Below are 55,361 nucleotides of genomic sequence, written 5' to 3' on the forward strand. Positions count from 1 at the left end.
CGGCCGGCACCGCCGACCCTCACCGTGTCGGGGGCAGTGGGCCGGACCGAGGACGGATACCCCCCACCCCGGCCCCGACCCACCCACCGGACCGAAGGCGCTACGCACGCCACGACGCGACAGCGACGGGCCGCCGCAGGCATTCAAGGGGCGCGGGGAACTGCGCGACCAGCCACGGCGCAACCCGCACGGGCCGCCGCAGGCAAAGGCGAGCAACCACGACGCAACCCGCACAGGCCGCCGCAGGCACCCGCGAGCAACCACCCTCCCACCCGCACAGGCCGCCGCAGGCACCCGCAGACGCAACTCTCCGCAACCACCCGCCTGCACCCCGTCCCCACCCCGAAGACACCGCGTGAGCGACCATGCACGGAGGTGGAAAGTGTTCAACCTCTTGACGCGCGGCCCCACGAACGGCTCAGCTTAGAGTTCACTAGTTGGACATAGAGCGGGGCCTCATAGAAGCGGCCCCGTGCGCAGGAGGTCGTCGTGGAGACTCCGGGGTCGCAGTCGTCGCTGCACCGAGCCAACCTGGAGCGGGTGGTACGCGCCGTCCGGCTGGCGGGATCGCTCACCCAGGCGGAGATCGCGAGGACCACGGGCCTGTCCGCGGCAACGGTCTCCAACATCGTCCGGGAGCTCAAGGACGGCGGAACCGTCGAGGTCACGCCCACATCGGCCGGCGGCCGACGGGCCCGCAGCGTCAGCCTCAGCGGAGCCGCCGGAATCGTCGTGGGCGTCGACTTCGGCCACACCCACCTCCGCGTAGCCGTCGGCAACCTGGCCCACCAGGTGCTCGCCGAGGAGGCCGAGCCGCTGGACGTCGACGCCTCCTCCACCCAGGGCTTCGACCGGGCGGAAGAACTGGTCAATCGCCTGATCGCAGCAACGGGGGTCGACCGATCCAAAGTCGCCGGCGTGGGGCTCGGCGTGCCCGGCCCCATCGACGTCGAGTCGGGCACCCTGGGCTCCACCGCGATCCTGCCCGGCTGGACCGGCACCAAGCCCGCCGAGGAGCTCAAGGACCGCCTGGGCGTGCCCGTTCACGTGGACAACGACGCCAACCTGGGCGCCCTCGGCGAGCTGGTCTGGGGCAGCGGCAGGGGCGTGCGGGACCTGGCCTACATCAAGGTCGCCAGCGGCGTCGGCGCCGGCCTGGTGATCGACGGGAAGATCTACCGGGGCCCCGGCGGCACTGCAGGAGAAATCGGACATATTACTCTTGATGAATCCGGACCGGTCTGCCGCTGCGGAAACCGCGGCTGCCTGGAGACCTTCACGGCGGCGCGCTACGTGCTGCCGCTGCTCCAGTCCAGTCACGGCACCGACCTGACCATGGAGGGTGTCGTGCGGCTGGCCAAGGACGGAGACCCGGGCTGCCGTCGGGTGATCGCCGACGTCGGCCGCCATATCGGCAGTGGAGTGGCCAATCTCTGCAATCTGCTGAACCCGAGCCGGGTCGTCCTCGGCGGTGATCTCGCCGAGGCCGGTGAACTGGTGCTCGGTCCCATCAGGGAGTCCGTCGGCCGCTACGCCATCCCCAGCGCCGCGCGCCAACTGTCCGTTCTCCCGGGGGCACTTGGGGGCCGTGCGGAGGTGCTCGGAGCGCTCGCTCTCGCACTCAGCGAGATGGGCGATTCGACGCTTTTGGACGGTGCGCTGCGCGCCGCAGCCCCTGCCTTCACTTAGAGAACGGATGGCACCGTTGCCATCTCGTTAAGGATTTACTTCTTGACGTCGAACCTGTGGCCGAGTTGACTTCCAGCCACCTCGGCCGCAACGACGCGGCCTCGTCAGGGAGGTTTTTCGAAGTGAACACGCGTATGCGTCGTGCCGCCGTAGCCGTTGCCGCTGGTGCGATGGCCGTTTCGCTCGCCGCCTGTGGCAGCGCCAAGGAGTCCGGCGGGGGCAGCAGCGAGTCCTCCGGCTCCGCCAGCGCCGCCAAGGGCGACAACATCAAGGTCGGTCTGCTCCTTCCGGAGAACAAGACCGCGCGCTACGAGAAGTTCGACCGGCCGCTGATCGAGAAGAAGATCAAGGAGCTGACGAACGGCAAGGCGACGATCCAGTACAACAACGCCCGCCAGGACGCCAACCTCCAGGCCCAGCAGGTCGACACCATGATCACCAACAAGGTGGACGTGCTGATCCTGGACGCGGTCGACGCCAAGGCCATCCAGAACTCGGTCAAGAAGGCCGTCGACGCCGGCATCAAGGTCGTCGCCTACGACCGCCTCGCCGAGGGCCCGATCAGCGGCTACACCTCGTTCGACAACGTCGAGGTCGGCAAGACCCAGGGCAGCGCCCTGATCAAGGCCCTGGGTGACAAGGCCACCAAGTCCTCCAAGATCGTCATGATCAACGGCTCGGTGACCGACCCGAACGCCGCCCAGTTCAAGCAGGGCGCCCACTCGGTCCTCGACCCCAAGGTGACCATCGCCAAGGAGTACGACACCAAGGAGTGGTCGCCGGACAACGCCAACTCCGAGATGGAGGCGGCGATCTCCGCGGTCGGCAAGAACAACATCGCGGGCGTCTACTCCGCCAACGACGGCATGGCCGGCGGTATCATCACCGCCCTCAAGGCCGCCGGCATCAAGGTCCCGGTCACCGGTCAGGACGCCGAGCTGGCGGGCGTGCAGCGGATCGTCACCGGCGACCAGTACATGAGCGTCTACAAGCCGTACGCGCCGGAGGCCGACGCCGCCGCCGCGATGGCCGTCGCGCTCGCCAAGGGCCAGTCCCTGGACTCCGTCGCCAAGGACAAGGTCTCCAGCGGCAGCGCCAAGGACGTCCCGGCCGTGCTCGTGCCGGTCACCTCGCTGACCCAGGCCAACATCAAGGACACCGTCGTCAAGGACGGCGTCTACACGATCGACGAGATCTGCACCGCCAAGTACAAGGCGGCCTGCGACAAGATCGGTCTGAAGTAAGCCGCGGCCGTCCGCGTCCGCCGGGCCACCCGGCGCACCCGGACCGGCTCCCCCACAAGCAGCACCCGCTGCTTCCCCGCTCCTCCGGCGCCCCGCGCATCGGACAGCCCCGCAAGCTCAGTGGCGGGGCGCCGGACGGAACACCCCCCATAACTCTTCTGCACAACCCTTCCGCCGGGTCAGGCGGCGAAGGAGATGGTTCACGTGTCCGCTACGCCCGTGCTGGCGTTGCGCGGGGTCTCCAAGCGGTTCGGTGCCGTTCAGGCGCTCACCGACGTAGAGCTTGAGGTCCACGCCGGTGAAGTCGTCGCCCTGGTGGGCGACAACGGCGCCGGAAAGTCCACGCTGGTCAAGACGATCGCCGGCGTGCACCCGATCGATGAGGGCGCCATCGAATGGGAGGGCAGGAAGGTCTCGATCAGCAGGCCGCACGACGCCCAGGCCCTGGGCATCGCGACGGTCTACCAGGACCTCGCGCTGTGCGACAACATCGATGTCGTCGGCAACCTCTTCCTCGGCCGCGAGCTGAGGAAGTGGGGCGTCCTCGACGAGGTCGAGATGGAGCGGCGCTCGCAGGAACTGCTGCGCACCCTCTCGATCCGCATCCCCAGCGTCCGGATCCCGATCGCCTCACTGTCGGGCGGTCAGCGCCAGACCGTGGCCATCGCCCGATCCATGCTCGGTGAGCCGAAGCTGGTCATCCTCGACGAGCCCACCGCCGCCCTCGGCGTCGAGCAGACCGCACAGGTGCTCGACCTGGTCGAGCGGCTGCGCGAGCGCGGGCACGCCGTCATCCTCATCAGCCACAACATGGCCGACGTGAAGGCGGTGGCCGACAAGGTCGCCGTGCTGCGCCTGGGCCGCAACAACGGTGTCTTCGAGGTCAAGACGACCTCCCAGGAAGAGATCATCTCCGCCATCACCGGCGCCACCGACAACGCCGTGACCCGCCGTGCCGCCCGCACGTCCAGCACGGGGGAGGTTTCCAAGTGAGCATCGACAAGACCTCCACGACCCCGCAGGACGAGCAGGTCGTGAACCCCGAGGCGGCCGCCGGCGCCGACGTCGCCGTCGACCCCCGGCTCCTCGTCCGCGAGCAGGGCCTCGCGGGCTACGTGGGTGAGTTCAAGCGCAAGCTGAAGGCGGGCGAGCTGGGCTCCATCCCGGTCGTCCTCGGCCTGATCATCATCTGCGTCGTCTTCCAGAGCCTGAACTCGCAGTTCCTGTCCGCGCAGAACATCAGCGACATCACCGTCACGATGGTCGGCACGGGCATGATCTCCGTCGGCATCGTGTTCGTGCTGCTGCTCGGCGAGATCGACCTGGCGGTCGGCTCGGTCAGCGGCGCGGCCAGCGCCATAGCGGCGGTCCTCGCCGTGAACCAGGGCTGGCCCGAGTGGGCGGCCGTACTGTTCGCGGTCGCCGCCGGCTGCGCCATCGGCGCCCTCCACGGCTTCTTCTTCGCCGTCCTGGGCGCCCCCGCCTTCGCCGTCACCCTGGCCGGCCTGCTGTTCTGGCTCGGCTTCATGCTGAAGATCCTCGGCGAGAACGGCACCATCAACCTCGACAGCGACGGCTTCATCGGCAAGCTGACCACGTACTTCTTCACGGACGTGGCCGCCGCGTACGGGCTGGCCGCCGTGGTCGTGGTGGTGTTCTTCGTCACCTCCTTCCTCGGCAACCGGCGCCGCGAGTCCGTCGGCATCCCGTCGCGGCCGATGAGCGACACCATCCTGCGCACGGTGCTGCTCGCGGTGATCTCCTTCGCCGCGGCCTACATGTACAACCAGTACAAGGGCCTGCCGCTGGCCACGGTGATCTTCCTGGTGTTCCTGATCGCCACGGACTTCCTGCTGCGCCGTACCACCTACGGCCGCAAGGTGTTCGCGCTCGGCGGCAGCGTCGAGGCCTCCCGGCGTGCGGGCATCAACGTCACCGCCGTACGGATCTCCGTGTTCGCGATCTCCGGTGGGTTCGCGGCGATCGGCGGCCTGTTCCTGGCGTCGAAGATCGCCTCCGCCAACCAGAGCGCGGGTACCGGTGACCTGCTGATGAACGCCATCGCCGCGGCGGTCATCGGTGGTACGTCGCTGTTCGGCGGGCGTGGCCGTACGTGGAACGCGCTGCTCGGTGTGCTGGTGATCGTCTCCATCCAGTACGGGCTTCAGCTGGAGTCCATCGCGGAGCCGGTGAAGTACATGATCACGGCGGCTGTGCTGCTGACCACGGTGGTCATCGACTCCATCACCCGGAAGACGCAGAAGACCGCGGGTCGCGCGTAGCGGTTTCGCGGGAGCGCCGTAGGGGCGCGGGTACGACTGCGGGTGCCGGTCCGGCGTGGCTGGTCGCGCCCGCGCGGCGGAGCCGCATATCGATACGGACCCGCGCCCCTTTCGGGGCGTTTCGGTGCCCGGTGCCCACAAGGCACCGGGCACCGCCGTGTCACGGGGCCGGACATCGTTTCCGTGGGCGGAACATTAGACTCGACAAGCCCGGCAATTGCTCGATCAGCTCTACTGCAAGGAGGCACGGGTGCCGCTGCTGACCCGCATCAGGGGACCGCGCGATCTGGACCGGCTCAGCCTGGAGGAGCTGGATCAGCTGGCCGGGGAGATCCGGACCTTCCTCGTCGACGCGGTCTCCAAGACCGGCGGCCACCTCGGCCCGAACCTCGGCGTGGTGGAGCTGACCATCGCCCTGCACCGTGTCTTCGAGTCCCCGAAGGACAAGGTGCTGTGGGACACCGGCCACCAGTCCTATGTGCACAAGCTGCTCACCGGCCGGCAGGACTTCTCCAAGCTGAAGATGAAGGGCGGTCTGTCGGGCTACCCCTCGCAGGCCGAGTCCGAGCACGACGTCATCGAGAACAGCCACGCCTCCACGGTGCTCGGCTGGGCCGACGGCATCGCCAAGGCCAACGAGCTGCTCAAACGGGACAGCCGGGTCGTCGCCGTCATCGGTGACGGCGCGTTGACCGGCGGTATGGCCTGGGAGGCGCTGAACAACATCGCCGACGCCAAGGACCGCCCGCTCGTCATCGTCGTCAACGACAACGAGCGCTCCTACGCACCGACCATCGGCGGCCTCGCGAACCACCTCGCGACCCTTCGTACCACCGACGGCTACGAGCGCTTCCTGGCCCGCACCAAGGACCTCCTGGAGCGCACTCCGGTCGTCGGCCGCCCCCTCTACGACACCCTGCACGGAGCGAAGAAGGGGCTGAAGGACTTCATCACCCCGCAGGGCATGTTCGAGGACCTCGGCCTGAAGTACGTCGGCCCGATCGACGGCCACGACATCGAGGCCCTGGAGTCCGCGCTGGCCCGCGCCAAGCGGTTCGGCGGCCCGGTGATCGTGCACTGCCTCACCGAGAAGGGCCGCGGCTACCAGCCCGCCCTGCAGGACGAGGCCGACCGCTTCCACGCCGTCGGCAAGATCCACCCCGACACGGGCCTGCCGATCGCCACCTCCGGCGCCGACTGGACGAGTGTCTTCGGCGACGAGATGGTCAAGCTCGGCAAGGAGCGCAAGGACATCGTCGCCATCACGGCCGCCATGCTCCAGCCGGTCGGCCTTGACCGCTTCGCCAAGGCGTTCCCGGAGCGGGTCTACGACGTCGGCATCGCCGAGCAGCACGGCGCCGTCTCCGCGGCCGGCCTGGCGCACGGCGGGCTGCACCCGGTGTTCGCGGTGTACGCGACCTTCCTCAACCGCGCCTTCGACCAGGTGCTCATGGACGTCGCCCTGCACAAGTGCGGGGTGACCTTCGTGCTGGACCGGGCCGGGATCACCGGCACCGACGGCGCCTCCCACAACGGCATGTGGGACATGTCGATCCTCCAGGTGGTGCCCGGCCTGCGGCTGGCCGCCCCGCGCGACGCCGACCAGGTCCGCGCCCAGCTGCGGGAGGCCGTGCAGGTCAAGGACGCGCCGACCGTGGTGCGCTTCTCCAAGGGCGCCGTCGGCCCCGCGGTACCGGCCGTGGGTCGGGTCGGCGGCATGGACGTGCTGCGCGAGCCGGGCACCGACCGCCCGGACGTGCTGCTGGTGTCCGTGGGCGCGCTGGCCCCGATGTGCCTGGAGATCGCCGGCCTGCTGGACAAGCAGGGCATCTCCACCACCGTCGTCGACCCGCGCTGGGTCAAGCCGGTCGACGAGGCCATGGCGCCGCTCGCCGAGCGGCACCGGGTCGTCGTCACCGTCGAGGACAACAGCCGCGTCGGCGGTGTCGGCTCCGCGATCGCGCAGGCCCTGCGGGACGCCGGGGTGGACGTGCCGCTGCGCGACTTCGGCATCCCGCCGCGCTTCCTCGACCACGCCTCCCGCGCCGAGGTGCTGGCCGAGATCGGACTGACCGCGCCCGATATCGCACGCCAGGTCACGGGCCTCGTCGCCAAGCTCGACGGCCGCTTCGAGCGGGCGGGCGCGGAGGTCGAGCCGGCTCGCGACTGAGCCCCCGACATGCCGGAATGGGCCGGTTGCGCCACTGTGAAGAGTGGTGCGACCGGCCCGTTCGCGTGATGGGGCCCACGGTGGGGCATACGCACCACACCCCCTCTCGACCATGTCGAGGACGACACAGCGTGGGAGGTCACCGTGAGCAGCACCCTCTTCAGGACGAAGAAGGTCGAGCAGTCCATCGCCGACACCGAGGAACCGGAGCACGCGCTCAAGAAATCACTGTCCGCGCTCGATCTGACCGTCTTCGGCGTCGGTGTGATCATCGGCACCGGCATCTTCGTGCTCACCGGTACCGTCGCCAAGAACAACGCGGGTCCGGCGACGGCGCTCGCCTTCGTCGTGTCGGGCGTCGTCTGCGCCCTGGCAGCGCTGTGCTACGCCGAGTTCGCCTCCACGGTCCCGGTCGCCGGGTCGGCGTACACCTTCTCCTACGCCTCACTCGGGGAGATGCCCGCCTGGATCATCGGCTGGGACCTGGTGCTGGAGTTCGCCCTCGGCACGGCGGTGGTGGCCGTCGGCTGGTCCGGCTACATCGCCTCACTGCTGGACAACGCGGGCTGGCACCTGCCGGCCTCGCTCGGCACCCGCGACGGCGCCCACGGCTTCGGCTTCGACATCCTCGCGGCGGCGCTCGTCCTGGTGCTCACCGGGATCCTGGTGCTCGGCACCAAGCTGTCCGCGCGCGTCACCTCGGTCGTCGTCGCGATCAAGGTGACGGTCGTGCTGATCGTGATCATCGCGGGCGCCTTCCTGATCAACGGCGACAACTACGACCCGTTCATCCCGAAGGAGAAGCCGGTGGAGGCGGGCGGCAGTCTGAACGCGCCGCTGATCCAGCTGATCTTCGGCTGGGCGCCGTCGAACTTCGGCGTGATGGGCATCTTCACCGCGGCCTCGGTCGTCTTCTTCGCCTTCATCGGCTTCGACGTCGTCGCCACGGCCGCCGAGGAGACCCGCAACCCGCAGCGCGACATGCCGCGCGGCATCCTCGGCTCGCTGTTCATCTGCACGGTGCTGTACGTCGCGGTGTCGATCGTGGTCACCGGCATGGAGCACTACACCAAGCTGTCCATCACCGCCCCGCTGGCCGACGCCTTCAAGGCCACCGGACACCCGTGGTTCGCGGGCCTGATCAGCTTCGGCGCGGCGGTGGGCCTCACGACGGTCTGCATGATCCTCCTGCTCGGCCAGACCCGGGTGTTCTTCGCCATGAGCCGCGACGGACTGCTGCCGCGGTTCTTCTCCCGGGTCCACCCGCGCTTCAAGACCCCGCACCGGCCGACCATCCTGCTCGGGGTGCTCATCGCGATCCTCGCCGGCTTCACCCCGCTGAGCGAGCTGGCCGAGCTGGTCAACATCGGCACGCTGTTCGCGTTCGTGGTCGTCGCGATCGGCGTGATCATCCTCCGCCGTACGCGCCCCGACCTGCACCGGGCCTTCCGCACCCCCTGGGTGCCGGTCATCCCGATCCTGTCGGTGTGCGCCTCGCTGTGGCTGATGCTCAACCTGCCGGCCGAGACCTGGGTCCGGTTCGGCATCTGGATGGTGATCGGCTTCGCCGTGTACTTCCTCTACGGCCGCAGCCACAGCCGCCTGGCCCGGGGCGAGCGGACCCCGGCGGAGCCCGCGCCGCCGACCGGGCGGTGACGCCGGCGACCGGGGCCGACGGCCGGCGGTGTCGGCTCAGTCCCGTAGCGTCCGGGGCCCCCTGACCTCCGCGCCCAGTTCCGTGACGCGGTGGCGGAGTTCGCGGTCGGCCGTGATGACCAGGCGGGGGCGGTCGGGGGAGCGGGCGACCAGGGTGACCATGTGGTCGTCGCCGCTGCCGGGGGCGTCCTCGACGCGGACGCCGGGGACGGAGGCCACCCCGCGGGCGGCGCCCTCGACGACGAGCACGATCTCGGTCTCGCCGTCGTGTCCGGGCAGCCCCCGCTCGGCCAGCCGGTCGCGCAGCCGCTCGGCGGCCCCGCGCCGGTCGCGCCACCAGCCGTCGGGCACCGACCCGACGACGTTGGCGGCGTCGACGATCACGAGGAGGGGGCTGCTGTCGTCCATGTGCTCAGCGTCGCACGGACCGCGCCCGACATGTGCTCAGCGTCGCACGGACCGCGCCCGACTCAGCCGCCCGTCGCGGGCGACTTCTTCGCGGACTCGGGGATCTCGTCGTCGCTGCGGATGGCCTTCCACAGCGACGACGCCTGCGGCTCGGCGGCCACCACACGGTTGGGGTCGACCTTGTCGTACGCCACCGGGAGCATGATCGTCTCCATGGTGGACGGATTCACCCCGTTCAGGCTGCGGCCGAACTCGGCGAGCTTGGTCAGCGAGGCGAGGTCGGAGTCGGTGGTGAGCGCCGCGGTGAGCTTGTCGGCGATCTTGTAGGTCTTGGTGGGGCTGCCCAGCAGGTCCTGCTTCTTGATCTCGGTGAGCAGGGCCATCATGAACTGCTGCTGCAGGCCGATGCGGCCGAGGTCGCTGCCGTCGCCGATGCCGTGCCGGGTGCGCACGAACTGCAGGGCCTGCGTGCCGTCGAGGCGGTGGGTGCCGGCGGGCAGGTCCAGCCCGCTGGACTTGTCGTGGATGTCCTGGTCGGTGGTGACGGTGACCCCGCCTATCGCGTCCACCAGCCCCTTGAACCCGGCGAAGTCGATCTCCATGTAGTGGTCCATGCGGACGCCGGACATCTTCTCCACGGTCTTGACCACGCACGCCGGCCCGACCTGCGAGTAGATGGAGTTGAACATCACACGCTTCGCCGAGGCGACCGTGGAGCCGTCCGGCTTGGTGCACTCGGGCCGGGTCACCAGCGTGTCGCGCGGGATGGAGATGGCGACCGCCTGGGTGCGGCCCTCGGGTATGTGCATCACCATCGCGGTGTCCGAACGAGCCCCGGAGACATTCGCCTTGTCCAGCTCGCCGTTGGCGCCGGCCCGCGAGTCGGAGCCCAGGATCAGGATGTTCTGACCGGAGGTCGGCAGCTTCTCGGGCCGGTCGTCGCCGATCGCCTCGTCGATGTCGACGCCCTTGATGTTCCCGTCGAGGTCGCTGTAGAGCCAGTAGCCGGTGCCGGCCGCGGCCACCACGAGGACCGCGAGGCCCAGCAGGATCTTCCGCCCGATCCGGCGGCCGCCCTTGCGCTCGCGCTTGCGTCCTCTGCCGTCCCGCCGCCGGGACGGCGCGTCGTCGCTGCGCTGTGGCGTCGAGACATGGCTCATCGTGTGTGGAGTCCTCGCTGGTCGTGCCGTGAGAGGCGTGGCTTCGGCGTGGACTCGGGTGGGGGGAGTGCCGGTCCGTGTAGCCCGATCAATCCCGCACTATAAGCGGATGATCGTCCGATCCTGCACCGAACCTGACGCGTTTGTAAACACGAGTCGAACAAATACTATGCGCCTTTGACATGACCGATCGACAGCGTGACGGAGAAGGGTGACGAGGGACCATGCGGGCCAGCACCGGGCGTGACAACCGCCGAGCGCGGCAGCCGGCCGGCGGCGAGCCCCTCTCCCGTAGCGCGGGTGAGCCCCTCTCCCGCAGGTCGGACGCGCCCGCCCTGCTCTCCGGGCCGTGGCTGCTGCCCGGCCACGACGGCCGGCTCCTCGCCTACGCCCATGTCGAGGGCGCGGTGCTGCGCTGGACCGAGCGCCGCCCGGGAGGCCCGGAGTGGTCGGGTCCGGATGTGCTGCCGATCGACGACGTGACACACCTCACCATCGCCCAGGGCCGCAACCGTTACGCCCACCTGCTCGGCCGCCGGGTGCGCGGCTCGGGGGAGGGACCCCGGACCGCGGATCTCGTCTACGCCATCCAGTACCAGGCCGGCCGCCCGCTCAGCGAGTGGCGCTCGGTCGGCAATCCGCTCACGCGGCAGGACCGCAGCGCCCAACTGGGCGTCCCCGCAGCCGCGGTGAACACGGCCGGCGCCCTGCACGTCTTCGCGTTCCGCAGCGAGGGCCGTATCGCCCTGCGGCGCGAGGACGCCAAGGGGCGCTGGGAGGCGTGGACCGATCTGAAGACCACCGCCGTCCTCGACACCCCGGTCGCGGTGGCCACGTCCACCGGGCACGTCGAAGTGGTCGCACCCTCGCGCGGCGGCACGCTCGCCTGGTACCAGCGCGAACCCGGCGCGGCCTTCGAGCGCGCGCACGATCTCGGCGTGGTCGCGCTGCCGGGTTCGGCGACCGGACTGGAGACCGCGCCGGGCCGGGTCACGTACTACCTGACCGATGTGCACAGCCGTCAGATCGTCGCCGTACGGCCCGGGGAGTGGCCGATCGCGGTGGGCGGCGACCCCGGGGACGGCCGTCACGCGGCGCTCGCCGCCACTGTCGACGGGCACCCGTGCACGGTGCTCGCGCACCGGGACGCGGGCGGGCGGATCATGCTCGGCCTGTGCCCGGCGGAAGGCGAGCGCTACGGGGTGTGGTGGGCCGACGCGGGCACGGACTGCCTGGGCGATCCGGCGCTCGCCTGCGACGCGTTCGGGCGGGTGACCGTCCTCGCCGAGGCCCCCGACGGCTCTCTCGTGCTCGCGCGCCAGGACGGCACGGCGGGGCTGACGCTCGGCGACTGGACGCGGCTGTGACGCCTCCGGGCCGTCGCGTGCGGAGTGACGCGGCGGTGCCGCCTCCCGGTCGCGTGAGGAGTGACGACGCTGTGACGCGGTCCGGTCGTCGCGGAAGGAGTGACGAGGCATGACGCGCAGGGCGGACGACGGCGCGCGGGCACAGCGCCGGGCGCAGGTGGTCGCCGTGGTCGTCACCGAACCCGCCGACGCGGTGCCCCTCGTCGGGCTGCAGCCGGCCGGCGCCGACATCGCCGTCGTGGCGCTGCAGGCGGGCGGGAAGGACGGCCGGGCGGCCCTCGACCGTGCCCTCGGCGCGGCCGGGGACCGTGGCTGCCGGGTCGCGGGGGCGCCCAGGGTGCTCAAGCCGGGCGACCCGGTGCCGGCGCTGCTGGCGGAACTCGACGCCATCGGGCCGGACCGGCTGCACACGCTGGATCCCGACCCCGTGCACACCGGGTTCGACCGGGCGAGCGGTACGCCGACCTACGACGTGCCGCCCGTGCACGCCGAGACGGCCGCCCACGCGCTCGCCGCCGCCCGCGCCTGGCAGACGCGCACGGGAAGGCCGCTGCTCGTGGACTGCCACCGGGTGGGCGCGGAGCCGGAGTCGGACGCGGACGCCTGCCGGCGCTATCCGAGCCCGGCGAACTGGCTGTCCGCCGGGTTCGACGGCCGGCTGACCGCCTTCCAGCCCACCGCGGCCGGAGTGCTGCGCCGCCACCAGGACGCGCTGGGCCGCTGGACGGAAGGGGAGCTGGTGGAGGGCACCGGGCTGCTGCCGGGCCTGCTGGTGGTGGCCGATCCGCAGGGCTTCGCCAACCTCTTCGGGCTGCGCCGCACCCCGCGCGCCGACGGCGGCGCCGACGTCGAGGTGGTGCGGGCGGCCCAGTACCGCACCGGCGGGCCGCTGATGTGGCACACGCTCGGCGGGCCGAACGTCGCCGACTGGCGCCGGGGCCGCTCGATCGGCTTCCCGGCCGCGGCCTTCGACGCGGCGGGCAACCTCTTCGTGTTCGTGCGCAACTTCGGACACGGCATCAGCTGGCGCTGCCTGGCGGCCGACGGCACCTGGACGCCGTGGGAGCACCTGAGCGGCCTGCGGGTCGCCGACGAACTCGCCGCGGTGACGACCGAGCACGGGGGCGTCGAGGTGTACGCCCGCCGGCGTGACGGCGCGGGTGCCGTCCGCTGGTACACGGGGCGGGACGGCGCCTGGGCCGAGGACCGCTCCCTGCGGTTCGCTCCGCGCCCCGGCACGCTGACGCCGGCCCCCGAGCCCGGCGCGGTCCTCTTCCGTGACCTGCGCACCGGTGAGGCCTGCTGGTTCAGTGCCGCGCACGCGGCCGTGCTGCCGCTCGGCGAGAGCGCCGGCACCGGGCCGCTGGCCTGGGTGCGGGGCGTGGAGATGGACGGCTGGGCCTATGCGCTGCTGCTCGGTGCGGGCGCCGACGGCACCGGCACGTTCGGGGCCTACCCGGAGGGCCGGCCGGACACCGGTGTCTGGTGGCAGGGCCTGGGCGCACCGGCGTTCGGGACGCCCGCCGCCGCGCTGGGCCGGGGCGGCCGTCTTACCGTCGCGGCAGCGGTGCCGGGCGGGTCGGTGGAGGTCGCTCACCGGGAGAAGGGCGCGGGGCAGATCGCGTTCGGCGGTTGGCGCTCCGTCGGGCCGCCGGTGGCCTGACCTGGTCGGTTGCTTGAACGACGATGATCGGGAATGGTTGTACGGGAACAGGTGTGATCCACATCGCGCCGAATGTGGTGCCTATTCAGATCGACATTCAAGTTAATAGTTGGTTAGAGTTCAAGCCGCTCGTGTGATCGAGCTGTGAATGTCAGCTCGGGTGCTCGGGTCCCTGGGGCGCCGACGCGACCACAGGGCGATCCGTCCTGGTTGGGTGCGTGCTGAGGGGTTATGGCCAAGCTGTCGCTGCGGGCTGTCCAAAAACTGACCTGCAAGAAGCGCGATGCCTGGTGGACGGTCTTCCTCGTCGACCCCGTTGCCACCCGGATGCTGATCGTCTTCGCCCGCTTCCGGTTCATCACCCCGAACCGGGTCACCTGGGCCGCGCTCTTCATCGGCCTGGCCTCGGCCGGTTTCTTCCTCAAGGGTGACACGCAGTCGCTGCTCATCGGCGCCCTGCTGTACCACCTGAGCTTCATCCTCGACTGCATCGACGGCAAGCTCGCCCGGCTCAAGGGCAACGGCACCGTCTTCGGCGGCTGGCTCGACTACGTCTTCGACCGCATCCGGGTGCTGTTCTGCGCCCTGGCCCTGATGGGCGGTCAGTTCCTGCGCACCGACGACGAGCGCTATCTGCTCGCCGCGCTCGCCGTGGTCTTCCTCGACATGCTGCGCTACGTCGACGCGCTGCAGATCTACAAGATGCGCCAGTCCATGCGCACCAAGATCGAGAAGGTCACCAAGGAACGCGCCGAGGCCGAGCGGGCCGAGGCAGAGGCCCGCGCCGAGGAGGAGGCCCGCGCCCGGGCCGAGCAGGCCCGGTACGAGGCCGAGCAGGCCCGGTACCAGGCCGAGCAGGCCCGCTTCCGGACCGAGCCCGCCGGGCCCCAGGCCGCGCAGGGCGAACGGCAGGCCGACGCACCCCAGGTCGTCTTCATGGAGGACCTGCTGCGCGACAACCCGGGCACCCCCGTCGAGACGCTCCGTCAGGAGGCCGGCGCCCACAACGTGGTCGACCTGCACGAGCAGTTCCGCGGCCAGTTCCCCTGGTACACCCGCATCCGGCGGATGATGCTGCGTACCCGGGTGCGCCCGCACCTGATCAGCGGCATCGAGTTCCAGATGTTCATCTTCATCGTCGGTCCGCTGATCGGCCGGATCCTGCTGACCACGGTGGTCTCGGCGGTCCTGCTGATGCTCTTCGAGCTCGTGATCATGTACAAGTTCTGGCTCTCCACCCGCGACTTCACCCGCGTCATGGAGGAACTCGCCCCCACCCCGGCCACCGCCGGCACCATCGCCCCGCACCTGTACCGGGGCCGGCACCGCCAGGCCGCGCAGGAAGCCCTGCTGGCCGACGAGCGCTACCGGGCGCCGGAGCCGGAGGAGGACCCCTTCTTCCAGCCCTACCCGCAGCCGCAGTTCCACGCGCTCGACCCGCGCGAGGCCCAGGACGTGCGCAGCACGATGCCGCTCGGCGTCATCCCGCAGCAGCCCGCGGCCCGCCAGGCCTCCGTACGGCAGGCCGAGCCGACCCACTGGGCGCAGGACGAGGGGCACTGGCGATGACCCTGCCGACCGGCATCGACGGCCACGGCGAGGTCACCGGGTACTCCTCCGCGACCCCCGCGGCACAGGTCGACACCGTCTCGTACGCCGATCCGTCGATGTACACCGTCACCGTCGTGATCGCGGCGTACAACGCGAGCGCCACCCTGGACCGCGCGCTGCGCTCGGCGCTGAACCAGACCCACCGCAACCTGGACGTCGTCGTGGTGGACGACGCCTCCACCGACGGCACCCTGTCCGTCGCCCACGGCTACGCGCACAAGGACGCCCGGGTGCGCGTCATCACCCGCACCGCCAACAGCGGCGGCTGCGGCGCCCCCCGCAACCACGGCATCGACGCGGCCCTCGGCCAGTACCTGATCTTCCTGGACGCCGACGACGAGCTGCCGCTGAAGGCCTGCGAGACCCTGCTCGCCTCCGCGCTGTCCACCGGCGCCGACATCACCGCCGGCCGGGCCCTGCGGGTCAACCTCGCCAAGGACGAGATCACCGTCTGGCAGCCGCAGCTGTACGGCACCGACCGCACCGTCACCGGCGGCCTCGCCGCCATGCCCGAGCTGTTCGAGGACCCGATCGCCGCGGCCAAGCTGTACCGCGTCGACTTCCTGCACCAGTACGGCATCCGCTTCCCCGAGGGCGTCTTCTTCGAGGACACCTACTTCTCCACCGTCGCCGGCCTGTGCGCGCACACGATCACCCTGCTCGCCGCGCCGGTCTACCGGTGGATGTGGGAGCGCGAGACGGACACGCCCTCCATCACCAACCGGCGAGCCGAGCTGCGCAGCATCCGCGACCGGGTGCGGGTGCACCGGTGGGCCGACGAGTACCTGATCCGGCACGGCGCGGGCGAGCTCGTCGCCCACAAGGCCGCCAAGTTCCTCTCCCACGACCTGCGCCTGTACACGCCCGAGCTGCGCACCGGCGACGACGCCTTCCGCACCGGGTTCCTCAGGGCCACCGCCCCCTACCTGCGCTCGCTGCCGCAGGACACCTTCGACCTGTGCGGCCCGCTGGAGCGGGTGCGCGCCTTCGCGCTGATGCACGAGCAGGTCGACATCGCGCTGACGGTCGCCGACTACACCCAGCGGCGCAGCGTCCTCAGCTCCGACCTCGTGGAGCGCGACGGCAAGGTCTACTGGTCCGGCGCGCTCCTCGGCCGCCCGGACGCCGAGCGCTTCCTCGACGTCACCGACCTGGACCTGACCGGAAGCGACCTCGCCGACGCCCGGCTGTTCAACCAGGCGACCCGGGCCGAGATCCGCGACGGCGCGCTGCACATCACCGGCTTCATCCGCAACCAGTTCGGCCGGGTCGGGCGCAAGGACAAGCTCGAACTGACCGCCGTACTGCGCCGCCGCAGCCCCAAGACCGACCACGCCTTCAAGGTCACCGGCGTCGAGGTCGACGAGGACCACATCCGCTACCACACCACCGTCGACCTCGACGAGACCGTCGGCAAGGCCGGCCGGGACGCCGTGTGGAACCTCTTCGTGCAGATCCGGCACGCCGGACAGCGCGCCACCACCGCGGTGTGCGTGCGCGGCCTGGACCTGGCGAGCGAGCGCTACACCGGCGGCGCCACCACGTACGAGATCTACGAGACGGTCAGCGGCAACCTCGCGCTGCGCCCGGAGACCAGCGAACAGCAGGTGCGCACCGACCGGCCCGGCACGCCGTGGCTGTGGTGGGCGAACCGCGCGCTGCCCGAGCCGTTCGCCCCGCAGGAGAAGTACGGCGCCGCCCTCGTCGTGCACTGCCACAACGACGAGTACAACCTCTACGAGTTCCTCAGCTCGCTCGCCGCCCAGCGCGACTTCGAGCGCACCGAGGTGATCCTCGTCGACGACGGCTCCACCGACGCCACCCCGGGCCACCTCGCGAACTTCGCCGCGCACTACCCCAACGCCAGGATCGTCCAGCAGGTCGCCATGGGCATGCGCGCCGCCTTCGACCACGGCCTGCGCCATGTCACCGCGCCCTATGTGATGTTCGTGCGCGCCCAGGACATCCTGGGCGAGGACAGCGTCAGCCGTCTGCTGAGCACCGCCCGCAAGGCCAAGGCCGACGTCGTCGTCGGCGACAACGACAACTTCCCCGGCCCGCGCCGGGGCACCGACGAGCCGTGGAAGCGGTACTTCGGCAAGAAGGCCGACGCCGTCCAGCGCCTGGACGACGCGCCCTACCTGGTCTTCTCGACCGGGCTCGGCGCGAAGCTGCTGAAGACGAAGCTGGTGCGCGAGCAGCGGCTGCGGGCCGGCGCCGGACCCGGCCACGAGGACGCCTGGCTCGTCGTCCCCGCCCTCCTGCACGCCCGCCGCGTCGCCGTCGCCCCCAACGCCACCGCCTACGAGCGCGACCCCGAGCAGCACGACTCGCTGTTCGACCTGCCGTGGAACGACCCGGTCAAGGCGCAGGAGCTGATCCGGCTCGCCCGGCACGTCCTGCGCCGCGCCGAGAAGCTCGACGCCCGCACCCGGCGCCTGGCGCAGCGCTTCGTCGTCCGCACCTTCCAGCCCTACCTGCGCAACCTGCACCGCATCATGAGCCGGGCGGAGCTGGCGGCGGTGTTCCCCACGCTGTGCGAGGTCTACGCGGGCATACCCGACGACCTGATCCTGCAGTACGCCACCGCCGCCCGCTCCCGGCTGCAGCACCACGCCGTGCTCACCGGCAACTTCGACCTGTTCTGCGAGCCGCACGGCAAGCCCGAGTACCGGCCCTACCTGTACCTCGACGAGCAGGGGCTGCACCGCCGGCTCACCGCCGACCGGGTGGAGACCTCCCTGCTGCGGGTGGACCGGCACAAGGCCGTGCTGGAGACCTGCCACATCGACCCGCACCGGATGGTCTTCGAGGGCCTGCTCGTCCTCACCGGCGTCGACATCAGCCACGTCTACGGCAACCGCATCGAGCTCGTCCTCACCGACGGCCACACCGAACAGGCGCTGCGCGTCGAGCAGGTCTACCGGCGCGACCGCTGGCGCACCCGCAAGGAGCAGGACTGGTACGCCGGCTGGCGTGCCGTCGCCCGGCCCGAGGACTTCGCCTCCCTGAACAACCGGGACCTGTCCCTGCTGCTGCGCATCCACGACGGCGACCGGCACATCGACACCGTCGTCGACGCCCGGCAGATGCTGCACCGCTTCAAGGGCGTGCACCGCGCCGGCCGCGCCACCGTGCTGCTCACCATCGACGCCGACGAGAAGATCACCCTGCGCCGCGTCGCGGGCCTGGCCAAGCGCACCGCGCACCGCACCGGGCGCTTCTTCGCCGCGCTGCGTGCCGCGCTGCCCGGCCGGCCCGGCTGGCGCACCCGCCTGCTGTACTGGCTGTACCACCCGTGGCTGCGCGGCAAGGACATCTGGATCATCGGCGAGCGCGAGGACACCGCACAGGACAACTCGTACCACCTGTTCAAGTGGATCCGGCAGAACCACCGCCGGCGCAAGGTGTACTTCGCCATCAACGGCGACGCCCCCGACCGCGCCAAGCTCGCCCCGTACGGCCACGTCATCGACCGCCTGTCCTGGAAGTACCGCGTCTACCTGCTGCACGCCAGCCGGCTGATCAACGCCTACGACCTGGAGGCCTACCTCGGCTTCCCGGGCCTGTCCAAGCGGGCCTTCCTCACCGGCTACGGCGACCTGCTGCGCTACAAGCGGGTCTTCCTGCAGCACGGCGTGGTCTACAACGACGTCGCCCCGTCCATCCACGCCCAGGTCACCAACGTCGACATGGTGCTCACCACCGGCCGCAGCGAACGCGCCTACTACGCCGAGCACTGCGGCTACGGCTACGAGCGCGTCGCCGCGACCGGCCTGCCCCGCTTCGACGCGCTGGAGCCCGTGCACGGGCCGCGCCGCATCCTGGTCATGCCGACCTGGCGGCGCGACATCGTGGCGCCCTCCTACAACAAGGCGGCCAAGCCGGAGATCCCCTTCGCGGCCTCCGAGTACTACCGCTTCTTCTCCGCGCTGCTGCGCGACGAGCGGCTGCTCAAGACGCTCCAGTACCACAACGTGGAACTGGAGTTCATGCCGCACTACGAGATCCGGCCCTACCTCAAGCACTTCCGCATCGACCACCCGTCGATCACGGTCTCCTCGACCGGGCGGGACGTGCAGCTCGCCATGCGCGAGTGCGCGATGCTCGTCACCGACTACTCGTCGGTGTTCTTCGACGTCGCCTACATGGGCAAGCCGATCGTCTACACCAACTTCGACGACGAGTCCTTCTACAGCAAGCACTACAAGCGCGGCTACTTCGACCTCGCCCGGGACGGCTTCGGACCGACCTGCGGCACCGTCGAGCGGGCGGTGGACGAGATCATCGCCTCCGTCGAGCGCGGCTTCGTCGTGGAGGAGCAGTACCGTCAGCGCGCCGAGGAGTTCTTCGTGCTGCGCGACACCAACAACTGCGAGCGGGCCTTCAAGGTGATCGACACCATGGACGCCTCCGTCGCGGGCGACCCGGGACGGCCCACCGCACCCCTGGTGATGGGCCGGCCGGGCGAGCACCAGGAAGGAAGGGGATGACGCCGTGCGGCACAAGAGGATCTTTCTCGCCGGCGACTCCAGCGTGACGAGCCGGCCGCGGAGCATGGCGCCGATGGTCGGCTGGGGCCAGGTGCTCCAGCTGTTCGTGCAGGGCGCCGAGGTGGTCAACGCGGCCCGTGCCGGCTCCAGTTCGCGCAGCTTCCTGGAGCGCGGCAGGCTCGCCTGGATCCTGGAGAACATCGCCCCCGGCGATCTGCTGCTGGTCTCCTTCGGCCTGATCGACATGAAGCCCGGCGACGGCCGCTTCACCGAGCCGTTCGGCGACTACCAGTTCTTCCTGCGCCAGTACGCGCTGGGGGTGCGCGAGCGCGGCGCCCACCCGGTGTTCGTGACCAGCCACGAGCGGCGCGTCTTCGACGAGCACGGCAACATGCGCCGCCCCCTCGGCCTGTACCCGGCGGCGATGCGGGAGCTGGCGACGGGCCTGTCCGTGCCGCTGATCGACCTCAACGAGTGGAGCGTCGGCTGGTGGCGCCAGGCGGGACCGGAGGGCACCAAGGACCTCTTCCTGTACCTGGACCCGGGCGAGCACCCCAACTACCCCGACGGCATCGCCGACAACACGCACCTGCGCGGCCACGGAGCCGTCGAGTGCGCCCGGTTCATCGCCGGCGACATGTGCGCCAAGGGCCTGCTCACCCCCGAGTACTTCCGCAACCTCGACGCCCGTATCCCCGAGACGGCCGTGGAGTTCCTCGACGACCACGTCTTCGAGCAGCTCACCAAGGAACGCGTGGGCGGGCGCACCGCCCCGGCCGAGAGCGGGGCCCTGCTGTGAACGACTGGCATCCCATCGCCCGTGCCTGGGTCACCCACCCGCAGGCCCGCCACATCGGCGGCACCCTGGAGCTGTTCGCCGACGCCGACCCGGCCCAGCCGGTGACCCCCGGCCAGGAGATCACCTTCACCATGGTGGTCACCCCCACCGGCGGCGCCTTCCGCACCTACGGCTACCTGCTCGACGACTTCCTCGGCGACGTCGCCACCATGGCCCGCCACCAGGGCATGAGCCACCTGAACAACGGCCGGTACGCCACCTACGCCTCCGACGCCGAGCAGCGCACCGTCTCCTGCCAGGTGCGGGTCGCCGACGACGCCCCGGACGGCGCCGTGCTGCTGCCGCGCGTCATCATCGGCCTGATGCCCGCACAGGGCGACAAGCTGATCCCCTCCACCGCGGTCTCCGACGCCGGTTACCGGGTGCGGCGGCACTTCGTGCCCGGGCAGAGCTTCACGCTGCCCCCGGGCGGCCGCGTCTCCCTGCCGCCCGGCCACACCTGGGCGCCGGGGCTGCGGTTCATGGGCGTGGGGATCGCCCGCCACGGCATGCTCACCTGCCCGCCCGACGGCAGCGTCACCTACCAGGCGGACCCCGGGCACCTGGGATACGACCGGTTCGAGCTGGCCTTCGAGGACGAGCGCGGCAACCGGGTCTGGTCCGAGGTGACCATCCACATCGGCGACTTCGGGGCGTCCCCCGGGGCACTGCCCACCTATGGCTAGGCGGCACCCGGCAGCCCGGTGGGCCGCCGCGCTGGCCGCCGCCGCCCTCCTCGCGGGATGCACGGCCGGGCAGCCCGACTCCGGACTGCCCGCGTCCTCCGCCTCCCCGCTGCCCGACCTGCCCGCCGGCCTCGACTACCAGGAGCCGACCCGGCAGCTCGGCCCGGACAGCCCCGTGCGGCTGCACGTGCTGCGCGTCGCGCCCGACGCCCGGGCACGCGTCACCGCCGTCCACGGAACGGACCTGCCGAACACGGAGACCGTGCGCTCCCTGGCGGACGCGGCCGGCGCGCTCGCCGCGGTCAACGGCACGTACTTCGACATCCGCACCGGCCGCAACCACTCCGGCTACGAGGGCGACCCGATCGGCCTGTACGCCGAGCACGGCCGGGTCCTCAGCGAGGCCCTGTCCGGCCGCCCGGCCCTCGTCCTCGGATACGACGCCGGACGGCTCGTGGCCCGGGTCACCGAGGCGTCCACCACGGGACGGCTGCGGGCCGCCGACGGCGCCCGGCGCGAGCTGGACGGCGTCAACCGGGTCGCCGGCCGCATCCTGGGCTGCGGCGGCACCGGCGGTGACCGGCTCGCCACCACCGGGGAGGTCCAGACGGAGCCCGCCAACGGCCTGTGCACCGACGCCGACGAGATCGTCTCCTACACCCCGCAGTGGGGCGCCCGCACCCCGCCGGGCCCGCCCGGCAGCACGGAGGCGCTGCTGTCGTCGTCCGGCCGGGTCACCCGCCTGCGCTCACCCGCCGGCGGACCGCTGCCCAAGGGCGGCGGCTCGCTGTACGGCATCGGCAGGGGAGCCGCCTGGCTGCGCGTCCACGCCGCCCCGGGCCGCCCGCTGGCGGTGTCCGAGCGGATCACCGACGCGGACGGCGCTTCGCTGACCGGGCCCGTGGACACCGCCCTGGGCGGCAGCGCCCGTCTGCTGCGCGACGGCGCGGTGGACGCGGACGCGGAGCGGCTCGGCAGCCGTGAACCGCGCACCGTCGCCGGCGTCACCGCCGACGGTACCCTGCTGCTGGTCGTCATCGACGGCCGCGCGCCGGGCGTGAGCGTGGGCGCCACCGGGCCCGAGGCCGCCGAGCTGCTGAGTTCGCTCGGCGCCGTGGACGCGGTGAACCTGGACGGCGGCGGCTCGACCACCGCCGTGGTCGGTGGTGCGCTGCGCAACAGCCCGCGCGCCACCGAGCGGGAGCGCGTCACCGAACGTCCCGTCGCCGACGCGCTCGTGGTGCTGCCGCGCTGATCGCTGTTCAGGGAAGGGTGACGGCGCCGGCCGAGGCCGAGAACAGGGAACCGCCCGTGCTCATCGAGATGTACGCCTCGTAATCCCCGGCGATGGCGTTCGTGAGCGCGACGCCCTTGTATCCGGAGGTGGCGAAGTAGGCGAAGTCGTAGGAGCCGAAGTCTCCGCGCCGCACGTGCGGCCGTACCGCGAGCGGTTTGCGGGACATACCGAGCCGGAAGGAATACGTGGCCTGTGCGCCGCGCAGGACCAGGTAGTAGTTCGCGTGACCGTGCGCGGCCGCCTCGATGCCGTGCACGAAGAAAACACCCTCGACGTGCAGCACCCGGTCCTTCAGCCAGCTCTTCTCCAGGGAGAACGCGGTCTCCTGGGAGAAATGGCCGAGGACGGGCCGCCGGACGAGCCGCACCCGCTGCTCGTCACCGATGAGCGATATCTCCAGTCCGCCGAAAGGCCGCCGTATGTCGAAGGGCCGGCGTGCCACGAGTTTCGTGCGCCGGTCTATGCCTTCCGCGGGGCTGGAGACCCGCACGGAGAGTTCGTAGACACCGCCGGGCATGCCCGCCATGGAAATCCCGGTTTTCGCCTCGGGCTCGAATCCGCCGTCGGTGTAGTCACGGGCGTACCGGTCGAAGTAGAGGCTGTAGGTGTGCTTGGCCTCGGTCGTCGCCAGCGGGAACTCGAAGTGTTTCCCGCCGCCTTCGACGACCAGGGACTTCACCGTCGGGAACTCGCCGTGCGGGGACTCGCCGGGCACGAAGGCGTGGCCGCTCAGCAGCAGGTTGTTGCCGCGGATGTCCTGCTTGTTCAGTACGGCGGTCAGCGCCTCGGAGGCCCGCAGCTCCGCCAGGTACCGCTGCCGCTCGTAGGGGTCGACGCGGGCGTCGCCGTTCTCCACGAAGCCCAGCCTCGGCACGGCGCCGTCGGACAGGGCGGACAGCATGCCCAGCACCAGGGGCAGGTTGTAGCCGGAGACCTCGCCGTGCTGCCGGACCAGCTGCGAGTTGGTGCGGATCAGGTTGAAGTTGTCGCAGGCCCAGAACAGCTGCAGATGCGGGCTGATCTCGGTCTCGTACTGCTCGTCCGCCTCCGACGTGAACAGGTAGATGTTGTGGCCCTGCCCGCCGTAGCTCTTGAGCAGCTCCGGGATGGCGCCGTCCAGCATGTCGACGTGCGCCTGCGGCATGTCGGGGCCCAGCATGTAGCGGCCGGTCTCCGCGCGGTCGCGTACGTAACTGCCGACCAGGAACTGCGGAACCACCGTCACGATGTTGCGGAAGCCGTACTTCAGGCCGTAGTACAGCGCGGCGCTGCCGCCCTTGGACACCCCGAGCAGGGAGACCTGCTCGGGACCCAGGCCGAGCTGCCCCATGGTGTTCTGGATGAGCCCGAGGACGGAGGCCTCGATGTCGAAGTTCATCGACCGGCACATGTAGTAGCTGTAGTGGCCGTCGAATTCGTCGCGGATCCACAGCACATTGGCGCGCAGGCCGTTCAGCGATTTACCGGCGAAGTGATATCCGTTCGGTGCGGCGAATCCCGAGAACACCACGATGAGATGGCGCACATCGCCTTCAGCGGGCCGGAACCGGTACTCCACGGGGACCGCCCCCGATGTGTCGGTCCCCGTGACGACACCGCGCCGGTCCACCGCCGCGAGATTCGGCACCAGCGCAGGAAGTTCCGTATTCATGAGATGTCGTACCCGCTCCTGTGTGAAGATCACCCCCCGCTTCCCGAAGGAAGCCCCCGGAAGTCTAACGGGCGGCTGTGGGGGAGGCGAGGGTGAGCTGTACGACAGAAAGGGCCCCCGCTTGTGGCGGGGGCCCTCCTTTCACGCAGGTGTCACTCCGGGACCGACGCGAGACCCGGGGCGAGGAACTTCTTGCCGTTCACCCGCTCCGAGACGCCCTCGCGGTCCAGGTACGGCGTGATGCCGCCCAGGTGGAAGGGCCAGCCGGCGCCGGTGATCAGGCACAGGTCGATGTCCTGGGCCTCGGCGACGACGCCCTCGTCGAGCATCAGGCCGATCTCCTGCGCCACCGCGTCCAGGACACGGGCGCGGACCTGCTCCTCCGTCAGGACGGTGTCGCCCTGCTTCAGCAGCGCGGCGACCTCCGGGTCCAGCTCGGGCTTGCCGCTGTCGTAGACGTAGAAGCCGCGCTTGCCCGCCTCGACGACCGCCTTGAGGTTCGGGGAGACCGTGAAGCGGTCCGGGAAGGCCCGGTTGAGGGTCTCCGAGACGTGCAGGCCGATCGCCGGGCCGACCAGCTCCAGCAGCACCAGCGGCGACATCGGCAGGCCGAGCGGCTCGACCGCCTTCTCCGCCACGGCCACCGGGGTGCCCTCGTCGATGACGTTCTGGATCTCGCCCATGAAGCGGGTCAGGATGCGGTTCACGACGAACGCCGGGGCGTCCTTGGTGAGGACCGCCGTCTTCTTCAGCTTCTTGGCGACGGCGAAGGCCGTGGCCAGCGAGGCGTCGTCGGTCTGCTCACCGCGGACGATCTCCAGCAGCGGCAGGACGGCGACCGGGTTGAAGAAGTGGAAGCCGACGACCCGCTCGGGGTGCTTCAGCTTCGAGGCCATCTCCGACACCGACAGCGAGGAGGTGTTGGTCGCCAGGATCGCGTGCGCCGGGGCGACCGCCTCGACCTCCGCGAACACCTTCTGCTTGACGCCCATCTCCTCGAACACGGCCTCGATGACGAAGTCCGCGTCCGCGAAGCCCTCGGCCTTGTCCAGGACACCGGTCACCAGCGCCTTGAGGCGGTTGGCCTTGTCCTGGCTGATCCGGCCCTTGCCGAGCAGCTTGTCGATCTCGGCGTGGACGTAGCCCACACCCTTGTCGACGCGCTCCTGGTCGATGTCGGTCAGGACGACCGGCACCTCAAGGCGGCGCAGGAACAGCAGCGCCAGCTGCGAGGCCATCAGACCGGCGCCGACCACGCCGACCTTCGTCACCGGGCGGGCCAGCGACTTGTCCGGCGCACCGGCCGGGCGCTTGCCGCGCTTCTGCACCAGGTTGAAGGCGTAGATGCCGGCGCGCAGTTCGCCGCCCATGATCAGGTCGGCGAGCGCCTGGTCCTCGGCGTCGTAACCCTGCTGCAGGTCGCCGTTCTTGGCGGCGGCGATGATGTCCAGGGCGCGGTAGGCGGCCGGGGCCGCGCCGTGCACCTTGGAGTCGGCGATGAAGCGGCCCTTGGCGACGGCCTGGTCCCAGGCCTCACCGCGGTCGATCGCCGGGCGCTCGACGACGATCTCGCCCTTGAGGACGGACGCCGTCCAGATCAGCGACTGCTCCAGGAAGTCCGCGCCCTCGAACAGCGCGTCGGCGATGCCCAGCTCGTAGACCTGCTTGCCCTTGAGCTGCTTGTTCTGGTTGAGGCTGTTCTCGATGATCACCGTCACGGCCTTCTCCGCGCCGATCAGGTTCGGCAGCAGCGTGCAGCCGCCCCAGCCGGGGACCAGGCCGAGGAAGACCTCGGGCAGGGAGAACGCCGGCAGCGCCGCGGACACCGTGCGGTAGGTGCAGTGCAGGCCGACCTCGACGCCGCCGCCCATGGCCGCGCCGTTGTAGTACGCGAAAGTCGGGACCGCGAGGCCGGAAAGCCGCTTGAAGACGTCGTGGCCGCCCTTGCCGATGGCGAGCGCGTCCTTGTGCTCCTTCAGCAGCTCGACGCCCTTGAGGTCGGCGCCCACGGCGAAGATGAACGGCTTGCCGGTGATGCCGACGCCGACGATCGCGCCCTCGGCCGCCTCCTTCTCGACCTGGTCGATGGCGGTGTTGAGGTTCGCCAGCGACTGCGGGCCGAAGGTGGTCGGCTTGGTGTGGTCGAAGCCGTTGTCCAGCGTGATGAGCGCGAAGCGCCCGGCGCCGGCCGGCAGGTCGAAGTGGCGCACGTGCGCCTGCGTGACGACCTCGTCCGGGAACAGCTCGGCCGCGCCCTTCAGGAGTTCAGCGGTGGTGCTCACTTGTCGCCTCCGTCGAAGTGCGGGTTCTCCCAGATGACCGTCGCGCCCATGCCGAAGCCGACGCACATGGTGGTCAGGCCGTAGCGGACGTGCGGCTGCTCCTCGAACTGGCGGGCCAGCTGCGTCATCAGGCGGACGCCGGAGGAGGCCAGCGGGTGGCCGAACGCGATGGCGCCGCCGTACTGGTTGACGCGCGCGTCGTCGTCGGCGATGCCGTAGTGCTCAAGGAAGGCCAGCACCTGCACGGCGAAGGCCTCGTTGATCTCGAACAGGCCGATGTCGGAGATGGACAGGCCCGCCTTGGCGAGGGCCTTCTCCGTGGCCGGGATCGGGCCGTAGCCCATGACCTCGGGCTCCACGCCCGCGAAGGCGTAGGAGACCAGGCGCATCTTGACCGGCAGGCCGTGCTCGCGGGCGAAGTCCTCGCTCGCGATGACCGAGGCGGTGGCGCCGTCGTTCAGACCGGCCGCGTTGCCGGCGGTGACCCGGCCGTGGACGCGGAACGGCGTCTTGAGGCCGGCCAGGCTCTCCAGGGTGGTGCCCGGGCGCATCGGCTCGTCGGCCGTGACCAGGCCCCAGCCCGTCTCGCCGCCCTCGGGGCTGGTGCGGCGCACCGAGATCGGCACCAGGTCCTGCTGGATCTTGCCGTTGGCGTACGCCTTGGCGGCCTTCTCCTGCGAGCGCACCGCGTACTCGTCGGCGCGCAGCTTGGTGATCGACGGGTAGCGGTCGTGCAGGTTCTCCGCGGTCATGCCCATGAACAGGGCGGACTCGTCGACCAGCTTCTCGCTCACGAAGCGCGGGTTGGGGTCCACGCCCTCGCCCATCGGGTGGCGGCCCATGTGCTCGACACCGCCGGCGATGGCGACGTCGTACGCGCCGAAGGCGACGGAGCCGGCGACCGAGGTGACGGCGGTCAGGGCGCCGGCGCACATGCGGTCGATGGAGTAACCGGGGACGGACTGCGGCAGGCCCGCGAGGATGCCGGCGGTGCGGCCGATGGTCAGGCCCTGGTCGCCGATCTGCGTGGTCGCGGCGATGGCGACCTCGTCGATCTGCGCCGGGTCCAGCCCGGGGTTGCGGCGCAGCAGCTCCCGGATCGCCTTGACGACGAGGTCGTCGGCGCGGGTCTCGTGGTAGATGCCCTTCGGGCCCGCCTTGCCGAACGGGGTACGGACGCCGTCGACGAAGACGACGTCCCTGACGGTACGAGGCACGATGGCTCTCCTCCAGGGTACGGGACGCTGAGCGCTTGCTTACGGCCCATGCTACTAACGAGTAACGTCGCTGCACAGCCCGGACGGCCGGAGCGGTGAAGGTCACACACGGCAGACGGGTGACCGGGCCGGATCTTGGCGCGATCTAGGCGGTCCTGCGCATGACAACAAGGGGGAGGTCGTCCTGAAGGGGCGCGGGGGACTGTGCGAAGCACCACAGACCACCCGCACCCGGCGTGCGTCGGGAAGCCGCCACGGCGCCTAGGCGGACAGCGCTGCCACCAGTACCGGCGTCACCAGCTCGACCTGCCACGCCCGAGCCCCGTACCCCGCCAGCGTCGCCGCGACGGCGTCCGCGTCGGCCCCCTTGGGCGGCTCCCAGCACACCCGCCGCACCGTGTCCGGGGCGATCAGGTTCTCCTGGGGCAGATTGAGCCGCTCGGCCAGCGCCGACACCCCGGCCCGGGCCGCCGACAGGCGTGCCGCGGCGGCCGGGTCCTTGTCGGCCCACGCCCGCGGCGGCGGAGGCCCGGTCACCGGCTGCCCCTGCTGCGGCAGCTCCGCCTCCGGCAGGGCCTTGGCCCGGTCCACGGCGGCCTGCCACTGCTCCAGCTGGCGGCGCCCCATGCGGTGCCCGAAGCCGCCCAGGGCGGCGAGGGCGTGCACATTCGACGGCAGGGCGAGGGCCGCCTCCACGATGGCCGCGTCGGAGAGCACCTTGCCCGGCGAGACGTCGCGGCGCTGGGCGATCCGGTCCCGGGTCTGCCACAGCTCGCGCACCACGGCCAGCTGACGCCGGCGCCGCACCTTGTGCATGCCGGACGTGCGCCGCCACGGGTCCTTGCGCGGCTCGGCCGGCGGGGCCGAGGCGATCGCGTCGAACTCCTGGCGGGCCCACTCCAGCTTGCCCTGCCGCTCCAGCTCCTTCTCCAGCGCGTCGCGCAGGTCGACGAGCAGCTCGACGTCGAGCGCGGCGTAGCGCAGCCAGGGCTCGGGCAGCGGCCGGGTGGACCAGTCGACGGCGGAGTGGCCCTTCTCCAGGACGTAGCCGAGGACGTTCTCCACCATGGCGCCGAGTCCGACCCGCGGGAAGCCGGCGAGCCGGCCGGCCAGCTCGGTGTCGAACAGGCTGGTGGGCACCATGCCTATCTCGCGCAGGCAGGGCAGGTCCTGGGTGGCGGCGTGCAGCACCCACTCGGTGCCGGCCAGCGCGTCACCGAGAGCGGACAGGTCGCCGCAGGCCACCGGGTCGATCAGTGCGGTGCCGGCGCCCTCGCGGCGCAGCTGGACGAGGTAGGCGCGCTGGCCGTAGCGGTAGCCGGAGGCGCGCTCGGCGTCGACCGCGACGGGGCCGGAGCCGGCGGCGAAGGCGGCGACCACCTCGGCGAGGGCGGCCTGGTCCGCGACGACGGGCGGGATGCCCTCGCGGGGCTCCAGCAGCGGGATCGGCGCCTCCGTAGCAGAAGATCCGCCGTCGTCCGGAGGGCCGCCTCCGGTGGTTCGCAGTGAAGTGTCTGCTGCGGTGTCGTGGGCGTCGGTCACGTGTCAAGGGTATCCATGCATGGACGGCGCCCGTCGACGGAACGTTCCGTCGACGGGCGCCGAAGGGTCGTAAACCGGTCAGCTCGGTGTCATGCCGGGTTCACGATCCGCTGGGAGGGACGGGGCCGGGAGGGGGACCGGTCCCGTTCGCGTCGGTGAAGGGTCACGGTGGGGGGACAGGGGACGATCGGTGCGGCGGGGGCCGGTGGACGGCCGGCCGGGTGCGGTCAGTGGATGATGCCGGTGCGCAGGGCGACGGCGACCATGCCGGCGCGGTCGCCGGTGCCCAGCTTGCGGGCGATGCGGGCGAGGTGGCTCTTGACGGTCAGCGCGGACAGGCCCATGGAGACGCCGATGGCCTTGTTCGACTGGCCCTCCGCCACCAGCCGCAGCACCTCCACCTCACGGCCGGACAGCTCGCGGTAGCCGCCCGGGTGGCTCGGGGCACCTGGGGGGCGGCGGTGGAGGCGGGCCGCGGCCGCGCCGATGGGGGCGGCACCGGGCCGGGTGGGGAGCCCGACGGCGGTACGGGTGCCGGTGACGACGTAGCCCTTGACTCCGCCCGCGAGGGCGTTGCGCACGGCGCCGATGTCGTCCGCGGCGGACAGGGCGAGCCCGTTGGGCCAGCCGGCGGCGCGGGTCTCGGACAGCAGGGTGAGGCCGGAGCCGTCCGGCAGGTGGACGTCGGCGACGCAGATGTCGCGCGGGTTGCCGATGCGGGGACGGGCCTCCGCGATGGACGAGGCTTCGATGACGTCGCGCACGCCGAGCGCCCACAGATGCCGGGTGACGGTGGAGCGGACGCGGGGGTCGGCGACGACGACCATGGCGGTGGGCTTGTTCGGGCGGTAGGCGACCAGGCTTGAGGGCTGCTCGAGGAGAACGGACACCAGGCCTCCTGAGGGGCGGGACGGCTTTCAAGGTCACAGTCGTCTTCGGCAGCGAGGGCCGGGCCCTTTAGAGAAAGATCACGATTTAGTGAGTAACAATCTGTGCAATTCGGACACGCGGTCGATCGTTCGGTGCACGAATCGGTTCGTTCGAGTGGCGGTCGTGACTGAAAGTGGCCGTATCGACAAAGTGACGGTCAAGCAGCCGCCCGCAAACCCGCGCCGCGGGTGAACCGGAACGCGGGGGGCGAGGTACGTGAAGGGGGAGAGCGGGGCTCAGCGCGGCTGAGGGCCGCGCCGCTGCGGCAGCGTGACCACCGACGCGTCCCCGGGACCGGCCGGCGGCAGCCCTCCGACCTGCGCCAGCAGATCGCACCAGGACGCCAGATGGGCCGCCGTGTCCGGGACGCCGCCCAGCCCCTCCCGGGGCGTCCAGGACGCGCGGATCTCGATCTGCGAGGCCGGCGGGCGGCTGGCCAGCCCGCCGAAGTAGTGGGAACCCGCCCGGGTGACGGTGCCGCTCGGCTCGCCGTACGCCAGCCCGCGCGCGGTCAGCGCCCCGGTCAGCCACGACCAGCACACCTCGGGCAGCAGCGGATCGGCCGCCATCTCCGGCTCCAGCTCCGCGCGCACCAGCGTCACCAGCCGGAAGGTGCCCCGCCAGGCGTCGTGCCCGGCCGGGTCGTGCAGCAGCACCAGCCGCCCGTCGGCCAGCTCCGACTCACCGTCGACCACCGTGGCCTCCAGCGCGTACGCGAACGGCGCGAGCCGCTGCGGGGCAGGGGTCGGCTCGATCTCCACCTGGGGCCGCAGCCGCGCCGTGCGCAGCGCGTCGACGGCGGCCCGGAAGGGCAGCGGAACCGCTGTGCCCCCTCGTGCCTCCCCCGTGTCCCTCGCGTCGTCCATTCCGTCAGCGCCGTCCGACAGTCGTCCCTGAGCCGCAGCCATGCGGGGAAGAGTAAGGGGAAGCGGGCCCTCGCGCAGGGCAAGACACCCCCCGTCGGGGCACCCGGTTGCCGGGTGGGGGCGGGCGGCGCCCCTTGTGCGCCATGCGAGACTTGCCGTCGTGAGTGCCAACGGAAGCCCCTCGGGCAAGCAGCCGACAGCGACGTACGACAGCGCCTTCCTGAAGGCGTGCAGGCGCGAGCCCGTGCCGCACACGCCGGTGTGGTTCATGCGGCAGGCCGGGCGCTCCCTGCCGGAGTACCGCAAGGTGCGCGAGGGCGTCGGCATGCTCGACTCCTGCATGCGGCCCGACCTGGTCACCGAGATCACCCTGCAGCCGGTGCGCCGGCACGGCGTGGACGCGGCGATCTACTTCAGCGACATCGTCGTACCGCTGAAGGCCATCGGCGTCGACCTCGACATCAAGCCCGGCGTCGGCCCTGTGGTGCAGAACCCGATCCGCACCCGCGCCGACCTCGCCCAGCTGCGCGATCTCACCCCCGAGGACGTCCCCTACGTCACCGAGGCCATCGGGCTGCTCACCGCCGAACTCGGCGCCACCCCGCTGATCGGCTTCGCCGGCGCCCCGTTCACCCTCGCGAGCTACCTCGTCGAGGGCGGCCCGTCGCGCACGTACGAGAACGCCAAGGCGATGATGTACGGCGACCCCGAGCTGTGGTCCGACCTGCTGGACCGGCTCGCGGACATCACCTCCGCGTTCCTGAAGGTGCAGATCGAGGCCGGCGCCTCCGCCGTCCAGCTCTTCGACTCCTGGGCCGGCGCCCTCGCCCCCGTCGACTACCGCCGCTCGGTGCTGCCGGCCTCCGCCAAGGTCTTCCGCGCCGTCGAGTCCTACGGCGTGCCGCGCATCCACTTCGGTGTCGGCACCGGTGAGCTGCTCGGCCTGATGGGCGAGGCCGGCGCGGACGTGGTCGGCGTCGACTGGCGCGTCCCGCTGGACGAGGCCGCCCGCCGCGTCGGCCCCGGCAAGGCGCTCCAGGGCAACCTCGACCCGACCGTCCTGTTCGCCCCGCAGTCCGCCGTCGAGGCCAAGACCCGCGAGGTGCTGGACGCGGCGGCGAACCTGGAGGGCCACGTCTTCAACCTCGGCCACGGCGTCATGCCGTCCACCGACCCGGACGCCCTGACCCGGCTCGTGGAGTACGTCCACGCGCACACCGTCCGCTGAGGGGCGCTCACCACGTCTGACGGGGCCGCGCGTTCCTGCCGAACAGCAGGCCGCGCGGCTCCGGTGGCGGTGGGGTGCCCGGGCGCAGCGGCAGGGCGATGAGCATGCCCGCGAGGAAGCCGACGACATGCGCTGCGTACGCCACCGTGCCGGCCGCGGAGACGCCCTCGCCGGCCGAGTACACCGCCTGGAGCACGAACCAGAAGCCCAGCACCAGCCAGGCGGGCAGCCGCAGCGGCAGGAAGATCAGGAACGGAACCAGGACCCACACCCGGGCCCTCGGGTACAGCACCAGATACGCGCCGAGCACCCCCGCGATCGCCCCCGACGCGCCGATCAGCGGGTCGCCGGATCCGGCGTTGAGGACGGCGAAGCCGTACCCGGCCGCATAGCCGCAGACGACGTAGAAGAGCGCGAAGCGCACGTGCCCCATGCGGTCCTCGACGTTGTTGCCGAAGATCAGCAGGAACAGCATGTTGCCCAGCAGGTGCAGCCAGCTGCCGTGCAGGAACATCGCCGTGAACACGCTCAGCGCCGGCGACTTGTCGTAGGACGGCGGGGCCACCACACAGCCCGGGCCGTGCGCGCCGAGTCCCACGTCCCCGGTGGGGACCAGGCCCGGCATCCGATGGTGGATCAGCTCGCGCGGCACGGCCGCCCAGTGGTCCAGGAACGCGTGCAGATGGCACGACTGCGCCAGCGTGCTCTCCCCGGCCACGGACCCGGCGAGGCCGGGCGTGAAGAGGAACACGACCACGTTGGCGGCGATCAGCGCGTACGTCACCCAGGGGGTGCGGCGCACGGGGTTCACGTCATGGACGGGGATGACCACGAGGAACTACTGCCCGCGATGCGGTCGGCGAATCGGTGAACGTGCGCGACCGCTCCCGCGTATGTCTCCTCAACCGCCCGCGGCGCGGGGAAGGCGTGCCGCGGGGCCGACGAGGGGACACGCAGATGAACGACCGAGTCACTCCCACGATGCACGCGCTGCCCGACGGCGAGGCGGAACTGGCCGTGGTGCTCCGGCTGCCCTGGGAGGACGTCGCCCGGCTGGGCCAGGAGGCGGGGCGGCTGGCCGCGCAGGCGCAGCGCCCGGTGACCCTGGACGAGGCCGTCAGCCACCGGCTGCGCTCCCGCCCGGTCGCCGCGCACGCCAAGCCGGCGGGGGAACAGCCGGCCGCGGTGTCGGCGCTGCCGAGGATCAGCGGGACGGCGTAGCCACCCGGGGTCAGTGGGGCGGTGTAGCCACTCCGGGTCAGTGGGGCGGTGTAGCCACCCCGGATCAGTGGAGTGGTGTGCCCGACCGCACCTTCGCCGCCGCCTTCCGCGCCGCCACCAGCACCGGGTCCCACACCGGGGAGAACGGCGGCGCGTAGCCGAGGTCCAGCGCGGTCATCTGCTCCACCGTCAGGCCGGCCGTGAGGGCCACCGCCGCGATGTCCACCCGCTTGGCGGCGCCCTCGCGGCCGACGATCTGCACGCCGAGCAGGCGGCCCGTGCGGCGCTCGGCGAGCATCTTCACCGTCATGGGGGAGGCGCCCGGGTAGTAGCCCGCGCGGCTCGTCGACTCGATCGTCACCGTCTCGAACCGCAGACCGACCCTGCGCGCGTCCTTCTCCCGCAGCCCGGTCCGCGCGATCTCCAGGTCGCACACCTTGCTGACCGCCGTGCCGACGACACCGGGGAAGGTGGCGTAGCCGCCGCCCACGTTGGTGCCGATGACCTGGCCGTGCTTGTTGGCGTGGGTGCCCAGCGCGATGTGCCGCTCCTGCCCGGAGACCAGGTCGAGCACCTCGACGCAGTCGCCGCCCGCCCAGATGTCCTCGTGCCCGCGCACCCGCATCGACAGGTCGGTCAGCAGACCGCCGTGCCGGCCGAGCGGCAGGCCCGCCGCCCGCGCGAGCCCCGTCTCGGGGCGTACGCCGATGCCGAGCACGACCACGTCGGCGGGGAACTCGGCACGGTCGGTGGCCACCGCGCGCACCCGGCCGTCGTCCCCGGTGAGGATCTTGGTGACCTCGGCGTCGTCGACCATGGTGATGCCCAGGCCCGTCATCGCCTCGTGCACCAGGCGGCCCATGTCCGGGTCGAGCGTCGACATCGGCTCGCTGCCCCGGTTGACGACGGTCACCTCGTACCCGCGGTTGATCAGCGCCTCGGCCATCTCGACGCCGATGTAACCGGCGCCGACGACCACCGCGCGCCGCCCACGCGTGCGTGCCAGCGTGTCGAGCAGGGCCTGCCCGTCGTCGAGGGTCTGCACGCCGTGCACGCCCGGCGCGTCCACACCCGGCATCCGCGGCCGGATCGGCCGCGCCCCGGTCGCGATCACGAGCTTGTCGTACGACGTCCAGTACTCGGCCCCGCCGTCCACGTCACGCGCGCGTACCCGCCGCCCGGCCACGTCGATCTCCACGACCTCGGTGCGCAGCCGCAGGTCGATGCCGCGCGCGCGGTGCTCCTCGGGGGTGCGGGCGATCAGCTCGTCCCGTCCGGCCACGTCACCGCCGACCCAGTACGGGATGCCGCACGCCGAGTAGGAGGTGAAGTGGCCGCGTTCGAACGCCACGATCTCCAGCTCGTCGGGCCCCCTGAGCCGACGTGCCTGCGACGCCGCGGACATCCCCGCGGCGTCGCCGCCGATCACCACCAGCTTCTCCCGCGCACCCCGTGCCGCACCAGTCATGGTCATGCGAACACGCTAGACGCACACGGTGTTTCAGTCCTCACCGCGCCGCCTCAGCCGGGGTCGCAGCAGCCGCAGCCACGCCGCGAGCAGCAGCGCCGCCACCGCCGCGAACGGCAGCACCGCGCCCAGCGCCACCGCGATCCAGCGCAGCATCGTCACGAACGCGTCCCAGCCGCCGGCCAGCGCGTCCACGAAGCCCGGGGCGTCGTCGTCCTCCTCGGCCTGCCGCACCGGCGTCCCGGACAGCGACAGCGTGATGGTGGCCAGGCTGGTGCGGTCCTTCAGGGACGCCTGCTGGGCCAGCAGCGCCTCCAGGTCGGCCTGCCGGCGGCTCAGCTCGCCCTCCAGCTCCACCACGTCGCTCAGCTTCGTCGCCCGCTCCATCAGCTCCCGCACCCGGGCCACGCTGGCCCGCTGGGTGGCGATCCGGCTCTCCACGTCGACGACCTGGTCGGTGACGTCCTGCGCCTTGGAGCTGCGTTCCAGCAGCCGGCCCGCGCCCTGCAGCGTGGCGAGCACGGCGTCGTACCTCTCCACGGGCACGCGCAGCACCACGCGCGTCTGCTCGCCCCCGTCCTCGTCGCGGGTGGTCGTCTCGTCGCCGACGTAGCCGCCCGCGGCCTCGGCGGCGGCCCGCGCGTCGTCCAGGGCCTTCGGCACGTTCTTCACCCGCACGGTCAGCGAGGCCGTGCGGATGATCCGGTTCTGCGCGAGCTTCGGCGGCGCGGCGGTGGCCTTGCGGGCGCCGCCCTCGCCGCCCTCGCCGCCCGCCGCGCCCTCCTGGCCCGCGCGGGCGTCCGCGGCCTCGGCGGGGCCGGCGGCCGCCGCCTTGTCCTGCGCGCTGCTCGCCCCGCCGGAGTCGCCGCCGGCCCCGCACGCCGTCAGCGTCAGGGCGGAGGCCAGCAGCAGCCCGGTCAGTGCCGCAACGGGTCGCGGAACGAAGTGTCGTGTGCGCATCTGGGTTTCAGCCCCCCGGGTCGTGTGATGACGGACGCTCCTTCGACGCCGGAGCGGGGCGCGGCGTTGGCGTTCGCCGGTTCCGATGCGGTCACGGTCGGGACTCGGCCCGGACACCGGCGTTGTCAGTGGTGTTTGAGACAGTGGGGTCATGAGCGCAAGGGGTACGAGCACGCAGCACGTCGTCGTCATCGGAGCCGGGATCGCCGGGCTGGCCGCGGCCCACCGGCTGCTGGACCGGGGCGCGCGCGTGAGCGTGCTGGAGTCCTCCGACCGGGTCGGCGGCAAGCTGCTGCCCGGCGAGATCGCCGGCGTCCGCGTCGACCTCGGCGCCGAGTCGCTGCTCGCCCGCCGCCCCGAGGCCGTCGGCCTGGCCCGCGACGTGGGCCTCGGCGAGCGCCTGCAGCCCCCGTCCACCGCGACGGCCTCGATCTGGACCCGCGGAGCCCTGCGCCCCATGCCCAAGGGGCACGTGATGGGCGTCCCCGGCACCGCCACCGCGCTCGCCGGCGTGCTCTCCGACGAGGGCCTGGCCCGCATCGAGCGGGACGCCGAACTGCCGCGCACCGAGGTCGGCGACGACGTGGCGGTGGGGGAGTACGTGGCGGCACGCCTGGGCCGCGAGGTCGTCGACCGCCTGGTCGAGCCGCTGCTCGGCGGTGTGTACGCGGGCGACGCCTACCGCATCTCGATGCGCTCGGCCGTGCCCCAGCTCTTCCAGGCCGCGCGCACCCACACCTCGCTGACCGAGGGCGTCCGCGAGATCCAGGCCAAGGCGGCGGCGAACCAGCAGACCGGCCCCGTCTTCATGGGCATCGAGGGCGGCATCGGATCGCTGCCGCTCGCCGTCGCCCGGGCGGTGCGCTCGCGCGGCGGCGAGATCACCACCAACGCGCCCGTCACGGAGCTGCGCCGGGAGCCCGGCGGCTGGCGCGTCACCGCCGGCGAGCGGGTGCTGCACGCCGACGCCGTGGTCCTCGCCGTCCCGGCACCCGCCGCCGCCCGCCTGCTGGCCACCGAGTCACCCCAGGCCGCCGCCGAGCTGACCGGCATCGAGTACGCCTCCATGGCCCTGATCACCCTCGCCTACCGCCGTGCCGAGGCGGGTCTGCCCGACGGCAGCGGCTTCCTCGTCCCGCCGGTCGACGGCCGCACCATCAAGGCGTCCACCTTCGCGTCGAACAAATGGGGCTGGATCGCCGAGGAGGACCCCGACGTGGTCGTGGTGCGCACCTCGGTCGGCCGCTACGGCGAGACGGAGATCCTCGGCCGCGACGACACCGGGCTGGTCGAGGTCTCACGACGGGACCTGAAGGAGGCCACCGGGCTCGACGCCACCCCGCTGCGGACCCAGGTCACCCGCTGGGTGGACGGCCTGCCCCAGTACCCGGTCGGCCACCACGCGCGGGTGGCCCGCATCCGCGAGCACGTCGCCAAGCTGCCCGGTCTCGCCGTGTGCGGCGCGCAGTACGACGGCGTCGGCGTCCCCGCGTGCATCGCGAGCGCGTACGCCGCCGTCGACCAGCTCGGCGGCGATCCGCGGGCTGTGCAGGAGCTCACCGCCCACCCGGTGCAGAGCCTGCACGGCGGAGCGGGAGAATAGGGTCATGAGTGACGACGCCCCCACCACTGCCCCGGACCGGATTCCGAACAAGGGCAAGCTGGCCAAGGACCTCAACGATGTCATCCGCTACACGCTGTGGTCCGTCTTCAAGCTGAAGGACGTGCTGCCCGAGGACCGCGCCGGCTACGCCGAAGAGGTCCAGGAGCTGTTCGACCAGCTCGCCGCGAAGGACGTGACGATCCGCGGCACCTACGACGTGTCCGGCCTGCGCGCCGACGCCGACCTCATGATCTGGTGGCACGCGGAGACCAGCGACCAGCTCCAGGAGGCGTACAACCTCTTCCGCCGCACGAAGCTCGGCCGCGCGCTGGAGCCGGTGTGGTCGAACATGGCGCTGCACCGCCCCGCCGAGTTCAACCGCTCGCACATCCCGGCGTTCCTCGCCGACGAGACGCCCCGCAACTACGTGAGCGTCTACCCGTTCGTGCGCTCCTACGACTGGTACCTGCTGCCGGACGAGGACCGCCGCCGCATGCTCGCCGACCACGGCAAGATGGCCCGCGGCTACCCGGACGTGCGCGCCAACACCGTCGCCTCGTTCTCGCTGGGCGACTACGAGTGGATCCTCGCCTTCGAGGCCGACGAGCTGTACCGCATCGTCGACCTCATGCGCCACCTGCGCGCCTCGGAGGCCCGCATGCACGTCCGCGAGGAGGTCCCGTTCTTCACGGGCCGCCGCAAGGACATCAGCGAGCTGGTCGCGGGCCTGGCGTAAGAGCTGTCCTTCTGCCGCCGGGTGCCACCCGCGCCCCGAAGGGGCGCGGGGCTCTGCTCGATGTGCGGCTCCGCCGCGTGAGCGCGACCAGCCACCCACGACCCGCACCCGGCGTCAAGGAGCAAGGGCCGGCTTCGGCTCCGCATGCGGCGCGCACGACGCACGCCGCCCCGGAAGCCGGCCTTCGAGCAGATACGCCTCGAAGTAACCGTTGACGCACTGGTTCGACCCACCCGCAACCCCGTGCGACCCGGCATCCCGCTCCGTCACCAGCACCGCCCCGGACAGCCGCCGCTGCAACTCCAGCGCCCCCTCATAGGGCGCCGCCGCGTCCCGCTCGGCGGCCAGGATCAGAACGGGCGGCAACTCACCGGCCCCGGTCCGTACATCCACCACCCGCTGACGCGGCGCGAGCCAGTACGCACAGGGCAGATTCGTCCACGCGTTGTCCCACGTCTCGAACGGCGCCACCCGCGCGAGCCGCGTGTTGTCCCGGTCCCAGACGCGGAAGTCCGTCGGCCAGGGCGCGTCGTTGCACTCCACGGCCGTGTACACCGCGCTCGCGTTCTCCGCCTCGGCCGCGGCCTGCGCGACCGGCGCCGCCTGCTCGACCAGCGGCTTCTCGTCGCCCTTCATATACGCCGACAGCGCCTGCGCGCGGTGCGGCCAGTAGTCGTCGTCGTACCCGGCCTGCAGGAACGCGTTCTGCAGCTGCGCCGGGCCGACCTTGCCGCCCGCCGGCTTCGCGGCCAGCCGCTGCCGTGCCCGCTCATAGCTCGCGAGCACCTTCTCCGGGGTGTCGCCGAGGCCGTACACGTCGTCGTGGCGGGCGATCCACTCCCGCAGATCCGCCCAGCGGCCCTCGAACGCCGCCGACTGGTCCAGGTTGTTGCGGTACCAGATCTTCGCCGGGTCCGGGTTGACCGCCGAGTCGAACACCATCCGCCGCACGTGCGAGGGGAACAGCGTCGCGTACAGCGCGCCGAAGTAGGTGCCGTAGGAGGCGCCCATGAACGTCAGCCGGTTCTCGCCCAGCGCGGCGCGGATCACGTCCAGGTCGCGGGCGTTGTTCAGGGAGGTGTAGTGCGCCAGCGCGCTGCCCGCCCGCTGCGCGCACCCGCGCGCGTACGCTTTGGCCCGCGCGATCCGCTCCTGTTTGTACGTCGCGTCAGGGTACGTCGGTGCCTGTGACGGCCCCTTGAGGAACTGCCCCGGGTCCTGGCAGGACAGCGGCGCCGAGCGGCCCACCCCGCGCGGGGAGTAGCCGACCAGGTCGTAGGCGGCGGCGACGCGCTTCCACTGCGGCACGAGGCCGACCAGCGGGAAGTACAGGCCGTCGCCGCCCGGCCCGCCCGGGTTGTAGACCAGCGAGCCCTGGCGGGGCACGCGCCGCTTGCTGTTGTGCGGGTCGCGGTGGGTGGCCTGCACCCGGCTGACGGCGAGCTTGATCTGCAGGCCGTCGGGGTGGGCGTAGTCGAGCGGGACCGTCACGGTGCCGCACTGCAGGGTGCCCGGCATGTCGGGCGCGTCGGAGCAGGGGCCGAACTCGATGCCGCGCGCGGCGGCCCGCGCGGCCGCGATCATCACCCCGCGCTTCTCGGCGGCCCGCTCCGCCTGCCCGGCCACGGCGCCCGCCGTGTCGGCGGCCCGCGCCGAGGCGGCCCCGGACAGGGCGGGGGGAACGGCCGGGGACACGCCCGGCGCACTGCCGGCCGGGGCGGCGGCCAGGGCGGTCAGCAGCAGCGACCCGGCGGCCGAGCAGAGGGCGGCGGCTCTCATGGCGTATCCCTTTCGTGTGCGTCTGCAACACAAGGGATGTTCGTCCGCCGGGCCGTGAAGGCAAGCACCGCGCGGCTGGTGTCGCCAGCCGTGCTCCCTGTGCGCCCCTCGGAAGGGTCAGCCGGTCCGGTCGCGGTGGGCGAAGGCGGCCCGCAGGTCCGGTTCGCCGACGGCCCGCACCCCGCGTACGGCGACGGAGATCAGGTACCGCAGGTCCTCCCCGGAGTCGTCGGCCCGCCGGGCCAGGGCGGTCAGCAGCCGCTGCCCCGCCGGGGATGCCCAGCGGGAGTACGGGTGGGCCTCTATCCGGGCCAGCACCAGGCAGCTCAGCGTGAGCGCCAGGGGCAGCGCGAACCACAGCGCCACCAGGGTGCGCGGTACGTCCGTAGGGCCCGGCGTCAGCAGCGCGGCCGCGCCCAGCGCGGTCACGGCCGCCGCGGCGCCCCGCACCTGGCGCACCCCGGCCGAGACGGTCGTCCGCGCTCCGTCCGGCACGGCCAGGCCGGCTCCGACGAGCCGGTCGGCGAGGTGGCGCACCGCGTCGGCGGCGGCCGCGGCGGTGCGCACCGGGGCGATGCGGGACTGGCCCTGGGGGCCTATCGCCCCTATCACCGACCGCTCCATCTCGTCGCGTCCGCACGGGTCGACGACCGTGGCCCAGCCGGTGTGCGCGAGCAGCAGCCGGCGCTGACGGGCCATCGAGACCAGGGTCAGATCGGCGACCCGGGCCGGGCCGCCGGACAGGAACGCCGCCTCGTACAGCGTCAGGTCGTGGGCGGCCGGCTCCTGCGCGTCGGCGGCGGCCGCGCGCACGGCGGCCAGGCACAGCCGGGTGCAGGCCACGGCGGCGACGACCCAGGCGACCAGCAGGAAAGGGACCCAGAACATGCCAGGTTTGTATGCCACGGGCCGCGCCGGACGCCATGGGGCGTTCACCATCCGGACACAGTGTTGTGGGTATGTGACGTTCCGCTTCCTTGGAGACCGCCCTCTTCCTTCACCGAGTCGGCGGCGGTACGGAGGCGGGGGCCGCCAGGTCCCGGGCCAGTGCGTCGAAATCGACGTACCCGGTGGCCTCCAGGACGCGTATGTGGTCCAGGACCGTCGTGTTCGCGTCGTCGGCGAGGTCACGCACCAGCGTGTTGCGGGTCCCGGCGCGGACCTGCGCGACCAGGGTGAGCACCCTGCCGTGCGCCAGCCGCAGGATGTTGGCGAACCTCCGGTCGAAGTCCATGCCCTGCGCGGCCCGCAACTCCCGCAGCCAGCCCTGCTGCTGCTCGCTCGGCTTGCCCGGCAGCGGCAGGCCGAGCCGGGCCGTGACGGCGCGCACCCGCTCGTCCAGGAAGGCATGCCCCTCGACCAGATGCCGGCCCGCGGTGCGCACGGCGACGGTGGTGCCCTTCTGCTGCGCGAGCCGGCCGGCGGGCAGCTCCCACAGGCCGGCCAGCCGGACCTTGAAGACGAAGTCCCGGTCCTGCGCCGACAGCGCGCCGTACCGGGTGGGCATGTCGTCCCCGCTCAGGGTGTCCGCCGGGCCGGCGTCGGCGGCGGGGCGGTCGGCGTAGGACCAGAGGGGGACGATCAGTGCCAGGAGAGTGGTGGTGAGGCCGGCGATGATCAGACCGGTGCCACTGAAGATGCCTCGGCCCTGGACGGGGGGTCGCGGTCGCATGGTGCTCTCCTGCTTACGGCACCGCACGCCGGAGTTCTCCCGGGTGCGGGGGAGGCATCGTACTGCGCCGTGACGTCACGAAAAGACGATGGTCGTACTGGCGGTTGGGTCGGTCGGGTCGGGGTCGTGGGGTCGTCAGTGGCGCAGCAGCACGCGCCGGGTGGCGCGGGCCAGCCGCACCGCCGGGCGGTGGGCGCGCGGCCGGGGCCCCGACCGGTCCCGCCACCACACGCGCAGCTCGCGCCGCGCCCGGCCGTCCAGGCCCGCTGCGGTGTGCAGCAGCGACCCGGCGAAGTCCAGCGCGTCCCGGCGGTAGCCGCCGCTCATCGGGTGCTGCCGGGCGTACGCGAGGAACGCCGGGCGGTAGGCGTCGCCGAGGATGACCGGCAGCTCCGGGGCGACCTTGGCGACCACGTCCGCCCGCTTCGCGGCCAGCGCCCGCGCCTGCACCTTCAGCCGCGCCCGGTCGAACCCCTCCGGCACGGGTGTGCCCGCGACCAGCGCGGACAGCAGCGCGGCCTGCGCGAGACCGAGCCGCGCCCTGGTCGCGCCGGGCACGGGCTCGTGCGGCGCCGCGGCGTGGGCCGGCTCCCGGCCGCCGTCCGGGCGCGGGTCGCGGGAGGCGCCGGGTGCGTCCGCCGCCGTACGGCCGCGCCGCACCGCCCGCCGGATGGACGCCAGCTCACGCTCCAGCTCGGCCGGTTCGGGGAAGTTGTCGTCCCGCTCCAGCAGGACGCCCGGCGGGCTGGTGCGGGAGGCGAGGTCGGTCAGGATGTCCAGCACCGGCTGCGGCACCGGGTGCGCGTGGCTGTCGTGCCAGACGCCGTCCCGCTCGACGCCGCCCGCGACATGGACGTACGCCAGAGCCTCCACCGGCAGGTCGGCGAGCGCCTTGGCCGGGTCCTCGCCGCGGTTGACATGGTTGGTGTGCAGGTTCGCCACGTCGATCAGGAGCCGGACCCCGGTGCGGTCGGCCAGTTCGTACAGGAACTGGCCCTCCGTCAGCTCCTCGCCGGGCCAGGCGAACAGCGCGGCGATGTTCTCCACGGCGAGCGGCACGGGCAGGGCGTCCTGGGCGATGCGCACGTTCTCGCACAGCACGTCGAGCGCGTCCCGGGTGCGCGGCACCGGCAGCAGGTGGCCGGCCTCCAGCAGGGGCGAGGCGGTCAGCTCGCCGCCCGCCCGCACGAACGCGATGTGCTCGGTGACCAGCGGCGACCCCAGCGCCTCGGCCCGCTCGGCGAGTGCGGCGAGCCGGTGCGCGTCGGGCCGGTCGGCGCCGCCGAGGCCCAGTGACACACCGTGCGGTACGACGGTCACGCCCCGCTCGCGCAGCCGCCGCAGCGACTCGGGCAGGTGGCCGGGGCAGACGTTCTCCGCCACGACCTCGACCCAGTCGATCCCGGGCATGCGCTCCACGGCCTCGGCGATCTCCGGCCGCCACCCGATGCCCGTGCCCAGTCGCTCCATGGGTCCCCTCCTCGTCACTCACCGTGGGCGGTCGCTGTGACGGGGGTATGGCCCCGGCATCGGGCGGCGAACCGCGCGGGGGCGGTCTTCAGAGCAACATTTGAGCTTTGGCGGGGGTGGGCGCTGGGCGCTGGGCGGCCACGGGTTCGCCTGCGGCGGGCTGTGCCGGTTGTGTTGTGGCTGGGCGCGCGGTTTCCGCGCCACGTGTTCGCCTGCGGCGGCCCGTGCGGGTGGGTGGGTGGCTGGTCGCGCAGTTCCCCGCGCCCCTTTATGCCTGCGGCGGCCCGTTGCTGTTGCGTCGTGGCTGGTGTAGCGCCTTGTGCCGGTGGTCACTGCGGGGCCGCGGTGGGGGGTGTCCGTCCTCGGTCCGGCCCGCTGTCTCCGACGCGGTGAGGGTTGGCGGTGCCGGCCGCTGCGGGCGGACACCCCCCACCCCGCCCCCTCCCGCCGTGCGCGACTGCGGGCCGCCATCGGCCGCCGTGGTGGGGGTCAGCGCAGGGCCGGGTGGTCCGCTACGACCGTGCAGCTGCCCGGGGCGATCTCGGTGAAGCCCGCGTCCCGGACCAGGGGCAGTCGGCTGGTGGTCAGGTCGCGCCACTGTGCGGGGTCGGCCGTGCGCACCGCGAGGGGGAAACCGGCGTCCCGCCACGTGGCCCGCTCCTCGTCCGACAGCTCCCACCAGGCCAGCTGGGCGCCGTGCCCGGCCTGGGCCATCGCCTTGCCGGCCGACATCTCCACCTCGGGGCTCATCCACAGCACGGGCTCGGCCAGGTCCGGCCCGGCGGGCGGCTCCGGGTCGTCCAGCTCGGTGCCGGAGACCTGCAGCTTGGCCAGGTCCTTCGGCCAGCCGTCCAGCGGCACCGGCGGGAACACCCGCACCTCGGCCGACTTGCCGGTGACCGTGATGCCCGGCAGCGCCTCGGCCCGCCGCCACTCCGCGCCGCGCGCCCGGCGCACCACCTTGCGGATGCGCGCGTCCTGCCAGTCCCGGATGGCCTGCGCCCACTCGCCGTCGCCCAGCGAACGCTCGTCGCTCAGCATCACCAGCACGGCCCGCGCCGCCGTCTCAAGGGCGTCGGTCCGGGCGGGCGGCGCGGCCTTCTCCAGCCGCACCACCAGCGGCAGCACATACTGCGGGGCGAGGTCGCGCGCGGTGGGCTCGGAGCGGAAGGGGCTGTCCTGCACGGGAGTGGGTTCAGTGTTCACGCCGTCCAGTCTGCCAAGGCGTCCCGGCGGGCCCGCCCCCGGCGTCTCACCCCGAGCAGGCGGTGCGCTGCGCCTCCTGCCACTCACACACCGGGCACAGCGTGATCCCCTTGTACGACTCCGGGTACTCCGTCGGCTCACGGCACAGCACGCACTCCGCGTACGGCGGGCCGTCGGCCCTGGGCGGCCGGGTCGCGTCGATGAGGCAGTAGTCGACAGGTGCGTCGTCGTCGCTCATGCGTCCAGCGTACGAGGGTCAGGGCCGGCCGTTCGCGGCGCCGATCAGCTCGGACACCTTGACGAAGCGGTAGCCGCGCTTGCGCAGCTCGGGCACCACGCTCCGCACCACCCGCTCGGTCGTCGGGGCCGCGCTGCGGGTGCAGTGCATGACGACCACGGACCCCGGCCGCACCCCGTCCAGCACCTGCAGGGCCACCGCGTCCGCGTCCGTCGCGAAGGCGTCCCCGCTGACCACGTCCCACTGCACGGCCGTCACCCCGGTGCCGCTGAGCTCCCGCAGGGCGTCCCGGTCGTAGCAGCCGCCGGGGAAGCGGAAGTAGGGCCGCGCGTCCTTCACCCCGGCCGCGCGGAAGGCGGCGTAGGCGCGCTCCACGTCCTCGCGCATCCGCTCCGGGGCGACCGTCGGCAGCCCGTAGCAGTCACCGGTGAACGCGTAGTGGCTGTAGGAGTGGTTGGCGATCTCGAACAGCGGGTCGTGGTCGATGGCCCGGGCCTGCGCCGGGTACTGCTGCGCCCACCGGCCCGTCATGAACACCGTCGCCGGCACCTTCAGGGTGCGCAGCGCCTCGATCAGGCCCGGGTTGTCGAAGTGCTCGCCGGCGGCGGCGCGCGGCCCCTGGTCGGCGGTCATGTCGGCGTCGAAGGTCAGCGCGACGACCTTGCCGTGGCCGGTGCGCGGGCCGTTCTTGAACACGGGCGTCAGACCGGCCGGGCCCGGGGCGAGCGTGGGCGGCCGGGACACCGTCACCGACGGTGATGCCGCGCTCGGCGCCGGCCGGGCGGCATGCGGGCTCGCCGTGTGCGGGGTGGGGGTCCGTGCGGTCCCGCAGGCGGCGAGAGCGGCGCCGAGGGCGCACAGCGCGGTGAGACGGCGAAGGGGAGCGATCACCGTATGAAGATATGACCAGGAGCGGTCCATCTCGCACCGTCGGCGACCCGACGCGACGTCACATCACCCACCCGGCGTCAACAGCCGCCGCCCTACCCGTCGCGTCGCTTCAACGGCCGCAGCGCCGGTCCCTGGAGGATCTCGCCGTCGATCCCGAACCGGGAACCGTGGCAGGGGCAGTCCCAGGACCGCTCCGCGGCGTTGAAGTTCACCAGGCAGCCCAGGTGGGTGCAGCGGGCGGACACGGCATGGAGCTCGCCGTCGTCGTCGCGGTACGCCGCGATCCGGTCGCCGCCCGCCCGGACCACCGCGCCCTCGCCGGGCGCGAGGTCCTCCAGGGACTTCGCCGGGCGCAGCCGGTCGCCGACGAAGTGCCGGGCGACCTTGGCCTGCGTCTTCAGGAACATCGGCGCCTCGCGCACCGCCGTGCCCAGCCGGCGCGGGTCGTACAGCCCGCTCCACGCGCACTTCTCGCCCCGGATCAGCGCCGTCAGCAGCCGCCCGGCCATCATCCCGCCGCTCAGCCCCCAGCCGCCGAAGCCGGTCGCCACGTACGTGTGCCGGGCACCGGGGTGCAGCGGGCCGACCATCGGCACGGTGTCCGTGGGGTCGTTGTCCTGCGTGGCCCAGCGGTGGGTGACGTAGACGCCGGGGAAGTGCGCGGCCGCCCAGTCGGTCAGCTCCTCGAAGAGCGCCGGCACGTCACCGGTGCCGGGGGTGAAGTGCTGGCCGGTGACCACCAGGAAGCGCTGGCCGTCGCCGTACGGCGCGGTCCGCACCGACCGCGTGTTCTCGTCCGGCGTGATGTACATGCCCTCCGGGTCCCGGTCGGCGGGGAGCGTCCCGGCCACGACCAGCTCGCGGCGCGGCGAGAGCCGGGTGAACAGCAGCGCCCGGTCGAACACCGGGTAGTGCGTGGCGACGACCACCTCGCGCGCGGTCACCGTGACCCCCGCGTCGGTCGTCATCCGGCACGGCTCGCCCTCGCTCAGCCCGGTCACGCGCGTGTACTCGTGGATCCGCCCGCCGTGCGCGACCAGGTCGTCGGCGAGCGCGAGCAGGTACTTGCGCGGATGGAACTGCGCCTGCCCGGTCACCTTCACCGCACCCGCCACCGGGAACGGCAGCCCGGTCTCCGTCACGAACGACGCCGGCAGCCCCGCCTCCTTCGCCGCCCGCGCCTCGGCCCGCAGCTCCTCGACCCGGCCGCTGTCGCGCACGTAGGTGTAGGCGCTGCGCTCCTCCCAGTCGCAGTCGATGCCCAGCTCGGCCACGATCCCGGCGGCCCGCTCGATCGCCTCGGACTGCGAGCGGGCGTACAGCCGTGCGCCCTCGGCGCCCCGGGTGCGCCGCAGTTTGTCGTAGACGAGGGTGTGCAGGGCGCTGACCTTGGCGGTGGTGTGCCCGGTCACCCCGGCCGCGATCCGGTCGGCCTCCAGCACGGCCACGCCGAGCCCGGCGCGGGTCAGCTCCCACGCCGTGCTCAGCCCGGCCACGCCGCCGCCGATCACGGCCACGTCGACGGTCAGGTCCTCCGCCAGCGCGGGCCGAGGGCTGCCGCCGGGCTCCGTCTGCAGCCAGTACGAGCCGCTGACCTGCTGTTTCCGCGTCATGCCGGGGCGGGTACCCCGTCCCGGCATGATCACAGCTGCCGCTAGCGGCCCCAGGGGCCGGTGACCGCGAAGGTCGTGCCGGGTGTGTAGCAGTTGACGTACATCGTGTCGCCGTCGGGGGAGAAGGTGACCCCGGCGAACTCGCCCCACTCCGGCTGGTCGGGCGTGCCGATGTTCTGCCGGCCGCGGGCCATCGCGTACACCTCGCCCTGCCGGGTCACGCCGAAGACGTGCTGCGCCCCGTTGCCGTCCTCGCACACCATCAGGCCGCCGCTGGGGGCGAGGCAGATGTTGTCCGGGGACTCGCCGGGCAGCTGCACATCGGTGTCCGGGCCGAAGACGATCACCAGGGTGAGACGGCGCCGCCGCGGGTCGTAACGCCAGATCTGGCCGTAGTGGTCGGCGCCCGAGCCGTCCTTGCTGCGCGCGAAGGACGACACGAAGTACACCGAGGAGCCGCCCCAGTAGCAGCCCTCCAGCTTCTGCGCGTGGGTGATCCCCTTCGGGCCGTAGTCCTGCAGCCGGGTCGGGGTGGTGGCGGCCAGCGGGTCGGGTACGTCCACCCACTCGATGCCGTCGAAGCTCGCGCCGGTCTCCTGGATCGTGGACAGATCCGGCACGCCGGGCACCCGCATGGCCTGCAGACGGCCGCCCGCGCGCAGCGAACCGACGCCGCCCAGCGGCTTGTTCGGCAGGAAGCGGTAGAAGAGGCCGAACGGCTTGAGGAAGGCGTCCTCCGTCTCGTAGACGACACCGTTGTGCCGGTCGATCGCGACGGCCTCGTGCTGGAAGCGGCCCATCGCGGTCAGCGGGACGGCGCCGGTGCGGCGCGGGTCGCTCGGGTGCACCTCGAAGATGAAGCCGTGGTCCTTGGCGTAGCCGTTGGTGCCGGCCTTGTCCTCGGTCTCCTCGCAGGTCAGCCAGGTGCCCCAAGGGGTGCGGCCGCCCGCGCAGTTGACGGCCGTACCGGCGATGGCGACCCGCTCGGACAGCACGCGGCCCCGGGGATCCAGGGCCAGGGCCGTACAGCCGCCCTTGCCCGCCGGGTCGTAGGTCAGGCCCTCGACCGTGGGGACCGGGATCTTGGCGGTGGCGCGGTTCTCGTGGTTGCGCACGAGATGGGTACGGCCGTCGCGGCCGGCGAAGGCGGCCATGCCGTCGTGGTTGGAGGGGACCGGGCCCTCACCGGAGCGGAGCGGGTCGCCCTCGCGGGAGAGCACGGTGTAGCGGAATCCTTCCGGCAGGTCGAGCAGTCCGTTCGGGTCGGGGACGAGCGGGCCGTAGCCGGTGCGGCCCAGGTTCTGCGCGGCGGCGGTGCCCGCGAAGAGCTCGGACAGGGCCCCGGTGAAGGCGATGCCCGCTCCCAGGGCACTCGCTCGGGCCAGGACCTGACGTCGAGTTGCAGACATGCGGCAGTGACCTTCCTGCTGGCGGACAGGACGGGACAGGAACTAACTACTGACGCCGCTGTGTCTACCATCTGCCGCCGTGTGCGGGAACCACGCGTGTAGCACGTGTCACCGTGCGTATCACCGCGTCTCACTGCTCGATGACGTGGTCCTTCGGCGTCTGGGAGTTCTGCTCGGCGCCCTTCTCCAGGAAGCGCAGCAGCTCGACCGGGATGGGCAGCACCAGCGTGGAGTTCTTCTCCGCCGCCACCGCCATCACCGTCTGCAGCAGCCGCAGTTGCAGCGCGGAGGGCGTGTCCGCCATGGCCTGGGCGGCCTCGGCCAGCTTCTTCGACGCCTGGAACTCGGCGTCGGCGTTGATGATGCGCGCCCGCCGCTCACGGTCGGCCTCGGCCTGCCGGGCCATGGACCGCTTCATCGTGTCCGGCAGTGAGACGTCCTTGATCTCGACGCGGTCGATCTGCACGCCCCAGCCGACGGCCGGGCTGTCGATCATCAGCTCCAGCCCCTGGTTCAGCTTCTCGCGGTTGGACAGCAGATCGTCCAGCTCGCTCTTGCCGATGATCGACCTGAGCGAGGTCTGCGCCATCTGCGAGACCGCGAACCGGTAGTCCTCCACGTTGACGACCGCCGCGGAGGGGTCCACCACCTTGAAGTACACGACGGCGTCCACCCGCACGGTGACGTTGTCCCGGGTGATGCCCTCCTGGGCCGGGATCGGCATGGTCACGATCTGCATGTTGACCCGGCGCAGCCGGTCGACACCCGGCACGATCAAGGCCAGCCCCGGCTGCCGCACACCACCGCGCAGCCGGCCGAGCCGGAAGACCACTCCCCGCTCGTACTGCTTGACGACCCGCGCCGCCGCGGTCAGGTACACCAGACCGGCCACACCGGCCGCCGCGATCGCCCCCAGCAGCTCCTGGAGCATGGCGACCCCCTCACCGAGAGGTCCGTTTCCTCTGCTCCTGCAACGATATGCCCGGCCTCCGGTCCCGGGCCACGCCCGCGACCGGAGGCCGACGCTCCGGCGGGCGCTACGCCGCCGTCACGACCCTCACCGGCTCAGTGCCGACCGCGCTGTGCCGCTCGGCCCACGACTCCAGCGCCGTCCGGCACGCGTGGTCCAGGTGGTGCAGCCCGGACAGGTCCAGCTCGACGGGCCGGTCCTGGGGGAGCGCCTCCAGGCTGTCGAGGATCTTCGGCAGCCGCAGGAAGGTCGCGTTGCCCGACAGATGCGCCTGGACGGGGCCGGCGCCCTTGTCGACGATCTCCAGCCGGACGTGCGAGGCCTCCCAGGCGGTCTTGACCACGGACAGCGCCAGACCGATCAGCACACCCTCGAACATGTTCACCGCGACGATCGACACCGCGGTCACGACCAGGATCAGGGCCTCGCCCCGGTGCCCCCGCCACAGGGCGGTGATCTGCCGGAACGGGATCAGCTTCCAGCCGGCGTGGACGAGGATGCCGGCCAGCGCGGGGATCGGTATCAGCGCCAGGGCGGAGGGCAGCGCGGCGGCGAACAGCAGCAGCCACAGGCCGTGCAGCACCCGCGAGGCCTTGGTCTTCGCGCCCGCGCTGACGTTGGCGGAGCTGCGCACGATCACCGCGGTCATCGGCAGCGCGCCGAGCAGACCGCACACCGTGTTGCCGGCGCCCTGGGCGATCATCTCCTTGTCGTACTGGGTGCGCGGGCCGTCGTGCAGCCGGTCCACGGCCGCCGCGCTGAACAGGCTCTCGGCCGAGGCGATCAGCGCGAAGGCGACGATGGTGCCCCAGATGGCCGGGCTCGCCAGCTCGCCGAAGGCGCCGGCGCCCGGCGGCTGGACGACGCCGAGCAGTCCCTCCACCTTCACCGTGGCCACCGGCAGGCCGAACGCCTGGGTGGCCGCCGTGGCCAGGACGACCGCGGCGAGGGCGCCGGGGACCGACCGCACCGCCTTCGGCAGCTTCTTCCAGAACACGATGACCGCGACGGTGCCCGCGCCGACGGCGAGGGAGGCCAGGGCCTCGGTGCTGCCGAGCGCGTCGGCGAACGCCCCGGGCAGGCCCGCGATCTTGCCGATGCCGGTCTTGGGGGCCTTAAGGCCCGCCGCCGCGTAGATCTGGCCGGCGATGATCACCAGACCGATGCCGCAGAGCATGCCCTCCACGACCGACACGGATATCGCCCGGAACCAGCGGCCGATCCCGAAGAAGCCCATGGCGAGCTGGAGCAGGCCGGCGGCCAGCACGATCACCCCGAGCGAGGCCACGCCGAACTCGCTGACGGCCTCGAAGACCAGCACGGTCAGGCCGGCGGCCGGCCCCGACACCTGAAGGCTGCTGCCGGGCATCAGCCCGGTGACCAGGCCGCCCACGATGCCGGTGATCAGGCCGAGTTCGGCCGGGACTCCGGAGGCGACCGCCACGCCGACGCACAGCGGCACGGCCACCAGGAACACGACGATGGAGGCGAGGAAGTCCTCGCGCAGATGAGGGAACCTGCTCATGCCGGACCTCACAGCGCCTCGAAGCTGTCGGTGTCCGCGCGGTGTTCGCGTACGGCACCGGTGTGCACCTCGTAGTACCAGCCGCGCAGCCGCAGCCGGCCGTCCGTCAGACGCCGCTCGACGCACGGGTAGGAGCGCAGCCGCAGCAGCTGGGTGAGCACGTGGTTCTGCACGGCCTCAGCCACGGTCGGGTCCTGCGGGTCGGCCGCCTTGGGATCCTCGGCGGCGTGCGCGAGCCAGTCGCGTACGGCCGGTACGGCGTCGAGGTCGTCGCCGCGCACCAGGGCGCCGACGGCACCGCAGTGCGAGTGGCCGCACACCACGATGTCCTGGACGCCGAGGACGCTCACGGCGTACTCGACGGTGGCCGCCTCGGAAGTGGGGGTGTGCGCCGAGTACGGCGGGACGATGTTGCCCGCGGTGCGCAGCTCGAAGAGCTGGCCGGGGCGGGCGCCCGTGATCAGGGCCGGGACGACCCGGGAATCGGAGCAGGTGATGAACAGGACCTGCGGCGACTGGCCGTCGGCCAGCGGGGCGAACTCCTCAGGGCGCTGTCCGAAGGAACGGGCGTTGTCGATGAGGGGTTGCATGTGTGGTGACTCCTCCTGGCGCGCTGTGGGGTGCGCGTCGGGCTTCAAGGACAGAGGTGGGGTACTGCCTCCGCTGCGCGCGGAGTGGGGAGGTACTGCTCTGTTCTCAGCAGCGGAAGACCTGGAGTGCGGCCGGGGAGGGGGCCGGCGCGGGTCTGGGCGAGCCCAGCGGAGCTCTGCGGGGCGTGGCGGACCGAGGGGCGGCCGGGTCCGGGGCCGACAGCGGGCGTTCGGGCGCCTGGGGCGCCGAGTCCGCCGTGCGGTGCCGGTCGCGGGGGCGCAGGGGGTCGGCCGGACCGCGCGGGTGCCCGCAGTCCTGGGAGCCGACGCTCTCGTCGCGCAGAGCGGTGAGGGGGAGTGCGGTGCCGGGGCGGGCCTTGGCCTCCGCGTGACGGGCCGTGTGCGCTTGTGCGAAGGACGCGGTCGATGCGAAGAGGGGGAGGGCGAGCAGGACGGCGGTGAGCGCCGCGAGGACGGTCCGTACCGTCGTACCTCGGAACATGCCCCTCCCCCCGTCATGCTCGCACGTCATATGCGCACCAACAGTTGGTCAACGGCTGGTCAAGAGACACGGTAGCGGTGCGGGGGCGTTTGCAAGGTTAACTGCGCGTTACGAGCTGAAGAGAGCCTGAAAAGCGAGGTGGTTTGGCGCGAACCGGCTCCCGGTCAGGGCGCGGTGGGCGTGTCGCGGGGCACGAAGCGGCTGAGCCGGTAGGTCGTCGGGTGCGTCAGGCGCCCGCACAGCATGTCGACCCGCATCGCCGACCAGTCGGCGTGCGGGGCGGCGGCCCGGACGCGGCGGAGATGGTCGTGCCACTCCTGCTCGTCCCGGGTCTCGAAGAGCACCTCCCAGTGCCCCGCCTCGGGTGCGAACCGCTCGGCGGCCCGCTGCCTCTCGGCCTGCTGCCGCCGTTTCCTCTTGCGCTGACCTGGCATCGAAACAGCATCGCCGCCCTGCCGTGAGCGCGGCAAGGCGGCGGGGTGCCGGTGGTGGTCCGGTGTCAGCGCGGCTCGACGAGGCTCTTGGCGTCGCGGGCGAGGGCCGTGAGGCGGGAGATGGCCCGGAAGTACTTCTTGCGGTAGCCGCCGTTCAGCATCTCCTCGCTGAACAGCTGGTCGAACGGCAGACCCGAGGCGAGGACGGGCACCTCGCGGTCGTAGAGCCGGTCGGCGAGGACGACGAGCCGCAGCGCGGTGGACTGGTCCGGAACCGGGCGCACATCGGTCAGGCACACCGCCTTGAGTCCGTCGGTCAGCGCGCCGTAGCGGCTGGGGTGGACCTTGGCCAGGTGGTCCAGCAGCTGCGGGAAGGCGTCCAGCGAGGCGCCGGCGGTGGCGTGCGCGGCCCGGGTGACCTGCTCGTCGGTGAACGGCGCGGGCGCCTCGGGCAGGCCGCGGTGGCGGTAGTCCTCGCCGTCGATGCGCAGGGTGCGGAAGTGGGCGGACAGGCCCTGGATCTCGCGCAGGAAGTCGGCGGCCGCGAACCGGCCCTCGCCGAGCTTGCCGGGCAGCGTGTTGGAGGTGGCGGCGAGCGCGACACCGGCGTCGACCAGCTTGCCGAGCAGCGTGGAGACGAGGACGGTGTCGCCCGGGTCGTCCAGCTCGAACTCGTCGATGCACAGCAGGCGGTGGCCGGAGAGGGTCTGCACGGTCTGCTGGAAGCCGAGGGCGCCGACCAGGTTGGTCAGCTCGACGAAGGTGCCGAACGCCTTTTTCGCGGGCTCGGCCGGGGTGGCGTGCCACAGGGAGGCGAGCAGATGGGTCTTGCCGACGCCGTAGCCGCCGTCCAGGTAGACGCCGCGGGGGCCGGCCGGGGCCTTCGCCGCCTTGGCCTTCGCCTTGCCGAAGCCGAACAGGCCGCGCTTGGCGCCGCCGGCCGCGCCCGCCCCGTCGAGACCGGCCGCGAAGCCCTCCAGGACCTGTACGGCCTCGGTCTGGCTGGGCTGGTTCGGGTCCGGGATGTAGGTGCTGAAGCGGACCGAGTCGAACCGCGGCGGCGGCACCATCTCGGCCACCAGCCGGTCCGCGGGGACATGCGGCTCACGGGCGCACAGGGACAGCGGGGCCGCGTCGGCTATCGGGGCGAGGCCGGAGGCGGAGGTGGAGGACGACACGGTTCCCCAGCTTAAGGGGCGTGCCAGACTGCACGGCATGCGACGCCTGTTCCCTGTGACCGACGAAACAGCAGCCCAGACCCTGCGGGAGGCCGGCGAGGAGGGGGTGGTGGCCGGGGCGCCGGGGGTGCCTGGGGCCGGCGGGACTTCCGCCGGGACCGGTGTGGTCACCGAGGGTGATGTGGCGGACGGGGCCGTGAGCGGCGGCTCGGGTGCCGCCGCGCGCGAGGACCAGGGATCCGGGGGCGCCCCGGCCGGGGCGGAGGCCGGGGCCGGAGCGGCGCGGCCGAAGGGGGAGCCCGGTGCCACCGAGCCCGCCGGCGGGGCAGGCGATTCAGGCGGTACGGCCGGAGCGGGTGCCGCAGGCGCCGGTGGCGCCGGGAAGGAGCCGGGGCTGGGTGGTGCGCCCGGGGCCGGCCGATCCGCCGGCGTCGTGGCCGCGGGCGCCGAGTCCGCCGGTGGTGCCGTGACCGGCGGTGGTGAGGTGCGCGGTGCCGCGGGCGCCGCCACCGGGGCTGCCGTGACCGGCGGTGGTGTCGTGCGTGGGGGTACCGCCGGGGGCTCAGGGGGGCACCGGTGCCTCTGAGGGGCCCGCCGCCGAGGCCGCCTCGGGCCCCGTCGGGCTGCCGACCTTCGCGGGTGGGAGGGGCGGGCGGGAGTGGAGCCTGGCCGAGATCGCCGCCGCCTACGCCTACCCCGAGCCGCCCGCCGGGCAGCGGCAGCCGTGGCTGCGCGCCAACATGGTCTCCTCCCTGGACGGCGCCGCCCAGCACGAGGGCCGTTCGCAGCCCATCTCCAACGCCACCGACATGCGCATCTTCGGCACCCTGCGGGCCCTCGCCGACGTCGTGATCGTCGGGGCCGAAACGGTCCGCCAGGAGGGCTACCGCCCCGCCCGCGTGCGCGCGGAGTTCGCCGAGATGCGCGAGGCCGCCGGGCAGGCGCCCGTCCCCGCGATCGCCGTCGTCACCGCGAGCCTGGACCTCGACTTCTCGCTGCCGCTGTTCACCTCGCCCGTGGTGCCGACGATCGTCCTCACCGGGGCCGCGTCCTCCCCGGAGCGCCGGGCGGCGGCGGAGAAGGCGGGCGCGAAGGTCGTCATCGCCGGCGACGGCATCGGCGTGGACCCGGTCCGCGTCGTCCAGGTGCTCGCCGAGCTGGGCCACACCCGGCTGCTCACCGAGGGCGGCCCGCGGCTGCTGGGCCAGATGGTGGCCGCCGAGGTGCTCGACGAGCTGTGCCTGACCATCTCCCCGATGCTCACCGCGGGGGACGCGCAGCGCATCGCCGGCGGGCCCTCCGTCACCGTTCCGCACCGCTTCGCACTGGTGTCCCTACTGGAGGAGGACGGCTTCCTCTACAGCCGTTATTGCAGGTCGCAGCCCTGAGCGAGGCCCCCGGAACGCGGCCGCCGGCCCCGGCGCGGGCGGGTGGCCGCCCGGAGGACGGACATCAGCGGAATCAGCCGTTCCGTTTCGCTTCGGACGGGCACACTAAATCCGGCAGAACCCGTGCGATCACGGGGCAGGATGGTTTCCGCAGGGCCTGGTACGGCCCACGGAGGACAGGGGGCCCACCGCCCCCGTAGGAGAAGGGGCGCCTGGTGTTCACAAGCG

At 72.3% G+C, this 55,361-nt stretch carries 44 protein-coding genes; 18 read left to right on the plus strand and 26 right to left on the minus strand.

The genetic code is table 11. The features are described 5' to 3' along the window. Positions 1-489: 489 nt before the first annotated feature. From C3489_RS25695 to C3489_RS25720, 6 genes are all read left to right on the plus strand, one after another. Positions 490-1,689: an ROK family transcriptional regulator gene (locus C3489_RS25695; protein ID WP_103784441.1), complete on the plus strand. Its 1,200-nt coding sequence runs from the start codon at positions 490-492 to the stop codon at positions 1,687-1,689. A 134-nt stretch (positions 1,690-1,823) separates the two neighbouring features. Further along, the gene (locus C3489_RS25700; RefSeq protein ID WP_181139843.1) at positions 1,824-2,933 is read left to right on the plus strand and encodes a substrate-binding domain-containing protein; all 1,110 of its coding nucleotides are present in this window, start codon (positions 1,824-1,826) and stop codon (positions 2,931-2,933) included. A gap of 195 nt (positions 2,934-3,128) precedes the next feature. Beyond that, positions 3,129-3,926 (plus strand): ATP-binding cassette domain-containing protein, encoded by a 798-nt coding sequence (locus tag C3489_RS25705; RefSeq protein WP_181139841.1) that lies wholly within the window; start codon positions 3,129-3,131, stop codon positions 3,924-3,926. Beyond that, entirely contained in the window at positions 3,923-5,215 is a 1,293-nt protein-coding gene (locus C3489_RS25710; protein ID WP_103784444.1) for a sugar ABC transporter permease, read from the plus strand. The genes C3489_RS25705 and C3489_RS25710 overlap by 4 nt, the downstream gene beginning before the upstream one ends. 250 nt (positions 5,216-5,465) lie before the next feature. Further along, positions 5,466-7,385 carry a 1-deoxy-D-xylulose-5-phosphate synthase gene (gene dxs, locus C3489_RS25715; RefSeq protein ID WP_103784445.1) on the plus strand — a complete coding sequence of 640 codons (1,920 nt, stop codon included), beginning with the start codon at positions 5,466-5,468 and terminating at the stop codon, positions 7,383-7,385. Positions 7,386-7,529: 144 nt separating this feature from the next. Next, on the plus strand, positions 7,530-9,041 hold the full coding sequence (locus C3489_RS25720) for an amino acid permease (protein WP_103784446.1): 1,512 nt from the start codon (positions 7,530-7,532) through the stop codon (positions 9,039-9,041). Between the two features lie 36 nt (positions 9,042-9,077). Here the strand turns inward: C3489_RS25720 and C3489_RS25725 are convergent, their stop codons facing one another. Both C3489_RS25725 and C3489_RS25730 read right to left on the minus strand, forming a co-directional pair. After that, complete coding sequence (locus C3489_RS25725; protein ID WP_103784447.1) at positions 9,078-9,449, minus strand: NTP pyrophosphohydrolase; 372 nt, start codon at positions 9,447-9,449, stop codon at positions 9,078-9,080. 62 nt (positions 9,450-9,511) lie between these two features. Continuing rightward, on the minus strand, positions 9,512-10,609 hold the full coding sequence (locus C3489_RS25730) for an LCP family protein (RefSeq protein ID WP_103784448.1): 1,098 nt from the start codon (positions 10,607-10,609) through the stop codon (positions 9,512-9,514). 224 nt (positions 10,610-10,833) lie between these two features. Between C3489_RS25730 and C3489_RS25735 the strand changes: the two genes are divergently transcribed. The 7 genes from C3489_RS25735 (at position 10,834) to C3489_RS25765 (ending at position 22,522) form a co-directional block, all read left to right on the plus strand. Then, entirely contained in the window at positions 10,834-11,976 is a 1,143-nt protein-coding gene (locus tag C3489_RS25735) for a hypothetical protein (protein ID WP_103784449.1), read from the plus strand. Between the two features lie 109 nt (positions 11,977-12,085). Further along, positions 12,086-13,639, plus strand: coding sequence for a hypothetical protein (locus tag C3489_RS25740; RefSeq protein WP_103784450.1), 1,554 nt, complete (start codon positions 12,086-12,088; stop codon positions 13,637-13,639). 231 nt (positions 13,640-13,870) lie between these two features. Next, positions 13,871-15,208, plus strand: a complete 1,338-nt coding sequence (locus tag C3489_RS25745; protein WP_103784451.1) for a CDP-alcohol phosphatidyltransferase family protein — start codon at positions 13,871-13,873, stop codon at positions 15,206-15,208. Then, entirely contained in the window at positions 15,205-19,743 is a 4,539-nt protein-coding gene (locus C3489_RS25750) for a glycosyltransferase (protein WP_103784452.1), read from the plus strand. Before C3489_RS25745 ends, C3489_RS25750 begins: the two co-directional genes overlap by 4 nt. A gap of 4 nt (positions 19,744-19,747) precedes the next feature. Next, on the plus strand, positions 19,748-20,542 hold the full coding sequence (locus C3489_RS25755; RefSeq protein WP_258054944.1) for a rhamnogalacturonan acetylesterase: 795 nt from the start codon (positions 19,748-19,750) through the stop codon (positions 20,540-20,542). Next, the gene (locus C3489_RS25760; protein ID WP_103784453.1) at positions 20,539-21,267 is read left to right on the plus strand and encodes a hypothetical protein; all 729 of its coding nucleotides are present in this window, start codon (positions 20,539-20,541) and stop codon (positions 21,265-21,267) included. The genes C3489_RS25755 and C3489_RS25760 overlap by 4 nt, the downstream gene beginning before the upstream one ends. After that, positions 21,260-22,522 (plus strand): phosphodiester glycosidase family protein, encoded by a 1,263-nt coding sequence (locus tag C3489_RS25765; protein WP_258054945.1) that lies wholly within the window; start codon positions 21,260-21,262, stop codon positions 22,520-22,522. Before C3489_RS25760 ends, C3489_RS25765 begins: the two co-directional genes overlap by 8 nt. Positions 22,523-22,529: 7 nt before the next feature. On the opposite strand, the gene C3489_RS25770 is transcribed toward C3489_RS25765, so the two are convergent. From C3489_RS25770 to C3489_RS25795, 6 genes are all read right to left on the minus strand, one after another. Beyond that, positions 22,530-24,191, minus strand: a complete 1,662-nt coding sequence (locus tag C3489_RS25770) for a hypothetical protein (RefSeq protein ID WP_258054946.1) — start codon at positions 24,189-24,191, stop codon at positions 22,530-22,532. Between the two features lie 176 nt (positions 24,192-24,367). Continuing rightward, positions 24,368-26,497, minus strand: a complete 2,130-nt coding sequence (locus tag C3489_RS25775; RefSeq protein ID WP_103784454.1) for a 3-hydroxyacyl-CoA dehydrogenase NAD-binding domain-containing protein — start codon at positions 26,495-26,497, stop codon at positions 24,368-24,370. Beyond that, entirely contained in the window at positions 26,494-27,714 is a 1,221-nt protein-coding gene (locus tag C3489_RS25780) for an acetyl-CoA C-acyltransferase (RefSeq protein WP_103784455.1), read from the minus strand. The genes C3489_RS25775 and C3489_RS25780 overlap by 4 nt, the downstream gene beginning before the upstream one ends. 261 nt (positions 27,715-27,975) lie before the next feature. Continuing rightward, positions 27,976-29,256 (minus strand): ribonuclease D, encoded by a 1,281-nt coding sequence (locus C3489_RS25785; protein WP_103784456.1) that lies wholly within the window; start codon positions 29,254-29,256, stop codon positions 27,976-27,978. A 227-nt stretch (positions 29,257-29,483) separates the two neighbouring features. Further along, positions 29,484-30,146: a response regulator transcription factor gene (locus C3489_RS25790; RefSeq protein ID WP_103784457.1), complete on the minus strand. Its 663-nt coding sequence runs from the start codon at positions 30,144-30,146 to the stop codon at positions 29,484-29,486. A 276-nt stretch (positions 30,147-30,422) separates the two neighbouring features. Beyond that, positions 30,423-31,094, minus strand: coding sequence for a DUF3000 domain-containing protein (locus C3489_RS25795; protein ID WP_103784458.1), 672 nt, complete (start codon positions 31,092-31,094; stop codon positions 30,423-30,425). Positions 31,095-31,212: 118 nt separating this feature from the next. Here C3489_RS25795 and hemE point away from each other — a divergent pair, with 118 nt between their 5' ends. Beyond that, on the plus strand, positions 31,213-32,280 hold the full coding sequence (gene hemE / locus C3489_RS25800) for a uroporphyrinogen decarboxylase (RefSeq protein WP_103784459.1): 1,068 nt from the start codon (positions 31,213-31,215) through the stop codon (positions 32,278-32,280). 7 nt (positions 32,281-32,287) lie between these two features. On the opposite strand, the gene C3489_RS25805 is transcribed toward hemE, so the two are convergent. Beyond that, the gene (locus tag C3489_RS25805) at positions 32,288-33,112 is read right to left on the minus strand and encodes a rhomboid family intramembrane serine protease (protein ID WP_103784460.1); all 825 of its coding nucleotides are present in this window, start codon (positions 33,110-33,112) and stop codon (positions 32,288-32,290) included. Between the two features lie 125 nt (positions 33,113-33,237). Here C3489_RS25805 and C3489_RS25810 point away from each other — a divergent pair, with 125 nt between their 5' ends. After that, complete coding sequence (locus C3489_RS25810; protein ID WP_103784461.1) at positions 33,238-33,501, plus strand: hypothetical protein; 264 nt, start codon at positions 33,238-33,240, stop codon at positions 33,499-33,501. A gap of 64 nt (positions 33,502-33,565) precedes the next feature. Here C3489_RS25810 and C3489_RS25815 read toward each other — a convergent pair whose 3' ends face one another. Together C3489_RS25815 and C3489_RS25820 are read right to left on the minus strand one after the other, a co-directional pair. After that, entirely contained in the window at positions 33,566-34,969 is a 1,404-nt protein-coding gene (locus C3489_RS25815) for an FAD-dependent oxidoreductase (protein ID WP_374936779.1), read from the minus strand. Between the two features lie 33 nt (positions 34,970-35,002). Continuing rightward, positions 35,003-35,929, minus strand: coding sequence for a DUF4349 domain-containing protein (locus tag C3489_RS25820; protein ID WP_103784463.1), 927 nt, complete (start codon positions 35,927-35,929; stop codon positions 35,003-35,005). Positions 35,930-36,080: 151 nt separating this feature from the next. On the opposite strand from C3489_RS25820, the gene hemG reads away from it, so the two are divergent. Both hemG and hemQ read left to right on the plus strand, forming a co-directional pair. Further along, positions 36,081-37,532 carry a protoporphyrinogen oxidase gene (gene hemG / locus C3489_RS25825; protein ID WP_103784464.1) on the plus strand — a complete coding sequence of 484 codons (1,452 nt, stop codon included), beginning with the start codon at positions 36,081-36,083 and terminating at the stop codon, positions 37,530-37,532. A 4-nt stretch (positions 37,533-37,536) separates the two neighbouring features. Further along, a complete protein-coding gene (gene hemQ / locus C3489_RS25830) occupies positions 37,537-38,268 on the plus strand; it encodes a hydrogen peroxide-dependent heme synthase (RefSeq protein WP_103784465.1) in 732 nt (243 codons plus the stop codon). 114 nt (positions 38,269-38,382) lie between these two features. Here hemQ and C3489_RS25835 read toward each other — a convergent pair whose 3' ends face one another. The 15 genes from C3489_RS25835 to zapE form a co-directional block, all read right to left on the minus strand. Next, positions 38,383-40,047, minus strand: a complete 1,665-nt coding sequence (locus C3489_RS25835) for an alpha/beta hydrolase (RefSeq protein WP_103784466.1) — start codon at positions 40,045-40,047, stop codon at positions 38,383-38,385. 117 nt (positions 40,048-40,164) lie between these two features. Beyond that, positions 40,165-40,935, minus strand: coding sequence for a TIGR04222 domain-containing membrane protein (locus tag C3489_RS25840; protein ID WP_103784467.1), 771 nt, complete (start codon positions 40,933-40,935; stop codon positions 40,165-40,167). 109 nt (positions 40,936-41,044) lie between these two features. Beyond that, positions 41,045-41,719, minus strand: a complete 675-nt coding sequence (locus C3489_RS25845) for a DUF4142 domain-containing protein (RefSeq protein ID WP_103784468.1) — start codon at positions 41,717-41,719, stop codon at positions 41,045-41,047. 135 nt (positions 41,720-41,854) lie between these two features. Next, positions 41,855-43,189, minus strand: coding sequence for a DUF692 domain-containing protein (locus tag C3489_RS25850; RefSeq protein WP_103784469.1), 1,335 nt, complete (start codon positions 43,187-43,189; stop codon positions 41,855-41,857). Between the two features lie 489 nt (positions 43,190-43,678). Further along, positions 43,679-44,395, minus strand: a complete 717-nt coding sequence (locus C3489_RS25855; RefSeq protein ID WP_181139842.1) for a peptidyl-tRNA hydrolase — start codon at positions 44,393-44,395, stop codon at positions 43,679-43,681. Positions 44,396-44,441: 46 nt separating this feature from the next. Continuing rightward, positions 44,442-44,633: a hypothetical protein gene (locus C3489_RS25860; RefSeq protein ID WP_103784470.1), complete on the minus strand. Its 192-nt coding sequence runs from the start codon at positions 44,631-44,633 to the stop codon at positions 44,442-44,444. Between the two features lie 18 nt (positions 44,634-44,651). Next, the gene (locus tag C3489_RS25865) at positions 44,652-45,524 is read right to left on the minus strand and encodes a polysaccharide deacetylase family protein (protein WP_103784471.1); all 873 of its coding nucleotides are present in this window, start codon (positions 45,522-45,524) and stop codon (positions 44,652-44,654) included. A 92-nt stretch (positions 45,525-45,616) separates the two neighbouring features. Further along, positions 45,617-47,137, minus strand: coding sequence for an FAD-dependent oxidoreductase (locus C3489_RS25870; RefSeq protein ID WP_103784472.1), 1,521 nt, complete (start codon positions 47,135-47,137; stop codon positions 45,617-45,619). Between the two features lie 41 nt (positions 47,138-47,178). Further along, positions 47,179-48,546, minus strand: a complete 1,368-nt coding sequence (locus tag C3489_RS25875; protein ID WP_103784473.1) for an alkaline phosphatase PhoX — start codon at positions 48,544-48,546, stop codon at positions 47,179-47,181. A gap of 130 nt (positions 48,547-48,676) precedes the next feature. Continuing rightward, complete coding sequence (locus tag C3489_RS25880) at positions 48,677-49,477, minus strand: slipin family protein (protein ID WP_103784474.1); 801 nt, start codon at positions 49,475-49,477, stop codon at positions 48,677-48,679. Between the two features lie 106 nt (positions 49,478-49,583). Beyond that, entirely contained in the window at positions 49,584-51,041 is a 1,458-nt protein-coding gene (locus C3489_RS25885; RefSeq protein WP_103784475.1) for a SulP family inorganic anion transporter, read from the minus strand. Positions 51,042-51,049: 8 nt separating this feature from the next. Further along, positions 51,050-51,631, minus strand: coding sequence for a carbonic anhydrase (locus C3489_RS25890; RefSeq protein WP_103784476.1), 582 nt, complete (start codon positions 51,629-51,631; stop codon positions 51,050-51,052). Between the two features lie 106 nt (positions 51,632-51,737). Beyond that, positions 51,738-52,133, minus strand: a complete 396-nt coding sequence (locus C3489_RS25895; RefSeq protein WP_103784477.1) for a hypothetical protein — start codon at positions 52,131-52,133, stop codon at positions 51,738-51,740. A gap of 164 nt (positions 52,134-52,297) precedes the next feature. Continuing rightward, positions 52,298-52,567 carry a hypothetical protein gene (locus C3489_RS25900; RefSeq protein ID WP_103784478.1) on the minus strand — a complete coding sequence of 90 codons (270 nt, stop codon included), beginning with the start codon at positions 52,565-52,567 and terminating at the stop codon, positions 52,298-52,300. Positions 52,568-52,632: 65 nt separating this feature from the next. Next, a complete protein-coding gene (gene zapE / locus C3489_RS25905) occupies positions 52,633-53,745 on the minus strand; it encodes a cell division protein ZapE (RefSeq protein ID WP_103784479.1) in 1,113 nt (370 codons plus the stop codon). Positions 53,746-54,368: 623 nt separating this feature from the next. Here zapE and C3489_RS25915 point away from each other — a divergent pair. Beyond that, positions 54,369-55,133, plus strand: coding sequence for a pyrimidine reductase family protein (locus tag C3489_RS25915; protein WP_103784484.1), 765 nt, complete (start codon positions 54,369-54,371; stop codon positions 55,131-55,133). Positions 55,134-55,361: the final 228 nt, after the last annotated feature.

The organism is Streptomyces sp. Ru71 (assembly GCF_002920535.1).
GTDB lineage: Bacteria > Actinomycetota > Actinomycetes > Streptomycetales > Streptomycetaceae > Streptomyces.

Excerpts from the sequence above, each read along its gene's own strand:
- C3489_RS25815 (WP_374936779.1), bottom strand. The coding sequence starts at position 34,969 with ATGACTGGTGCGGCACGGGGTGCGCGGGAGAAGCTGGTGGTGATCGGC.
- C3489_RS25740 (WP_103784450.1), top strand. The coding sequence starts at position 12,086 with ATGACGCGCAGGGCGGACGACGGCGCGCGGGCACAGCGCCGGGCGCAG.
- C3489_RS25725 (WP_103784447.1), bottom strand. The coding sequence starts at position 9,449 with ATGGACGACAGCAGCCCCCTCCTCGTGATCGTCGACGCCGCCAACGTC.
- C3489_RS25850 (WP_103784469.1), bottom strand. The coding sequence starts at position 43,189 with ATGGAGCGACTGGGCACGGGCATCGGGTGGCGGCCGGAGATCGCCGAG.
- C3489_RS25885 (WP_103784475.1), bottom strand. The coding sequence starts at position 51,041 with ATGAGCAGGTTCCCTCATCTGCGCGAGGACTTCCTCGCCTCCATCGTC.
- C3489_RS25840 (WP_103784467.1), bottom strand. The coding sequence starts at position 40,935 with ATGTTCTGGGTCCCTTTCCTGCTGGTCGCCTGGGTCGTCGCCGCCGTG.
- C3489_RS25810 (WP_103784461.1), top strand. The coding sequence starts at position 33,238 with ATGAACGACCGAGTCACTCCCACGATGCACGCGCTGCCCGACGGCGAG.
- C3489_RS25750 (WP_103784452.1), top strand. The coding sequence starts at position 15,205 with ATGACCCTGCCGACCGGCATCGACGGCCACGGCGAGGTCACCGGGTAC.
- C3489_RS25700 (WP_181139843.1), top strand. The coding sequence starts at position 1,824 with ATGCGTCGTGCCGCCGTAGCCGTTGCCGCTGGTGCGATGGCCGTTTCG.
- hemQ (WP_103784465.1), top strand. The coding sequence starts at position 37,537 with ATGAGTGACGACGCCCCCACCACTGCCCCGGACCGGATTCCGAACAAG.
- C3489_RS25820 (WP_103784463.1), bottom strand. The coding sequence starts at position 35,929 with ATGCGCACACGACACTTCGTTCCGCGACCCGTTGCGGCACTGACCGGG.
- C3489_RS25730 (WP_103784448.1), bottom strand. The coding sequence starts at position 10,609 with ATGAGCCATGTCTCGACGCCACAGCGCAGCGACGACGCGCCGTCCCGG.
- C3489_RS25880 (WP_103784474.1), bottom strand. The coding sequence starts at position 49,477 with ATGCTCCAGGAGCTGCTGGGGGCGATCGCGGCGGCCGGTGTGGCCGGT.
- C3489_RS25795 (WP_103784458.1), bottom strand. The coding sequence starts at position 31,094 with ATGGCTGCGGCTCAGGGACGACTGTCGGACGGCGCTGACGGAATGGAC.
- C3489_RS25875 (WP_103784473.1), bottom strand. The coding sequence starts at position 48,546 with ATGTCTGCAACTCGACGTCAGGTCCTGGCCCGAGCGAGTGCCCTGGGA.
- C3489_RS25860 (WP_103784470.1), bottom strand. The coding sequence starts at position 44,633 with ATGAGCGACGACGACGCACCTGTCGACTACTGCCTCATCGACGCGACC.
- C3489_RS25745 (WP_103784451.1), top strand. The coding sequence starts at position 13,871 with ATGGCCAAGCTGTCGCTGCGGGCTGTCCAAAAACTGACCTGCAAGAAG.
- C3489_RS25895 (WP_103784477.1), bottom strand. The coding sequence starts at position 52,133 with ATGTTCCGAGGTACGACGGTACGGACCGTCCTCGCGGCGCTCACCGCC.
- hemG (WP_103784464.1), top strand. The coding sequence starts at position 36,081 with ATGAGCGCAAGGGGTACGAGCACGCAGCACGTCGTCGTCATCGGAGCC.
- C3489_RS25735 (WP_103784449.1), top strand. The coding sequence starts at position 10,834 with ATGCGGGCCAGCACCGGGCGTGACAACCGCCGAGCGCGGCAGCCGGCC.
- C3489_RS25845 (WP_103784468.1), bottom strand. The coding sequence starts at position 41,719 with ATGCGACCGCGACCCCCCGTCCAGGGCCGAGGCATCTTCAGTGGCACC.
- C3489_RS25900 (WP_103784478.1), bottom strand. The coding sequence starts at position 52,567 with ATGCCAGGTCAGCGCAAGAGGAAACGGCGGCAGCAGGCCGAGAGGCAG.
- C3489_RS25890 (WP_103784476.1), bottom strand. The coding sequence starts at position 51,631 with ATGCAACCCCTCATCGACAACGCCCGTTCCTTCGGACAGCGCCCTGAG.
- C3489_RS25765 (WP_258054945.1), top strand. The coding sequence starts at position 21,260 with ATGGCTAGGCGGCACCCGGCAGCCCGGTGGGCCGCCGCGCTGGCCGCC.
- C3489_RS25705 (WP_181139841.1), top strand. The coding sequence starts at position 3,129 with ATGGTTCACGTGTCCGCTACGCCCGTGCTGGCGTTGCGCGGGGTCTCC.
- C3489_RS25835 (WP_103784466.1), bottom strand. The coding sequence starts at position 40,047 with ATGAGAGCCGCCGCCCTCTGCTCGGCCGCCGGGTCGCTGCTGCTGACC.
- C3489_RS25870 (WP_103784472.1), bottom strand. The coding sequence starts at position 47,137 with ATGACGCGGAAACAGCAGGTCAGCGGCTCGTACTGGCTGCAGACGGAG.